Source organism: Maritimibacter sp. UBA3975 (genome assembly GCF_002384975.1).
Taxonomy (GTDB): Bacteria; Pseudomonadota; Alphaproteobacteria; order Rhodobacterales; family Rhodobacteraceae; genus Maritimibacter.
In genome coordinates, this window is sequence record NZ_DGCP01000001.1 from 1 (window position 1) to 57,671 (window position 57,671).

48 protein-coding genes and 1 tRNA gene (1 of these 49 running past the window's edge) are annotated in these 57,671 nt (G+C 65.1%); 35 read left to right on the forward strand and 14 right to left on the reverse strand.

The window, feature by feature from the left end:
* From B2585_RS00005 to B2585_RS00060, 12 genes are all read left to right on the forward strand, one after another.
* Positions 1-5,690: Ig-like domain-containing protein (locus tag B2585_RS00005; RefSeq protein WP_292018941.1), on the forward strand; the 5,690-nt coding region annotated here is incomplete at its 5' end.
* 839 nt (positions 5,691-6,529) lie between these two features.
* On the forward strand, positions 6,530-7,621 hold the full coding sequence (locus B2585_RS00010; protein WP_292018942.1) for a BMP family ABC transporter substrate-binding protein: 1,092 nt from the start codon (positions 6,530-6,532) through the stop codon (positions 7,619-7,621).
* A 1-nt stretch (position 7,622) separates the two neighbouring features.
* Entirely contained in the window at positions 7,623-9,116 is a 1,494-nt protein-coding gene (locus B2585_RS00015) for an ABC transporter ATP-binding protein (protein ID WP_292018943.1), read from the forward strand.
* Positions 9,103-10,221 (forward strand): ABC transporter permease, encoded by a 1,119-nt coding sequence (locus tag B2585_RS00020; RefSeq protein WP_292018945.1) that lies wholly within the window; start codon positions 9,103-9,105, stop codon positions 10,219-10,221. Before B2585_RS00015 ends, B2585_RS00020 begins: the two co-directional genes overlap by 14 nt.
* A complete protein-coding gene (locus B2585_RS00025; protein WP_292018946.1) occupies positions 10,221-11,108 on the forward strand; it encodes an ABC transporter permease in 888 nt (295 codons plus the stop codon). The genes B2585_RS00020 and B2585_RS00025 overlap by 1 nt, the downstream gene beginning before the upstream one ends.
* Positions 11,109-11,144: 36 nt before the next feature.
* Positions 11,145-12,134 carry an isopenicillin N synthase family dioxygenase gene (locus B2585_RS00030; protein ID WP_292018947.1) on the forward strand — a complete coding sequence of 330 codons (990 nt, stop codon included), beginning with the start codon at positions 11,145-11,147 and terminating at the stop codon, positions 12,132-12,134.
* Positions 12,135-12,141: 7 nt separating this feature from the next.
* Positions 12,142-12,531 carry a VOC family protein gene (locus B2585_RS00035; protein ID WP_292018948.1) on the forward strand — a complete coding sequence of 130 codons (390 nt, stop codon included), beginning with the start codon at positions 12,142-12,144 and terminating at the stop codon, positions 12,529-12,531.
* 63 nt (positions 12,532-12,594) lie between these two features.
* Positions 12,595-13,317 carry a cysteine hydrolase family protein gene (locus tag B2585_RS00040; RefSeq protein WP_292018949.1) on the forward strand — a complete coding sequence of 241 codons (723 nt, stop codon included), beginning with the start codon at positions 12,595-12,597 and terminating at the stop codon, positions 13,315-13,317.
* Positions 13,318-13,672: 355 nt separating this feature from the next.
* Positions 13,673-14,698 carry an alpha/beta hydrolase gene (locus B2585_RS00045; protein WP_292018951.1) on the forward strand — a complete coding sequence of 342 codons (1,026 nt, stop codon included), beginning with the start codon at positions 13,673-13,675 and terminating at the stop codon, positions 14,696-14,698.
* Between the two features lie 87 nt (positions 14,699-14,785).
* On the forward strand, positions 14,786-16,714 hold the full coding sequence (locus tag B2585_RS00050) for an alpha/beta hydrolase (RefSeq protein WP_292018952.1): 1,929 nt from the start codon (positions 14,786-14,788) through the stop codon (positions 16,712-16,714).
* Positions 16,715-17,104: 390 nt separating this feature from the next.
* The gene (locus B2585_RS00055) at positions 17,105-17,776 is read left to right on the forward strand and encodes a hypothetical protein (RefSeq protein WP_292018953.1); all 672 of its coding nucleotides are present in this window, start codon (positions 17,105-17,107) and stop codon (positions 17,774-17,776) included.
* 57 nt (positions 17,777-17,833) lie between these two features.
* Positions 17,834-17,910, forward strand: a tRNA-Arg gene (locus B2585_RS00060).
* Positions 17,911-18,267: 357 nt separating this feature from the next.
* Here B2585_RS00060 and B2585_RS00065 read toward each other — a convergent pair.
* Positions 18,268-19,446 (reverse strand): cation:proton antiporter, encoded by a 1,179-nt coding sequence (locus B2585_RS00065; RefSeq protein WP_292018954.1) that lies wholly within the window; start codon positions 19,444-19,446, stop codon positions 18,268-18,270.
* Between the two features lie 10 nt (positions 19,447-19,456).
* Positions 19,457-20,629 carry a cytochrome c3 family protein gene (locus tag B2585_RS00070; RefSeq protein WP_292018955.1) on the reverse strand — a complete coding sequence of 391 codons (1,173 nt, stop codon included), beginning with the start codon at positions 20,627-20,629 and terminating at the stop codon, positions 19,457-19,459.
* 180 nt (positions 20,630-20,809) lie between these two features.
* Here B2585_RS00070 and B2585_RS00075 point away from each other — a divergent pair, with 180 nt between their 5' ends.
* Genes B2585_RS00075 through B2585_RS00115 form a run of 9 tightly spaced genes read left to right on the forward strand, consistent with a single transcriptional unit; the run spans position 20,810 to position 27,694 of the window.
* On the forward strand, positions 20,810-22,090 hold the full coding sequence (locus tag B2585_RS00075) for a Na(+)-translocating NADH-quinone reductase subunit A (RefSeq protein ID WP_292018956.1): 1,281 nt from the start codon (positions 20,810-20,812) through the stop codon (positions 22,088-22,090).
* On the forward strand, positions 22,087-22,869 hold the full coding sequence (locus B2585_RS00080; protein WP_292018957.1) for an RnfABCDGE type electron transport complex subunit D: 783 nt from the start codon (positions 22,087-22,089) through the stop codon (positions 22,867-22,869). Before B2585_RS00075 ends, B2585_RS00080 begins: the two co-directional genes overlap by 4 nt.
* Positions 22,856-23,650, forward strand: a complete 795-nt coding sequence (locus B2585_RS00085) for an FMN-binding protein (RefSeq protein ID WP_292018958.1) — start codon at positions 22,856-22,858, stop codon at positions 23,648-23,650. The genes B2585_RS00080 and B2585_RS00085 overlap by 14 nt, the downstream gene beginning before the upstream one ends.
* Positions 23,651-23,652: 2 nt before the next feature.
* Complete coding sequence (locus tag B2585_RS00090; RefSeq protein ID WP_292018959.1) at positions 23,653-24,318, forward strand: NADH:ubiquinone reductase (Na(+)-transporting) subunit D; 666 nt, start codon at positions 23,653-23,655, stop codon at positions 24,316-24,318.
* A complete protein-coding gene (nqrE, locus tag B2585_RS00095; RefSeq protein WP_292018960.1) occupies positions 24,315-24,929 on the forward strand; it encodes an NADH:ubiquinone reductase (Na(+)-transporting) subunit E in 615 nt (204 codons plus the stop codon). Before B2585_RS00090 ends, nqrE begins: the two co-directional genes overlap by 4 nt.
* Complete coding sequence (gene nqrF, locus B2585_RS00100; protein WP_292018961.1) at positions 24,926-26,149, forward strand: NADH:ubiquinone reductase (Na(+)-transporting) subunit F; 1,224 nt, start codon at positions 24,926-24,928, stop codon at positions 26,147-26,149. Before nqrE ends, nqrF begins: the two co-directional genes overlap by 4 nt.
* A gap of 3 nt (positions 26,150-26,152) precedes the next feature.
* Entirely contained in the window at positions 26,153-27,112 is a 960-nt protein-coding gene (locus tag B2585_RS00105; protein ID WP_292018962.1) for an FAD:protein FMN transferase, read from the forward strand.
* Between the two features lie 13 nt (positions 27,113-27,125).
* Positions 27,126-27,305 (forward strand): hypothetical protein, encoded by a 180-nt coding sequence (locus B2585_RS00110; RefSeq protein ID WP_292018963.1) that lies wholly within the window; start codon positions 27,126-27,128, stop codon positions 27,303-27,305.
* On the forward strand, positions 27,302-27,694 hold the full coding sequence (locus B2585_RS00115) for a CBS domain-containing protein (protein WP_292018964.1): 393 nt from the start codon (positions 27,302-27,304) through the stop codon (positions 27,692-27,694). Before B2585_RS00110 ends, B2585_RS00115 begins: the two co-directional genes overlap by 4 nt.
* Positions 27,695-27,826: 132 nt before the next feature.
* On the opposite strand, the gene B2585_RS00120 is transcribed toward B2585_RS00115, so the two are convergent.
* Positions 27,827-28,975, reverse strand: coding sequence for a CaiB/BaiF CoA transferase family protein (locus tag B2585_RS00120; protein ID WP_292018965.1), 1,149 nt, complete (start codon positions 28,973-28,975; stop codon positions 27,827-27,829).
* A gap of 107 nt (positions 28,976-29,082) precedes the next feature.
* A complete protein-coding gene (locus B2585_RS00125) occupies positions 29,083-29,565 on the reverse strand; it encodes a MarR family winged helix-turn-helix transcriptional regulator (RefSeq protein ID WP_292018966.1) in 483 nt (160 codons plus the stop codon).
* A gap of 152 nt (positions 29,566-29,717) precedes the next feature.
* Here B2585_RS00125 and B2585_RS00130 point away from each other — a divergent pair, with 152 nt between their 5' ends.
* Genes B2585_RS00130 through B2585_RS00165 form a run of 8 tightly spaced genes read left to right on the forward strand, consistent with a single transcriptional unit; the run spans position 29,718 to position 38,158 of the window.
* Positions 29,718-30,770, forward strand: a complete 1,053-nt coding sequence (locus B2585_RS00130) for a 2-hydroxyacyl-CoA dehydratase family protein (protein ID WP_292018967.1) — start codon at positions 29,718-29,720, stop codon at positions 30,768-30,770.
* Complete coding sequence (locus B2585_RS00135; RefSeq protein ID WP_292018968.1) at positions 30,767-32,014, forward strand: 2-hydroxyacyl-CoA dehydratase family protein; 1,248 nt, start codon at positions 30,767-30,769, stop codon at positions 32,012-32,014. Before B2585_RS00130 ends, B2585_RS00135 begins: the two co-directional genes overlap by 4 nt.
* Positions 32,014-33,129 (forward strand): CaiB/BaiF CoA transferase family protein, encoded by a 1,116-nt coding sequence (locus B2585_RS00140; RefSeq protein ID WP_292018969.1) that lies wholly within the window; start codon positions 32,014-32,016, stop codon positions 33,127-33,129. Before B2585_RS00135 ends, B2585_RS00140 begins: the two co-directional genes overlap by 1 nt.
* Complete coding sequence (locus B2585_RS00145) at positions 33,126-34,112, forward strand: CoA transferase (RefSeq protein ID WP_292018970.1); 987 nt, start codon at positions 33,126-33,128, stop codon at positions 34,110-34,112. Before B2585_RS00140 ends, B2585_RS00145 begins: the two co-directional genes overlap by 4 nt.
* Complete coding sequence (locus tag B2585_RS00150) at positions 34,109-35,302, forward strand: CaiB/BaiF CoA transferase family protein (RefSeq protein ID WP_292018971.1); 1,194 nt, start codon at positions 34,109-34,111, stop codon at positions 35,300-35,302. Before B2585_RS00145 ends, B2585_RS00150 begins: the two co-directional genes overlap by 4 nt.
* A 25-nt stretch (positions 35,303-35,327) precedes the next feature.
* Complete coding sequence (locus B2585_RS00155; protein WP_292018972.1) at positions 35,328-36,323, forward strand: TRAP transporter substrate-binding protein; 996 nt, start codon at positions 35,328-35,330, stop codon at positions 36,321-36,323.
* Positions 36,324-36,377: 54 nt separating this feature from the next.
* Positions 36,378-36,866, forward strand: a complete 489-nt coding sequence (locus tag B2585_RS00160) for a TRAP transporter small permease (protein ID WP_292018973.1) — start codon at positions 36,378-36,380, stop codon at positions 36,864-36,866.
* On the forward strand, positions 36,863-38,158 hold the full coding sequence (locus B2585_RS00165; RefSeq protein WP_292018974.1) for a TRAP transporter large permease: 1,296 nt from the start codon (positions 36,863-36,865) through the stop codon (positions 38,156-38,158). Before B2585_RS00160 ends, B2585_RS00165 begins: the two co-directional genes overlap by 4 nt.
* 9 nt (positions 38,159-38,167) lie before the next feature.
* Here B2585_RS00165 and B2585_RS00170 read toward each other — a convergent pair whose 3' ends face one another.
* The 5 genes from B2585_RS00170 to B2585_RS00190 all read right to left on the reverse strand — a co-directional run bounded on the left by B2585_RS00170 (position 38,168) and on the right by B2585_RS00190 (position 46,509).
* A complete protein-coding gene (locus B2585_RS00170; protein ID WP_292018975.1) occupies positions 38,168-39,049 on the reverse strand; it encodes a transglutaminase family protein in 882 nt (293 codons plus the stop codon).
* Between the two features lie 3 nt (positions 39,050-39,052).
* Entirely contained in the window at positions 39,053-41,467 is a 2,415-nt protein-coding gene (locus tag B2585_RS00175; RefSeq protein WP_292018976.1) for a circularly permuted type 2 ATP-grasp protein, read from the reverse strand.
* Between the two features lie 26 nt (positions 41,468-41,493).
* Positions 41,494-44,850: a DUF2126 domain-containing protein gene (locus B2585_RS00180; protein ID WP_292018977.1), complete on the reverse strand. Its 3,357-nt coding sequence runs from the start codon at positions 44,848-44,850 to the stop codon at positions 41,494-41,496.
* A gap of 218 nt (positions 44,851-45,068) precedes the next feature.
* Positions 45,069-45,812 carry a glutamine amidotransferase gene (locus tag B2585_RS00185; protein ID WP_292018978.1) on the reverse strand — a complete coding sequence of 248 codons (744 nt, stop codon included), beginning with the start codon at positions 45,810-45,812 and terminating at the stop codon, positions 45,069-45,071.
* Positions 45,813-45,939: 127 nt separating this feature from the next.
* Positions 45,940-46,509 carry a YcbK family protein gene (locus tag B2585_RS00190; RefSeq protein ID WP_292018979.1) on the reverse strand — a complete coding sequence of 190 codons (570 nt, stop codon included), beginning with the start codon at positions 46,507-46,509 and terminating at the stop codon, positions 45,940-45,942.
* 319 nt (positions 46,510-46,828) lie between these two features.
* Here B2585_RS00190 and B2585_RS00195 point away from each other — a divergent pair, with 319 nt between their 5' ends.
* The 3 genes from B2585_RS00195 (at position 46,829) to B2585_RS00205 (ending at position 50,061) form a co-directional block, all read left to right on the forward strand.
* Complete coding sequence (locus B2585_RS00195) at positions 46,829-48,445, forward strand: L,D-transpeptidase family protein (RefSeq protein ID WP_292018980.1); 1,617 nt, start codon at positions 46,829-46,831, stop codon at positions 48,443-48,445.
* A 122-nt stretch (positions 48,446-48,567) separates the two neighbouring features.
* On the forward strand, positions 48,568-48,843 hold the full coding sequence (locus B2585_RS00200) for an acyl carrier protein (protein ID WP_292018981.1): 276 nt from the start codon (positions 48,568-48,570) through the stop codon (positions 48,841-48,843).
* Positions 48,844-48,852: 9 nt separating this feature from the next.
* Positions 48,853-50,061, forward strand: a complete 1,209-nt coding sequence (locus B2585_RS00205; protein WP_292018982.1) for a beta-ketoacyl-[acyl-carrier-protein] synthase family protein — start codon at positions 48,853-48,855, stop codon at positions 50,059-50,061.
* A gap of 60 nt (positions 50,062-50,121) precedes the next feature.
* On the opposite strand, the gene B2585_RS00210 is transcribed toward B2585_RS00205, so the two are convergent.
* A complete protein-coding gene (locus tag B2585_RS00210; RefSeq protein WP_292018983.1) occupies positions 50,122-50,820 on the reverse strand; it encodes an invasion associated locus B family protein in 699 nt (232 codons plus the stop codon).
* Positions 50,821-51,349: 529 nt separating this feature from the next.
* On the opposite strand from B2585_RS00210, the gene B2585_RS00215 reads away from it, so the two are divergent.
* A complete protein-coding gene (locus B2585_RS00215) occupies positions 51,350-52,906 on the forward strand; it encodes a helicase HerA-like domain-containing protein (RefSeq protein ID WP_414674022.1) in 1,557 nt (518 codons plus the stop codon).
* Positions 52,907-52,928: 22 nt separating this feature from the next.
* Here B2585_RS00215 and B2585_RS00220 read toward each other — a convergent pair whose 3' ends face one another.
* From B2585_RS00220 to B2585_RS00230, 3 genes are all read right to left on the reverse strand, one after another.
* Complete coding sequence (locus B2585_RS00220) at positions 52,929-53,561, reverse strand: M23 family metallopeptidase (RefSeq protein WP_292018984.1); 633 nt, start codon at positions 53,559-53,561, stop codon at positions 52,929-52,931.
* A gap of 63 nt (positions 53,562-53,624) precedes the next feature.
* Positions 53,625-54,395 (reverse strand): hypothetical protein, encoded by a 771-nt coding sequence (locus tag B2585_RS00225; RefSeq protein ID WP_292018985.1) that lies wholly within the window; start codon positions 54,393-54,395, stop codon positions 53,625-53,627.
* A 72-nt stretch (positions 54,396-54,467) separates the two neighbouring features.
* A complete protein-coding gene (locus B2585_RS00230; protein WP_292018986.1) occupies positions 54,468-55,787 on the reverse strand; it encodes an HlyC/CorC family transporter in 1,320 nt (439 codons plus the stop codon).
* An 80-nt stretch (positions 55,788-55,867) separates the two neighbouring features.
* Between B2585_RS00230 and B2585_RS00235 the strand changes: the two genes are divergently transcribed.
* Positions 55,868-56,683, forward strand: a complete 816-nt coding sequence (locus B2585_RS00235) for a metallophosphoesterase family protein (RefSeq protein ID WP_292018987.1) — start codon at positions 55,868-55,870, stop codon at positions 56,681-56,683.
* Between the two features lie 106 nt (positions 56,684-56,789).
* Positions 56,790-57,557 (forward strand): SDR family NAD(P)-dependent oxidoreductase, encoded by a 768-nt coding sequence (locus B2585_RS00240; RefSeq protein WP_292018988.1) that lies wholly within the window; start codon positions 56,790-56,792, stop codon positions 57,555-57,557.
* A gap of 49 nt (positions 57,558-57,606) precedes the next feature.
* Here the strand turns inward: B2585_RS00240 and B2585_RS00245 are convergent, their stop codons facing one another.
* Positions 57,607-57,671 carry the 3' end of a retropepsin-like aspartic protease family protein gene (locus B2585_RS00245; RefSeq protein ID WP_292018989.1) on the reverse strand. Its footprint extends 514 nt past the window's final position, so only the last 65 of its 579 coding nucleotides appear in the window; its start codon lies beyond the right edge, outside the window; its stop codon occupies positions 57,607-57,609.

Here is a 57,671-nt window from a genome sequence, read left to right on the forward strand (position 1 = left end):
CCAAGGGTGCTGACGGCAGACACCTGTCGCTCGACACGACGGGAACGACTGGCACGGTGGTTCTGAACGGGGGCGGCATATTCTATACGCCCGACGCGGCGGCGAACGCCCTGGCCTTGGGTGAGAGCCTTGTTGATACGTTCAGCTATGCCATCACGGACGGCAACGGGGGGCAGGACACAGCGACCGTGTCAATCACCGTGACCGGTGCGAACGACGCGCCCGACGCGCAGGACGATGCGTTCACCGGTGGCCAGGCAGGCCTTGGTGGAAACGTCTTGGCCGACAACGGGTCAGGCGCCGATAGCGACCCGGACACTTCGGATACGCTTGAGGTGGTCGCCGTCAACGGGCTTGCATCGCAGGTCGGGCAGGAGCTGATCATCCTGTCCGGGCAAACCGTGCGGCTTGAGGCTGACGGGACCTTCGTTCTGAACGGCAACGGGCAATTCGACGGCCTCGGCGCGGGCGAGAGCTTTGCCGGCACGATCCTGACCTACACGATTTCCGACGGAAATGGCGGGACCGACAGCGGGTCGATCTCGGTCGAGGTGTTCGGCGAGAACGATGCGCCCAATGCGGTGGACGATGCCTATACAACGGCGGAATCCGAGGGGTTCGTGGCGGATGTATTCCGGCCGGGCGATCCCGATGCGGACAGCGACCCGGACGGCGACGCTTTCAACGTCGTCGCCCTGAACGGTGCGACGGGCACGACACAGGTTCTGGCGTCTGGCGCAGTCATCACGCTCGTCTCGGCCGCGACCGGGCAGATCAGCTATGATCCCAACGGGGCCTTTGAGGGGTTGCTGGACGGCGAAACGATCGAAGACAGCTTTACCTACACAATTGCTGATGGTGCCGGGGCGACAGATACGGCGACTGTGACGGTCGAGGTGGTGGGCGAGAACGACGCGCCGGTCGCAGCGGACGATTCCAACGCTGGCGATCCGGTCATCGAAGCAGGAGTCACAGAGCCCGGTGACGACATCGCCACCGGCAATGTCCTGACCAATGACAGCGATGTGGACGCGACCGGCCCGCTGGTCGTGACCTTCGCGGATTCAGGCACGGGGGCGCCAGGGTCGGCCATGCCCGTCTCGTCGGGGGCGACGCAGGTGATCCTCGGCAGCTATGGCGCGCTCCTGATGGATGCGGACGGAACGTGGACCTACGACCTCGACGATCTGGACCCTGATACGGACGCGCTGGACGCGGGCGAGGTGGGCGTCGAGACGTTCACCTACACCGTGTCCGATGGCCTGGGCGGCACCGATACCGCCGTCCTGACCATCGACATTCAGGGCAGCAGTGACGATACGGCGCCCAATGCCGTCGATGATGCGATCTCGGTAAATGAAGACGCAAGCGTAAGCTTCGACCCGCGCGGTAACGATTCAGACGATCAAGGCGATCCCATTTCGTTGGTCAGCGTTGGCGCGGCGAGCAACGGCAGTGTCGTGATCGACGACAAGGGCACTGCGACCACGGCGGATGACGAGATCGTCTATACGCCGGATGCGGACTACGCTGGGACTGACAGCTTCACTTACACGATTTCTGACGGGCAGTTTACGTCCACGGCCACGGTCTCGGTCGATGTGGAAGCGGTCGCAGATACGCCAACCGTCAGTATTGGCCTGCCGCCCGTCCTAAACGACCTGACCCCGAGCGCATGGCCAGGCTTCGGGGACAAGACAGCTGACATCGGGCTCTTGGGTTTCCAGTCTGGTGCGGACGTGACCGCACTGAAGGACGGTGGCTTCATGCTGACATGGACCACGACGCCGACGATTTCGAATTCGACCCCGGTCTACCTCTACACGCAGGAATACAGCGCCGACGGTGTCGCCGTGACGCCCTTTACGCTCATACCACCCCAATTCGCGTACCCGTCCTATGGCCCGCTACAAGTGGGCCACGACACCGTCCAGCTTTCGAATGGGACGAAGGTGTTTGGCTGGGCGGAGTCCTCGAGCGCCTCGACCGACGGCATCCATGTCCGCATGGAGACCTCTGGCGGCGGGGTTTCGACCCAGACGCTCTACACCTCGGGTTCCCTGCCTGCCTCGGGCGTCGAGATCGCCGAGTTGGACGACGGCGGTTTCGTCGTCACCTTCGTGGCTCCGCTGGCGCCGTCGGGCTGGGCGCTCTATGCCCAACGCTTCGACGAGGCCGGGGTGGCGCAAAACGGGCTGACCGCGATCTACACGACAGCCAGTATTATCACTCCGCAGGATGTCGACGCTGTAGAGGGCGGTTATGTCGTTTCTTTCAACACGCCGGGCACCAGCGGCTACGCGACCTACGCCATTGTGAGGGAAAGTAACCTCGTCACGGACACGACGGTCGGCTTTGCAACCGCACAGGGCGGCAGCCTAACCACCGCGCGAGGGAACGACGTAGCGGGACTTGAAGACGGTACTTTCGTCTTGACGTGGGAGGCGGTCGGCAGCGGTGGCGATCTCGACATTCTCGCGGCTCGTTTCGACACGTCCGGCACCCAGGTTGGCGCGACACAGGTGGTCAATTCCGTAACGGCAGGCCAGCAGTATTCGCCGACGGTAATCGGTCTCGACGATGGTGGGTTCATGGTGAGTTGGACATCCCTCGTCGCCGGGTCTTCCGCCAGCAACGGCATCTATGGTCAGCGCTTCGATGCGACTGGCGCCAAGGTCGGCCCGCAAGTGCGCATCGACAACATCGCAAATGGAAATGAGTTCGCTTTCCTCGGCGATGGAATGGCGCAGCTTGCAGATGGGTCCCTTATCACCACATGGGGCGCGAATTTCGGAAGCGCGACGGACGTCCAGTACACCAGGACCGAGCTTTTGCGGCCGGTGAATGGCTACGAGGATACGCCACTGGCAATAGACGTCACGGCGGCGCTTTCCGATCTCGACGGGTCGGAAACGCTCACGCTGACCCTCGACGGTTTCCCGGCGGGGGCCACGTTCAACAAAGGGTCCGCCGGGCCCGGCGGTACATGGCTGATCGGAAATGCCGAAGACGAGGATCTATCCACCCTCGCCATGACGCCGCCCGCCGATTGGAACGGCACCTTCACCCTGAACGCCACCGCCACGTCGCAAGAAGCGACCAACGGCGATACGGCGTCCGCCTCGGCGTCCGAGACTTACAGGATCGGCGCGGTGAATGACGCGCCGGAGCCAGGGGTCACCAGCGCCACGACGACCGAGGATACGCCGGTGACGCTGGACGTCCTGAGTGCGGCAAGCGACGTGGACGGAGATCCCGTCGCCCTGGACGGCTTCACGCAGGGCGCGAATGGCACTGTCGATCTGGACGACCAGGGCGATGCGGATCCGTCGAATGATCGGATCGTTTATACCCCGGATTCAGATTTCTTCGGCTCGGACAGCTTCACCTACACAATTACCGATGGTGAGGGCGGGGCCGTCACACAGACTGTCGATGTGAACGTGGAGCCGGTCAATGACCTGCCCACGGCAAACGACATTTCCGGCAGCATAACCGAGGGGTCGCAGGTCAGCTCAGGGTCGGCCCAGCCGCTGATTTCCGGGCCGGTGACGACGGATCTGACGAGCTACTTCCTGCTTGAAGATGGCGGGCTCTTCATCGGCGGGGCGCGTACGCCCGGCACGACGGGAACGGCGACCGAGATTCACCAGACCTACGGCACATTCCAGGACGGCTACATCGTCCTGATGGACTCGGGTGTCGACACCGGCGGTCAGAGCCAGTTCACGGCGCAGGCCTTTGCGCTCGTGGGCGGGGTGATGACGGCGGTCGATGCAACGCACTGGAGCGCAAGCGGCTATTCAGGGACCGTGGATACCAGCGGCTCGGTGTTCACCGGCACCGGGGCGGATTCGAACTTCGACCTGAGGTTCGAAATCCTCGACCTGCCCGCGACGAACGACCGGAGCGTCAGTTACCAGCTCGATGCGCGCCGCCTCGACCTCGGCTCGGACGCGCCTGACAGCCTCATAACCCGTGCGGTGATCGAAGGGGAGCGGGTCACAACAGTGCCACCGGCTCCGATCACGCTGATCGCGAACGCGTCGGATGTGGAAGATGTGCCAGGCGACCTGACATTCACGGTGGACGACATCACAACGCAAGGGAGCGTCGTCAACAACGGGGACGGCACGTTCGACTACAGCCCGCTGGCTGCGTTCAACCATTTGGGCGATGGTGAGACGGCGCTTGATACCTTCAACTATACCGTCACGGATGCCGACGGCGGAATGGCGAGCGCGACGCCGACGATCCAGATCACCGGGCGCGACCCGGCCTTCTCCGATCCATTCTTCGAACCGGCAGAGGCCCCGATCCTGGTGGACGACCTGTTCAGCCTGACGAACACGGCCGGTCCAGAATCCTTCGACGTCTTGGCGAATGACAGTGACGCGAACAACGACCCGCTCACCATCGTCGGCGTGACCCAACCCAGCGCGGGGAGCGTGTCGATCTCGGGCAATCAGCTCTTGTTCACTCCCGGCGCGCCCTTTGAGGGGCTGGACCTCGGCCAGACCGCGCAGGTGAGCGTCGATTACTCGGTGACGGACGGCCTGTTTACCGAAACGGCGACCGCCACGTTCGATGTCACCGGCGATGTCGCGTTCGACCCCGGAACTCAGACCGCGACCGATACGGGCACCGGCCTCGTGGGTCAGGCGCTGACGTTACAGGTTACCGGGCCGGAAAGGACGAACGACGGCAGCGCGGATGCGACCGTAGACGTATCCATCGGTGACCCTGTCGATGGGTTGATCGACGTGATCTTCGTGATCGATCGGTCGGGTTCCACGGAATTCACCGGATCTTCCCTTATCGCCGGCGTGGGGGATCAGAACGGAGACCTTGTGGCAGACACCGTCCTCGACGCCGAAATCCTTGCCGTCAGCAACCTTGTCGATGCGATCGTGGCGGAGGGATTTTCCAATGGCACTGTCACGCTCACGCTGCTGCCATTCAGCAGTAGCCCGTCCACAGCACTCACGGTCACATTGGACGCGAGTGACGACCCGAGCGGTGGGCCGAGCGATGCCGAGGTCTTCAAGCAGTCGCTTTCGATGCTCAATGGGAACGGCGGCACGAATTACATTCCGGCGCTGGAAGAGGCCGGCGCGACATTCGACCAGCTCGAAGTGGACAACGGGGCGGTGTCTTCGTCGAAATACCTATATTTCGTCACCGACGGCGACCCTGCGGACAGGCTTTCGGATACCGAGCCAGATCCGTTCGCGCCGATCCGGGCAGTGACGGACCAGTTGACCGCAGACGGAGTCACGATGGCAGCGGTGGGGATCAACGCGAACCCCAATGCGCTGCGGCAGGATGCGCTCGACGCCGTCGACAACACTGGCGGCGGGGTATTCACCACGAATTTCGTTGATCTCGATGCCGCACTTCTCGCAGGGGCGCAGCCAGACGCTGCCCTGATCGGCGCGGACGTGTTCGTGTTCAACTCGGCCGGATCGCAAGTCGGCGCGCAATCCTTCACGGACGTGAGCTTCAGTACCTCGCCCTTCGGTCGTACACTTGATCTGCCAGGTTTGAGTGGGCTCGACTCCATCTATGGCGACATGAACGAACTGCTCGTGCAGGCGCATTTCGATACGGACGAGGATAACGTCTCAGATCTGACGCTCGAAACGTCTCTGGAAATCGCGGGTGCGCTTCCTGATGCGGTCCTGCTTTGACTTCAGGAGCCAGCCACAAGAGCCTTGGCGGCGAGTGCCGGCGAGACTGACCGTCGGCGGTTTGCCATAGGAACTTGGCTTTGGGCGGGGCAGGGCCTTCGCCAGCGTTCGACCATGCCCAATCCAACTCCATTCCGATTCTTCATGAAATCATCGGTTGGCGGTGCTTCTGAACCTTCGGATCCCGCTCTCCTAATGGAGTGTCGAAGACCTGCTCGAGGAAGGCCGCCCTGCAAGCCTAATAAGGGCAATGCGCAAAGTGGGCGGGCCACAGTCGATCATGACCGTCAAGTTGCGGAATTGGCAATGTTCCGATTCCGGCGCTCTGACCGAATGGCGCGGTCTGTGCGCGCAATAAAGGGCCCCGATACTGCCCTGGATGACACTGGTTGCCCTTAATCTGCCAGCGCTAGGAAACCCCTTTGAAAATTCGGGTCACGTTCTGGGCCACCACCGAGAACACGGTCCTACGTTCAATGCATGGTTCCGTCTCGCTCGGTTTCCGGGCGGATCAGATGCTCGCAAATCGACGCGGAGGACGGCAGTACAGTCGCGGTTTTGGGTGCGGGAATGTGCTGTAACGATCAAACGTCCACGATGAACATTCGTCCAGAAACTGCTGCGACTGACGCAGACTGAAAGCCAGAAACGCCGGAAATTTGACCATCTGAAAAAAAATGGCTTTTCCGTCGTTCATTCCCAGCCCTGTCTTTGACGAAAGTCCGGGGCCGGAGTGACCCTTTGGAACATGGGTGGGACTGGTCTTCGATGCGCCTCGAAAGCTCGTCGTGGTGTGTCGTCGGGATCGCCGCCCAAGAGGAAGTCAAAGGGACTCTGTCATGAACTCACTCAGCCAATTTCTCAGCGGCGCCGTCTTCTCGGCAGTTGCTGTGTCCACGCTCGCGCAGCCTGCGGTTGCCGAGTTCGCCGCCGTGGGCGATCCGAAACCAGCCGTGATCCTTTACGGACCAACCAATGACGGCGGCTGGTCGCAATCGATCGACGAGGCGCGCGTCAAGCTCGAGGGCGGCCTGGGTCTGCGCATCCCGCAAGCCGCCGAAATCCCCGAAAGCGCGACCGCGATCCGGCCTGCGGCCGAGCTCTTCATCGACCGCGGCGCCAACATCGTGATCGGATCGGCATTCGGGTATTCAGACACGTTCAAGGAACTCGCGGAAGAGTATCCGGACGTGATCTTCATCAATCCCGCCGGCATCACCAACAGCGACAACCTGAAATCCGTCTACGGGCGTACCTATGAAAGCCAGTACCTGTGCGGCATGGTCGCCGGCGGTCTCGCGGAAAACGGCAAGCTTGGCTTCGTCGCCGCCAACCCGTTCCCGCTCGTGAACTGGACGATCAACGCCTATCTAATGGGCGCCCGCGCCGTGAATCCGGACGCGGAATTGACCGTCGTGTTCACCGGCACCTGGGGTGATCCGGTCAAGGAACGCGCCGCGACCGAGGCGCTTCTTGAACAGGGCGTTGAAGTGGTCGGCCAACATGTCGACACCGCCACGCCGCAGATCGTCGCCGCCGAAGCAGGCATCTACGGCACCGGCCACCACCGCGATCTCAGCGAGTTTTCCGAAGCGACGCAGTGTTCGTCGGTCTGGACGTGGGAGAAATTCCTGGAGCCCGAAATCACCAAGGCCTCCGCGGGCGAATGGGAACCGGCCCCCTACGGCGCGTTTCTCGGCATCGCTGAGGGCGGCACCGATGTCTCGGTCACCGGCGACGCCGTGAGCGAGGACCTGAAAGCCGAGGTCATGGAAGCGCGCGACGCGATCATGTCGGGCGAGCTCCAGATTTTCGCAGGCCCGCTCAGCGACCGCTCCGGCGAGATGCGCGTCCCGGACGGCGAGGTCCTGTCGGACGCCGATCTCTGGGCGATGGACTGGTTCGTGCAGGGCGTAACCGGGGGCGAATAGCTTGTCGGAAGCACTTGCGCTCAACGCGGTAACGAAACGCTTCGGGGGCTTCGCAGCCCTCGAAGACGTCGATTTCCGGATACGCCGTGGCGAAGTCCACGCGCTCCTCGGTGAGAACGGGGCCGGGAAATCGACGCTGATGAATGTCGCCTGCGGTCTCTATGCCCCGGACGAGGGCACGCTTGCCTTCGATGGCGCACCGGTGGCCCTCTCGGGCACCCGCGAGGCGGTCGACCGTGGCGTCGGCATGGTGCACCAGCATTTCAAACTGGTCCCCGCCTTTTCCGTGCTCGACAACATCAAGCTGTTCAATCCGGGCCGCCCCACGGCCGAGATCGCCGAACAGGCCCGCACCTTCGCGACACGGATGGGGTTCGAACTGGACCTGAACGCGCGCGCAGGGGCCTTGCCGGTGGCCGAACAGCAGCGGCTCGAAATTCTCAAGGTGCTCGTCGCGGGCGCCAAGATCGTCATTCTGGATGAGCCCACCGCCGTCCTCGCCCCGCAGGAAGGGCTCGCGTTGATGGAGTTGATCCGCAGCCTCGCCGACGACGGGGCGGCCGTGGTCCTCGTTACCCACAAGCTGCACGAGGCTCTCAACCACTCCGACCGGATCACCGTGTTGCGGCAGGGGCGCGTCATTGCCGAAACCACGCCAGAGCGGATGGACCCTGCGCGCCTCACGACCCTCATCGTCGGGGAACAGATCGTGGAACAGCCTCAGCCGTCCGAAACCATCGGCGAGCGGTTGTTATGGATGAACAACGTCGAACTGCCCGGCACGGCAGGGCGCAAGGGTCTGACCGGTCTGGATTTCGAGGTCCGGGCGGGCGAGATCTACGGCTTCGCCGGAGTCGCCGGGAACGGGCAGTCCGAACTGGCCGATGTCCTCTCGGGTCTCGCCGCTCCAACGGGCGGGACGGTCTGGTACGACGGCCACAACATCACGCGCAACGACGCGCGGCAGCGGCGGCGCGACGGTTTCGCCGTGATCCCGGTGGATCGCTACCGCTACGGGCTGGCCAGCCGGATCGGCGTTGCCGACAACTTCGCGGTCAGCGGAGTACTCGCCGGGCGCTACGGCTCCTGGTTGCGCGTGGACCGGGCGCGGGCGCGGGCCGACGCGAAAACCGCGATCGGTGACTTCGACGTGCAGGGCGTGCGCAGCATGGGTCAACGCGCGGGGCTCTTGTCCGGCGGTAATGCCCAGAAACTGGTCATCGCGCGCGAGTTTCAGGGCGAGACCCGCGTCGTTCTCGCCCATTCGCCGTCGCGCGGGCTCGATGTGCGCGCGGGGGCCGCCGTTCACGACCGGCTGCGCGAGGCACGCGACGCGGGCGCGGCGGTCATCCTCATCTCTGAGGACCTCGATGAAATCCTGCTCCTCTCCGACCGGATCGGCGTGCTCAGCGACGGGCGGCTGGCGGGAGAGTTCACCGCGCCGGTCACCCGCGCGGAAATCGGCGAAGCGATGGTGTCACATGGCGATCACTGAAGGCATGAGCGAGGATGCGACCGCAAAGTCCAAGCGCCGGTCCCTGAGGCTGGTTCCCATCCTAGAGCCGCGCCGGGACGTGAGCGACGGATTCAGGATCGGGGTCTATGCCGTCAGCCTGCTGCTTGCCGCGCTTCTGTCCGTGGCGTTGCTCGCGCTGTCGGGCGTCCCGCCCTCTGACCTGTTTCGCGAAATCGCGACGACCGTCTTTTCCTCGCCCCGCGCGCTCGGCTCGGTGCTGGCCCAGATGGCCCCGCTCGTCGTGGCAGGTCTTGCCACCGCCATCGCCTTCAGGGCGAACTTCTGGAACATCGGGCTTGAGGGTCAGATGATCCTCGGCGCGATCTTCGCCACCGCCGTCGCGATCTTCGACATCGGGCCCGAGGCCCTACGCCTGCCGCTCATGGCGATGGCGGCTGCCCTCGGTGGCATGGCCTGGATCGCCGGTCCCGCGATGCTCAAGAGCCGCCTCGGGGTGAACGAGGTAATCACAACGCTGCTCTTGAACTACGTGGCCTTCAACCTGCTCCTGCATCTGCTCTACGGCGGATGGAAGGATCCGGTCAGTTCATTCCCGCATTCCGAGCAATACCAGGACTTCGAACGCCTGCCTCCGCTGGGCTGGCAGAACCTGACCTGGGCGCTGCCCATCGTGGGCTTTCTGTCGCTCGTCCTGTGGTGGGTCTATTCGGCCAGCCGGTTCGGCTACTTCCTCGATTTCCTGTCTAACAACCGCGACATGGCGCGCGCGATGGGGCTGCCGGTCGTGGGCCTGTCCCTCGCCGCGATCCTTGGATCGGGCGCCATCGGCGGGCTGACCGGCTTCGTCATCTCGGCGGGGATCGAGGGGCGCATGACGCAGGATTTTCACGTCGGCTACCTTTTCAACGGTGTGCTCATCGCCTTCATCGGGCGCAACCATCCGGTGGGGGTGGTCATCACCGCCTTCTTCATGGCCGTGCTCGTACAACTCGGTCAGAGCCTTCAGGTCTTCTTCGGCACACCGTTCTCGGTCGTCCGGCTCACGCAGGCGCTGTTCATCATCTGCGTCGCAGGGTCCGAGTTTTTCCTCACCTACAAAATGCACTGGAGGAGCGCGGCCTGATGGAGTTCCTTGCCAACTGGATCATCAACATTCCGGGTTTCGCCGTGCCCTTTGCGCTGGCGGCCTTGGGCCTGATCTTTTCCGAACGCGCCGGGGTGCTCAACCTCGGGGCGGAAGGGTTCATGCTCGCCGGGGCGCTGGCCGGTGCTGGCCTCAGCCTGACCGGGGCGGAGCCGCTGGTCGCCCTCGCAGGCGCCACGGTATCGGGGGCGGCGATGGGACTCCTGTTCGCAGCTCTCGCCGTCAGCCTGCGGGTGAACCATGTGATCTCGGGCCTCGCGATCGTGTTCTTCGCGCAGGCCCTCACCAGCTATATCGCGACGCAACAGGGTTGGACAAACCGCAGCTTCGCGGGCCTCGGTCCCATCGCGCTCCGGCAGGACCTCCTCGTTTTCGTGACGCCGGTCCTGTGCCTCGGCACGGTCTGGGTGCTTGGCGCGACCCGCTTCGGCCTGTCGCTTCGGTCGGTGGGTGAAAACCCCGGGGCTGCCGATGCCGCCGGGATCGACGTGACCGCGACGCGTCTGGCCGCCGTTGTGATCGGCGCAGCCCTGATGGGGCTCGCTGGCGGGTATCTGACCGTCGCGGTGTCAAAGGTCTGGGTCGACGGTGTGGTCGGCGGCCGGGGCTGGATCGCCATTGCGCTCGTCATCTTTGCCCGTTGGCACCCGTGGCGCGCACTGGCAGGGGCCGTCCTCTTCGGCTGCATCGAGGCGCTCATCCCCCGCGTCAACGCCGCCGGTTTCGCCGTGCCGCAATACTTTCTCCAGATGTCTCCTTACCTCGCGACCCTCGCCGTCATGGCTTGGTCGGCGAAACGCGGCTCCGACATCTGGTCTCAACCGGCGGCCCTCGGCCGTCATCACATACGAGAAGAGCGCGACTAAGCGCCCAAGCCAAACCAACCTGAAAGGGACCTCGATATGATCCTGTACGAACCACCCAAAGCCGCGACGGAAGTTCCCGTCATTGATCTGACCGACAGCTTTTCGGACGACCTCGACAAGCGCAAGAAAGTGGCCTGGGAAATCCAGAAGGCCTGCATCGACCCCGGCTTCTTCTACATCAAGAACCACGGGATCGCACAGGAGGTGATGGACGCCCAGCTCGACCTCGCCGCGCAGTTCTTCGACCTGCCGCTTGAAGAGAAGATGAAGCTCGACTCCGTTCACGAGGCCAGCACCCGTGGGTACGAGCCAATGGCGGCCCAGACCCTCGACGAAGGGTCGCCGCCCGACCTGAAAGAGGGGTTCATGTCCTCGGTCAATGCGGATGAAAACCACCGCTACACCAAGCTGAACGTGCCCGGCACCGGTCTGAACCAGTGGCCGACCGAGGTGTTTCCGGAATTCGAAGTGAAATACGAGGCCTACGCGCAACGCGTGATCGAACTGGGTCGCCATCTTGCGGGGATCGTCGCGTTGTCGCTCGAGCTGCCGGAAGATTACTTCGCCGCCGGTCTCGAAGAGCCGCTGCATTATTGCCGTATCCTCAAGTACCCGCCGATGCCGAAAGACGCGGCTGAGAACCAGCTGGGCGCCGGCGCGCATTCGGACTGGGGCCTGCTCACGCTCTTGCTTCAGGATAACATCGGTGGACTGGAGGTGCGCAATGCCAATGGAGACTGGATCGCCGCACCGCCGATTCCGGGCACCTATGTCGTGAACCTTGGTGAGATGTTCCCCGTCATCACAAACGATCGTTACAAAGCGACGATGCACCGCGTGCTGAACAACCACTCGGACAAGACGCGCTATTCCTGCCCGACTTTCGTGGACCCGGAATACTTCTACAAGGTCGAGATCGCGCCAACGATCCTTGAGCATGACGGCGAGGCGAAATACCCGCCCATGACGGCCGGTGAGCATCTGCGCGCGCAGTTCGAAAAGTCCTTCGGCGTGGCAGCGGCGTGAGGGTGGCATGAACCTATTGATGCAGGTCAGCCTGTTCTCGGAAGAGTTCATCGCGCTGTCCGAGTTCTATCGCGACGTCTTCGAACTGCCGGAGGTCGTAGACCTCCGCTCCGACGTGTTCCGAGGCTACATGGCGGGTGAGGTGATGGTCGGTTTCTCGGCCATCGCCGCCTATGAGATGCTAGGGCTCGACCAGCGGATGCCGGGCGAACACGACCAGACGGCCTTCACATTCAAATGCGAAACGAAGGATGCGCTGGACAGCTGTCTGGAAAAGGCTCTCGCACGCGGCGGGACCATCGTGCAGGAGCAGTTCATGACCTACTACAACTGGTACATGGCCGTCCTGCGCGACCCGGACGGCAACGCGATCCGGCTTGCCTGCACCACGCCGTAAATCCCACTTGAAAACCGGTTCCGCGCGGTGACGCGCCGCGCGGAACCTCAGCGAGGGAACGCCATGAAAGCATATGTGAACGGGGCCGAAACGGACCTCCCGGACGACGTCTTCTGCGAATGGGTCGACCGCCCAGATACCGCGGTGATTTCCATCGACATGCACGAGGGACACTTGTCCGAAGATCCGATGTGCCCATGCCCCGCACCCCGCGGTCGCGCCATCATCGAGCCCGTCAATGTCTTCCACCGTGCGGCACGCGCGATGGGAGTCCCGATCATTCACGTCCGCTCGACCCTGAGGCCGACGGGCGAGGACGATCTCAAGGGAAAGCATCCCGCAGCCTGGCGCACCCTGGTCCAGTACTACGCCGACCCGCTTCCGGGCATTTCAGAGCACGCGATTGAAGGGTCCCGGTGGACGGAATTCTGTACCGAAGTCTTGAACGACGATCTGAAAGTGCTCACCAAACGTCGCCTTTCGCCTTTCTTTGCAACGGACCTCGACTTCCTTTTACGGTCCATGGGGATCAAGCGAGTGGTCTTGAACGGAGGTATGACGGATTGTTGCGTCCTGAACGCAGCGTTCGACGCCTCCAACCTGGGCTACCGGGTTTGTGTCGCAAAAGACCTTGTCGCGGGCTCCAATTCAGAGATGGAAGATGCAGCTCTAAAGATGGTTTCGCTCCATCTCGGTGTCGTCTTGGACAGCGCAGAAGTCTTGTCGACTTGGAAGGATGACCATATGGAAAGCGCTGCCCCAACACCCGAAATGCCGGTTGCCTGAATTTTTCAGAAGCTCGGCTTTGGGTGGATTGATCTCCACGAGCGGCGGGATTCATGGCTCCAGAACCCAGCGGTGACGTGAGTTACCTTGTTCGACTGACCAACGAACAGGCGGGCAGGTTTTCCCGAGAAGGGTCAAGAATTCGGAAAGAGGATAGCGCCAACTCCCCGTTACAATGTATGCTTTTCTAATCGTGTCTGACGGGCTGTCAGGATTTTGGTCTCATCTCCGATCCGGAGGTCCCATCATGTCTTATTCTCCCCTTTCAGCAATCGTCTGCATTGTCGGTTTCGCGTTGTTTTCCGCCTCGGCTTCAGCTCAGGGCGTGGGATCTGTCGAACCGGCTCCCTGTCCCGTGGCGCTCACCTACGAGGGCGAGGCCGAAGGAGAGACCTATGGTTGCGGCGTCATCCTGGTTCCGCTCAATCACGCCGATCCGGCCAGGCGTGTGATCGAACTGGTCTATCTCGGGCTGCGGTCGACGCCTTTGTCTCCAGCGCCGGACCCGATGGTCTACCTGTCAGGCGGGCCGGGCGGCTCGGCTCTGCACAAAATTTCCAGAAATGCGATCGTCAGCTTGAACATGACCGCAACCCGGAAGCGTCGTGACGTGATCTTCTACGATCAGCGCGGCACCGGGTATTCCACGTTACTGGCCTGCGGGCCTTTCAACGCGGCCGTCGGCGTTGTTGGGGAACTCTATTATGACCGGACAAGCGTCGGCATAGAGCAGCTCGAAGACATCGCCGAGGGCGCGCGCGCAGACGTTCTGACTCTCTTGACTTGCGCCGCCAGTTATCAGGGTGCGGGATTCGACCTGTCTCAGGTGCGCGAAACGATGTGGGCGATCCATGACTTGGCCAGGTCGATGTCGGGTGGCTCCGAACGGACTACCGTTTCACTCGCCGTTCTCTACAACATCAACTGCGCCGAGGACATTGGCTTCACGCCCGTCGACGAGGCGCAGGCCTATTTCGACGCTTCGCCCTATCCCGGTCCTCTGACATTCGGGATTCAGGACTACGAGAACATAACTCTCTTCTGCCGGTTCTTTCCCGCGCCGTTCACCAAAGACGAGATGATGAGCCCGGTGGACAGCGACACGCCGGCGCTTCTCTTCCTGGAAGGGCTCGACACGCACACAGCCTATCCCTTCGGCCTTGTCGCGGCACGAACTCTGCCGAACAGTCATAACGTGACATGGCCGAGCGAAGGGCACGTCATGGCGGCGCGTAGTGTCAACGGCTGCGACGGAGCAATCGCGGCAACATTTCTGGACGACCCTTCGCGCGAGCCGGATATCGGCTGTTCGCAGGCGGATTACGACACGCTGCCGTTTCAGTCAGCGATCGAGTCGTGGAGTGGCTATGTCGCGCAGTAAGAAGCACTTGGACATCTGTCTCTGCCGAGACCGCGACAACAGTAGACCGCGTCCCCCCATATCAACCGATCCGACGAGGAGGCCTCAATGACGCCCGACCAGATCATCGCTACCGTTATCTCCTTGCTGTCGGCAGAGCCGAACCCCGAATTCGACACATTGCGGGAGGGTGGGCACGACAACCGGTATCCGGTCTCCATCGAGAACTGCACGCGTCCGCTGGGCCCGCTGGAAGTCGAGGGACACACGGTGATCTGCGGTCGTATCGATGTACCGGAGGATCATGATGTCGAGGACGGCAACACGGTTCCGATCGCCTTTGCGGTGCTCAAGGCGCGATCCAAAGCGCCGGCGGAGGATCCGGTCGTCTACCTGCATGGGGGCCCGGGCGGCAATGCCGTTCAGGACATCCAGTTCAACGCGGGGATTTTCGATTTCCTGCGCGACCGGCGTGACCTTGTGTTCTTCGACCAGCGCGCCTCGGGTCTCTCGGACCGAACGGTCGCCTGCTACAACGAGTTCGCGGACGACTTCATGGACTTCGCGCGGCCGAACCCCGCCGAGATGTTTTCGCCCGGGGGGCCTCTCGCGACATGCATGGCAGAAACCATGGAGTCCGGTGTCGACGTCAGCCTGTACAACACGACCCAGAGCGCCAAGGACGTGCGCGCCATCATGCAGACGCTGGGCTACCCGATCTACAACGCCTTTGGCGTGTCCTACGGCACCAAGCTGGCGCAGGAATTGATGCGCACGGCGCCGGAAGGTCTTCGCAGCGTGGTGATCGACAGCATAAGCCGGGTGGACAATCCCGCTTACGACACCAACGGAGTGCCGATCGACCAGGCCCTGGGGTGGATTGTCGACCTCTGCGCCGAGGACGCGGGCTGCGCGGCGGCCTATCCCGACCTGGAGGCGACAGTGAACGATGCGGGCGACCGGCTGGCCGAAACACCGGTCTCTCTCGGCGGAGGCAAGATCGGCCCGAGGCTCATCTCGCAGCTGCTGGAGCAGAGCAACCACACCAATGCGGCTTATACCGCTTACATGCCTCAGATACTGACGGAGCTGAGTCGAGGGGAGACTGCGACGCTGGAGCGCCTGACCTCGGGTGGCTTCATGAGCGCCTCCTCGCCCGCCGCGATCGTGGCGCAATATGGCGACGGTCTCGACCGGATTGACGCGACGCTGGCTGCTGCCATCCTGCAGCAAGCCGAACAGCTGCGCGGTCTCGAGACCACGACCGGTAATCTGTTGTCGGCGCTCGCCGAAGATCTTTCTCCCGCCGGCGCGGCGGGGACCGAGCAGATGCTTGACGGTGCGCTCACCGAAGTTTCCCGGACAATGGAGGCCGACGACTTGATGGCGATGATGCGCGACTACGTCGGCTTCATCGCCCGTGACCCGTCCCGCACCGACATCGAGACCTTCGTGCGGACCCATGTGCCTGACGTAGCGCGCGCCCGACTGCTGGGCCTTGTCGCGGCGATGGACGACGACGATGTCACGGCCTTCTTCCAGAGGGCGCGACACGATTCCGCGCGGCTGACCTCGGGCGCGCGGATGATGCTGACGCTGGGCTTCATCGCCTGCCAGGAAGACTTTCCGTTCAACTCGCGGGAAGGCTACGACGCGGTCGCAGCAGACTACCGGTTTCCGTTGGTCGACGCCTACGAACGCGAGGATGTCGGGCCGCTCTACGGCTTTTGCGACCTGTTCGAACATCACCCGCGCGAGGGATACCACGAACCAGTGGAGAGCGACCTGCCGGTTCTGGCGATGTCAGGGATGAAGGACACCGCGACCAACCCGGACGCTGCCAAGATGGTGTCCCGTACCTTGCCCAACGCTCAAGCGCTTCTGTTTCCGGAGGCAGGCCACACGGTGATTCAGTTTTCCCAATGCGCCCGGGATATTGCGGCGGGATTCCTGGAGAGCCCCGGCGAGCCCGTGAACGACGCCTGTATCCAAGGGTTGCGGCCCACCTTCTATGTCCCAATGGCTTCGGGGAGGTAGTAGAGGTTTTTCAAATGGCGATTGTAGATTTTACAAACCCACGATCCGAGCGAATGACGCAGTCTCTGCGCAGAGAAAAGGACAGCGAATCTACCGTTCCTGGGCCCGGTCCCAATGAGACACCATGATGCGACTTGAGCCTCCGCAGAGTGGCGATTAGCGTTCGGAAATGCGCAAGCCCAAAACCATACCGTGAGGTGATGAGGTCCCCGGAGCCAATCCAATTCGCAGAGCTATCATGAGTGCCAGCGGTGCCGCCGTTGTGATAGCGCGGCGCGGTCTGCGCACGGGAAAACGCGTGGCATTGCCATTTCACCTGCCAGTGACGCCAGAATGCTCAACAATCAGCGTGCTGGGCCCGCGAACCGCGGTCACAGGCGGGGTGCGCACATGATAATCTGCCATGCACGCGAACTGATCTTTCTGAAGGGGCGCAAGGTCGGGGGCACGTCTTTCGAGATTGCCCTGTCGCTGTCATGCGGGCCGGGGGACGTCATCACGCCCCTGACGGAGGCAGATGAAGCTCTGCGGGTGCGTCTCGGCGGGCGAGGGGCCCAGAACTACGCTCGGGTGCGATGGCCGGGGCAGTGGCGCGCCCGATCGGTGGCGTTCCGCAACCACAGCCCGGCCGCCCGGGTTCGTGCCCAGGTGCCGGACTGGCTCTGGTCGCGTTACCGCAAGATCGCGATCTCGCGCGACCCGTTCGAGGTCGCGGTTTCGCGCTACTTCTGGCGCCGCGCCCGGGGCGCAGAGACCGAGGATTTCGGCGAATTCGTCGACAGTCACCGAAACCGCCTTGCCGCAAATGCCCGCATCGCGCCCTTTGAGGGACCCGACAGCGTCGATCACTTTCTGCGCTATGACCGCCTTGCCTTTGACGCGGCCGCCGTCGGCCTTTCAGATGTATACGACGCGATGCAATCTATTGCGGCCAAAGCAGGAGTGCGCCCGCCCGAAGCGACCGCCGCGGCGCTCTATTCCCGCCACCCACATGCCGCCGCCATTATCTCCGAGACCTGCGCGACCGAGATCGCACATTTCGGCTACCGCCAACCTGTCTGACATCCCGCAAATCCTTGTTGCGAGGCCCGCCACCTTGCCCTATACCGCGCGGGCAACGCACCCGTAGCTCAGCTGGATAGAGCGCTGCCCTCCGAAGGCAGAGGCCATAGGTTCGAATCCTATCGGGTGCGCCAGCTTCCACAGGTAAGCCACTGTTATCCTTCAGTTTCAACACTGGAGCGCAGGAGGCTTAGACCATGCCGGGGCCAAATCGGCAGCCTTCACACCGCGGAGCGAAGCTCCAGGTTCAGGTTCAGATTTGAACCCCGGAGCCAGTTGGTCAGGGTCAGTCGCGCCATTTTCTCTTGGTGGGTCAGATGTTTAGAGGGCCAGCCGTCTCACAGGAATTGCGACTGAATATCCCAAGTCACCCATCGTATCGCTCGCCGCGGTCTTGGTGGATCATGTTCCAATCATTCAAGACCCCAATGTATTTGGGGCTTGTGCCCACCGCGGGTGGCGGAGCCGTAGTCTGCGGCTGGTCCAACAGTTCAATCGGGGGGCCGGATTTGCTGCGCGCTCCGTTCGGTTCGCCGGACTGCAAAGGCGGTAACCGCTGGCCCGAAGACGTCGAAAATGACGCTGGAGGCGATGATGATGGGGACGATCAGAGCCTCGCTCTCGGGCATGACTTCGGCCGCGACGAGCGCCATTCCGACCGCCACCCCGGCCTGGGGCAGGAGTGCGGGCCCGTAGAGCGGGCGTTCCTTTGCCGGCACGCCGCCGAAATACGCACCAAGCCAACCGCTGACGATACGAGCGAGGATTCTCAGGGTGACATATGCCGCTGCCCATCCGGCGACCGAAACGAGTTCGCGCAGGTCGAGGGTGGCGCCCGCGAGCAGGAAGAACAGGAGAAGGAACGGCAATTCGACCCGCTCCGTCTCATTGAAGGCATAGTCATGGTGACGCGCGAAGTTTGCGATCACCGCGCCCGCCGTCATGCCGGCGATCAGGAACGAGACTTCAAGCCAAAGGGCGAGGCCAGCCGTCAGAAAGACGACGCCAAGGGCTTCGATCATCTGCGGCTCTCCGGGCTTCAGCCGCCCGGTGAGATAGGCGGATGGCGCCCCGATGAGGAGCCCCAGGAGAACCGCACCACCAATATCATGGAAGACGGTCGTCGCCGGGCCCGCCCAATCCCCTGATGGCGCGACGAGCGCAAGACAGAGGCTGAAGACCATCACCCCCCAGACATCGTCGATCGCAACGATACCGGTGAGGGTCTCGGTGAAGCCGTTCTGGATCTTTAACTGACGGATCACGTCCGCGACGGCCGGCGGGGCGGTCGCGGTCGCGATGGCGCCGAGCAGCAGCGCCGCGCCGGGGTCCAGTCCCAACGCGAGAAGCCCACCCCAGACGATCAGCGTGGTGCCGAGGACGATCGCGAGTGAGATGGCGAGGATCGCACGCCCATGCTGCGCGAGTTTCTTCCGCGTGAGGTCGGCGCCGAGAAGGAACGCCACCATGGACAGTGACACGACGGTCATCGGCTCGAACCAAGCGCGGGCTTCGGGCGGCACGAGGTCGAGGCCGGACCGGCCCACCAGAATCCCGAACAGGAGCAGAATGGTGACACGCGGCAAACGGGTCAGGCGACCGATGTGTTCGGCCGCCAGCCCGCCCATGAACAATGCACCGAACGTGATGAAGAGGATCGCCTGATCCAATGCCCTGTCCCTAGCGCAACAGGTTCAGCTCATCCATGTCGATGCCAAGAGGCTCTCCCAGGTCCTCGATGGAATCGTAGAGCAGTTCGAGCGAGTAGGCCGGGTTGTGGGCGAAGTTGCCCGGATCGGCTGTCACCAATTTCCAGTTGAACGCCGTGCGCAGGCTGCGCGGGGTCCAGGAATCGTAGGGTATCGGCCGGCCTTCGGCGTTCATATCGATCTCGCCGTCACCGTTGGCATCGGCGAAGAAATACGGATACCGGTTGCCATCGTAGATCACCGGCGCTCCGACAACCTCGTCGGTGTAGTCCCGCAGCAACTCCAACAGCAACTGGGCGTTGGCGGTGATGTCCGAGACGATCCCCACGCCGGTATTTCCGCTGCCATCATAGCTTTGGCGCGCGATCCGGATGTCCTCTGGCGCGTTGGCCTCGTGGCAGGTCAGGCAGGGTTCGAACTCGACCTCGAGCGTGTGCGGTTCATGGCAGGAATTACAGCTGGCGACCGGGCGCGCGTGGAAGAAACGCCCCGAGTACTCCTTGCCGTCGTAGTGGTAGCCCGCGGCGCCATAGCCTCCGAGCCAAGTCGCGGCCGCGGTGGCGTAATGCGGGTTGATGAACTTGAGCTCGCCATTCGGCTCGTCGTCGGCCATCCCGGTGGTTGCGCCCGCGACCGTGGCGCCCGCGGCGCGGCCCTGGTGACAGGTCAGGCACGAAGCCTCGACCCCTGTGACCGGATGCACAACACCGCTCGGGAGCGTAACGTCCTCGATCTGGGCAAGGCCGGCATTGTGACAGGTGCCGCAATCGACCACGCCACCGGTGTTAATCGGGCCATCCACCACGCCCGCCGGGGTGCCGTCGAGCCCGTGGAAATCCCGGAATCCCTCGCCGGAGTGGCAGGTTGCGCAGGCGGGCTGGACTTCGCCTTCGTCGTCCCAATGGCGGAACGCCTCTGCCGCGGCATTGGCATGGGCCGAGCGGAACCAGTTCGTGATCGCCTCATTGTTCTCGATGTCGATGTCCGCGGGCTTGAACGGTCCGGCCTGGGGCAGGGCGAAGGGCACCACCTCCTCGGTATCGGACTCGGCGTTCTGGGCGAAGGCCGCGAGACCAACGGTCATCAGGGCGAGGAACACTCCGGCAAACAGGGGGCGGGCAACAGGACGAAGAAGAATTGGCACGATCGGTCTCCTCTCGAGAACGGGTCGATGAAGCAAGGTCAATGCGCCGAGTATGACGGCGCTACGGCTGCCATACTTTGATCTGGCTCATATTAGGCATTGGATCCCCTTGCTACGCTTCAGCCTCGAGGCCTCGTCGCGTGAAAGCGCATTCAGCTGGCCAAGAGGGTCGATAACGGCATGAACACTTTGCGACTGCGCGCGGGTCTGAACCCGGGGTTCGCCTCGCCGCCACTGGCGCCGGGCCTGGGCGAGGTCGTGACCGAGGAGGCGGTGGTCCTGCCGCCGCCCGGAGCGAAGCTTCACATCACGCCACTGGTTCAGGAGGGCGAACGCGTTCGCGCGGGCGCACCGGTCGCCTGCCTTCGTCATGCCCCCGCTGTTTGCCTCGTCGCACCCATGCAGGGGCAGGTTGCGCGGATCGACCTGATGCCCGGTCGAATCCTGAACGAAATCGTCCTCTTTCGCGACAGTGAGACAGAGGGTGGAACGGAGGTCGAGCAGCATGACGTGTCTGCTGCCGGGTCTCTGCCCGCGTTGCGCCGACTCCTTCAGGGTGCGGGGGTCTGGCCGTGGATCGGGCGTCGTCCCTTCGGCGGTATGCCCGGCGTGGACGAGGTGCCGGCCTCAATCCTTGTCATGGGTAGCGACACGCGCCCTTTCGCGCCTGACCCGCAGCTGGTGCTCGAAGGGCGGCACGAGGCCTTTGCCCGCGGGCTCGATGCGCTGACGCGGCTGACCGACGGGACCGTCTTCGTAACATGGCCCCACGGCTTGCCCACGCCCCGGATCGCCCGGGGTGGCGACCGAATCTCGTGGCTTCTGACCGGCCCGCGCCATCCGCAAGCCAGCCCGGGAATTTGCCTTCACCGGGCAGCGCCAGCGGCCCTCGACGCGCCGGTCTGGGATCTGCACGCGGAAGATGTGGCCCACATCGGGGACTTCATGAAGACCGGCCGGCTTTCGATGACACGACATGTCCATATCGCCGGAAGCGCCCTTGCTGAAGCGCGAATGGTGCGCACGACCACGGGGGCCGATCTGCGCCAACTGGTACAAGGTCTCGTCACCCCGGGACCGCACAAGACGATGGCCGGCGGCCCGCTCGACGGCAGGTCCGCGCGCTGGCTCGGTCCACGCGACCGGCAAGTCACCGTGACCCCACGCACCGACCCGCGCCCGGAACCGCATTGGCTGATCAGGGCCCTCACCTCGAGCGCCTTTCCCCGGCCCGTCATCCCGACCGCGGCCCTCACTCAGGCGTTCGCGTCCGCGCTGCCGGCGGTGCCGTTTCTGCGTGCACTCGGGGCAGGGGACGAAGAGGCCGCGATGCGCCTCGGCCTGTTGTCCCTGCTCGAAGAAGACATCGCGCTCGCCGACTATGTGCTGGGCACGGGCGGCGACCTGCAACGGCAGCTGCGCGCCCTGCTGGACCGGATCGAGACGGAGAACGCCCCGTGACCCGTGGGCTTTGGACTCGCGAGACGGTCGCGGCCCTGATGCTGGCTGCCCTGATGCCGCTGGCGCTCTTCTGGCTCTGGACAAGCGGGCTTGCTGGGGCGATGGGCCTGACCTTCGCCATTGTCATCATCGGCGTCTGGCATCTTGTGTTCATGCTGGTCCGGGCGCAACCGCCCTCACTCTCGGCCCTGATCACCGCGCTCGCCATCGCCATGCTTGCCCCCGAAGAACTGGGTGTCTTTCGTCTGGCCCTTGGCGTCAGTTTCGGCGTGGTCATGGGCGAGCTGGTCTTTGGCGGCTGGGGCCGGAATGTGGTGAACCCCGCGACCGTGGCTCTGGCGTTCCTCGGGTTCGGTTTTCCGTCTGCGCCCTGGCCAGCCTTTGATGCACCCATCGCCTGGGCGGCGATCCCGGCGGCGGTGCTCGGCGCGGCGCTGGGGATCATGCCCTTCGCCCTGATCGTCGCTGCGGCGTCGGTGGCGGCGGCAGCGCTGATGCTGGGACTTCTGACGGAGCCGGTGCTCTTTGCCGCCGGAATCGGGCTCGTCCTCCTGGTCGCCGACCCGGTGACCAGCGCGGCCACGGGCCTGGGCCGCGTCCTCAACGGCGCGCTTTACACGCTGTTCGTCGTTTTCTTCGCCGCTGGCTGGAGCGGCGCGGCCCCCGTCCAGATCACAGTCGCGAGCGCGCTCCTCGCCTCGCTCGCGGCCCCGCTTCTCGACGATATCGCGATCCAAGTCTGGGTGTCCCGCAGAAGGAGACGTCATGGCCGAGCCTGATACGACAATCTGGCGCCGCCTTCTGGCATTGCCGAACGAAAGCCGCGCCAAGACGATCCTCGTCGCCTTCCTCGTTTCGGCCGCCTGCGCGGCTCTGGTGAGCGGCGCGACCGTGGTGTTGCGACCGATCCAGACTGCAAATCGTGCAGCCGAAGAACAGGCCCGGATCGAAGCGCTGGTGCGCGGCATCCCTGGCATGGCCGATCTGCTCACACGTTCGGGCGGCCAGCTTTCGACGGTCGTCATCGACCTCGAAACCGGCCGGGCGGCCGAGAACGTCACCCCAGCAACGCTGGAAACCGCGCTTTCCGACCCGGACAACTGGACCGGCCTCGATCCCGCCGCCGACCTCGCAGGACTCGGGCAACGTCCGGATTTCGCGCAGGTTTTCCTGCTGCGCGAGGGGGACGACGTCTCGCTCATCCTGTTGCCGCTCTCGGGGCAGGGCTACGGCGGACGGATCGACGCGATCATGGCGTTGCGCGGCGATACGAACACCATCGCGGGCCTTGCCGTGACCCGACATGCCGAGACACCGGGCCTTGGTGGCCGGATCGATGAGGGAGCCTGGCAAGCCAGTTTTCCCGGCACGCTTCTGCGCGATGAAGCCGGAGAGATGCGGTTTCGCGTCGCCCGCGGACCAGCTTCGGGCGTGCACGAGGTCGATGGAATCACCGGGGCGACGCGCACCGGGCGCGGTGTCACCAACATGGTGCGATTCTGGCTCGGGCCTGACGGGTATGGGCCGTTCCTCGACGCCATCCGGCGCGGAGGGTTCTGATCGTGGCGCGGCGACCCGACGTCTGGCGCGTGCTGACCGAGCCGCTGATCCGGCAGAATCCGGTCACCCTTCAGATCCTCGGCATCTGCTCGGCCCTCGCCGTCACTACGACGATGGCGACGGCGCTGACCATGGCGGTGTCGCTCACGGTCGTCCTCACGCTTGCCGCCGGAATCATCAGTTCGATCCGGCGCCACATCCCGGACAGTATCCGTCTGATCGTCCAGATCGTGATCGTGGCCTCGCTCGTAATCGTCATCGACCAGGTGCTCCAGGCCTACTTGGCCGAGATCAGCCGGGCGCTTTCGGTCTACGTCGGGCTGATCACCACGAACTGCCTCGTTCTTGGCCGGACCGAAGCCTATGCGCGCCACCACCCGCCGCTTCCTGCGATGGTCGATGCTTTCGGCAACGGACTTGGCTATTCGCTGGTGCTCCTGATCGTCGGGGGGCTGCGGGAGCTGTTCGGGAAAGGAGAGCTCTTCGGGGTCGTTGTTCTGCCGCTCGCGGATGCCGGCGGCTGGTTCACACCGCTGAGCCTGATGCTGCTGGCACCGTCCGCCTTCTTCATTCTCGGGCTGCTCGTCTGGGCGATCCGCAGTTGGTGGCCCGAGCAGGCGGAAGCGCCGGAACATGTGCCCCCAGGCCGGGCGGAGGCGGCGGAATGACCGAGCTCTGGACGCTTTTCCTGACCGCGGCCTTCGTCGACAACATGCCGCTGATCCTGTTCCTTGGGCTGTGCACGTTCCTCGCCCTGTCCAAACGGCCCGACGCGGCGCTTGGCCTTGGCGTGGCGATGACGGCGGTGCTGGGAGTAACGGTGCCGCTCAATCAGTTGATCTACTCCCACGTCCTGGCACCCGGTGCCTGGGGCTGGGCGGGGATGCCGGAACTCGACCTGTCCTATCTCGCCCTCATCGCCTTCATCGGCGTGATCGCCGCAGCCGTTCAGGTGCTTGAAATGGTGCTCGACCGGTTTTTCCCGGCGATCCATGCGGCCTTCGGGGTGTTCCTGCCCCTCCTGACCGTGCAATGCGCCATCCTCGCAGGCAGCCTGTTCATGGTCGAGCGCAGCTATTCGCTCGTTGAATCGACCGTCTTCGGACTTGGGAGCGGGGTGGGCTTTGCCGTGGCCGTCGTGATGCTGGGCGCGATCCGGTCGCGGCTGGCTTACGCCAATCTGCCCTCAGGGATGCGCGGCCTCGGCATCGGTTTCGTCCTTGCAGGTCTCATGTCGCTCGGCTTCGCGGCGTTTTCGCAGATGGCGGCCGCGTCATGACCGAGGTGCTTATGGGGAGCCTGACCATCGTGGTGCTCGTTGTGGGCCTCGCGTTCGGTCTGGTGGCGCTCAGGCGGATGCTGGTGCCGAGCGTTGCCCTGGACGTGGCCGTCAACGGCTCGATGCATCTGGAGGCGCAGCGCGGCGACGCCCTTCTGGGCGTGCTGCACAAGGGCGGCGTGATGATCCCGGCAGCCTGTGGCGGGTCAGGCACCTGCGGGCTCTGCCGGGTGACCGTCACCGGTGAGGGCGCGGGAGAGCCGCAGGCGACCGAACGCGGCGTCCTGTCGCCGGGAGAGCGCCGCGCTCACATGCGGCTTGCCTGCCAGACCCGGCTGCGCGGCGACTGCGACGTGGGCGTGCCCGACGATATTCTGACGGCCGGGGGCGGGTTCACCTGCACCGTGGCGTCGGTCCGTATGCTCGCTCCGTTGATCCGCGAAATCGTCGTCGATCTTCCAGAGGGCGCGATGACCGAGTTTCGCGCGGGGGATTTCATGCAGATCACGGCGCCGCCCTATGCCCTCGACTTCACCACGGTGGACGTGACTGAGACTTTCGCCGAGGCGTGGCGGACTTCGGGCTGGCGCGGCCTGACCGCGCGCTCCGACACCGAGGTCACCCGCGCCTATTCCCTTGCCAACCGACCCGAGGATGCCGGTCGCGCCGTCTTCAACATCCGTCTGGCCGTGCCGCCTGCGGGAGAGGAAGAAACGATCCCGACGGGTGTCGTCTCCTCGTGGCTCTTCAGCGTCGCCCCGGGCGATCCGATCACGCTGTCGGGCCCCTTCGGCGAGTTCCATGTCCAGGATACCGGGCGCGAGATGGTGTTCGTGGGCGGCGGGGTCGGCATGGCGCCCCTGCGGGCCATGATCCACCAACAACTGGGGCGCGGCACGACCCGCAGACTCCGCTATTTCTATGGGTCGCGAAGCCGAGCCGACCTCTTCTATGCCGACGCGTTCGAAGCGCTCGCCGCGGCGCACGAGAATTTCAGCTGGACCCCCGCGTTGTCGGACCCCGCGCCGGGAGACCGCTGGACCGGCGCAACCGGGTTCATCCATGAGACGCTGCAGGCGACGCTCTCTCGGCACGACGCCCCCGAAGAATGCGAATACTATCTTTGCGGCCCGCCGGTGATGATCTCGGCAGTGCTCGCCACGCTGGAGCGCCTGGGCGTGGAGCCCGCCTCAATCTTCTACGACGATTTCGGAGCCTGATCGATGCAGACGACCCCACACCTCTCCCGTCGCGGCGCGCTCGGCCTTCTCGCCGGGGCGGCCCTGTTCCCACGGTCAGTCCTGGCAGGCGGGATGGCGAGCCTGTCCGGCCACGCTTTCGGGACCAGTTGGCGACTGCTGGCGGACACGGGACAGCCTCTCGAACGCCTCGGCCGCGAAATCGAGCGCGTCTTCGCAGAGGTCGACACGGTTTTTTCTCCCTGGCGCCCTGACAGTGTCATTTCCCGTTTCAACGCAGAGAAGGCCGGGTCCGTGCAGCACGCCGCTCTGTCCGAGGTCAGTTCCAGAGCGTTGAACCTCGCGCGCAAGAGCGAGGGCGCCTTCGACCCCACGGTCGGACCACTCGTGGCCCGCTGGGGGTTCGGCCCGATCACGGGGGGCGGTCAGCCCGATTGGCATGGGCTCTCCACCGGGGCCGGGGCGATCGCCAAGGCGCGCGACGACGTGACCCTCGATCTCTGTGGCATCGCCAAGGGCTGGGCGCTGGATCGCGCCGGTGCATTGGCCACGGCCTTCGGGCTGTCCGATTTTCTCTTTGAGCTCGGGGGGGAGTTGATAGCGCAAGGACAGCATCCCACCGGTCGCGACTGGCGCTTGAGTGTGGAAGCACCTGCGCCCGCCCCGGCGCTGCGCCTCCCCGGAGGGGCGGCGGTAGCGACCTCCGGCGTCTGGCGGCAAAGCTATCATCTGAATGGTCGCCTCTACAGCCATATCATCGACACGCGAACCGACGAACCGTTGTCCGGGGCTCTCAGATCCGTGACTGTTGTGGCGGCGGAGGCGACAATCGCTGACGGCTGGGCGACCGCGCTTTGTGCGGCCGGGGCAGAGGCCGGGCCGGACCTTGCCGCGACAGAGGACCTGGCGGCCCTGTTCCTGGTCGAGTCGCCGTCGGGTCTGCGCCAGATCGAAACCGGCCCGATCCGGGATTTCTTGCTGTGAGGGAAACGCCGCGATGACGGAAGTACTGTTCTCGATCGGGATCATCGGGCTGGCCGCCGCAGGGCTCGGCGCCGGCCTGCTCATGGGGCGCGCACCGGCAAAGACGAGCTGCGGCGCGGCCGACGGAATCGCGAAAACGCGCTGCGCGGATTGTCCGTTGAGACGGAAACGGACCGCCGAGGAGACGCCATGACGGCATACGGCATCCGCGAGATCATTCGCATCGACGCGCCCGTCCTGTTCCCCGACATGCCCATCCGGCGGGCGGCGGCCTTTCTCGTCAATTCCCGCGCCGCGGCAGCGCCCGTGATCGATGACGACGGACACCTCGGCGGGCTGTTGTCGCAGAAGGATTGCTTTCCCGCCGTCCTTCAGGCCAGCTATCACCGCGAATGGTCAGGAACTGTCGCCGATCACATGACGGACGATGTGCGCACGATCATGATTGACGCTGAGGTGATCGCTGCCGCGCAGATGTTCCTCGCCCACACCCACCGCGTGTTTCCTGTCCTCGATGGCCTGACGGTGGCCGGGATGCTCCATCGCTCGGACGTGCTCGCATTCCTGGTCCATCACGGCTAGCTGCCTCGCACGTCCTTCCGCCAACGGCGCGTAGCATCGTCCATGATATCAAGGCCGGTCGAGACGGCGAAAAGTGGGCTGATCATTTCACAGCGCGTGCGCCACTCGGGCGCTGTGGTCGCAAACGGCGCGTCAGTCTTCGGCCTTCAACTGCGCAAGCACCGCTTCGGTGTCTGCACCGAGGCCGGGCGCTGGCGAGGCTACACCCGGACCGTCTCGTCCGAATTTGAAACCGGCATTCAGGATTTGCGACCCGTCGCCAAGGTCGAGGAAAAGGTCACGCCCCTGCAACTGTTCCAGAGTCATCGTTTCGTCCAAGGGCCTGACCTTGCCCGCCGGGACGCCAGCGGCGGCCAGATCGGCCTCCCAATCCAGCGCCGTCCGGGTGGCAAAGCGATCTTTCAGTACGGCCTGAAGCGCCGCATCGTTTGCCATCCGTGCATCCGGCGTCGAGAAACGCGCGTCGTCGAGCAAGTCTTCGCATCCGAGCGTGCGGAAGAGCCGTTCGACCTGTATCTGCTGAACGGCACCGATGGTGATCTCCCCGTCCGCCGTCGCAAACGTGTCGGCGGTCGGTGCGCCTGAGAAACCCCGGTTTCCCGCGCGCCGCGGTGACTCGCCTGCCAGCATCATCGGCACCACCACCGAACTCATCATCACCATTGTCGCGTCCAACATCGACACATCGACCACCTGGCCGCGCCGTTGCGGGTCGCGCTCACGTTGAACAACAGCCGACAGGATCGCAAAAGCGGAGAGCAAAGCCGAATAGGTGTCGACAATGGGAAAGCCGATCCGCTCAGCCGGCTCACCCTCGTGCCCTGACAGGAGCATCAAACCGGAAACGCTCTGGATCACTTGATCAATGGCCGGAAAATCTCGCATCGGCCCGTCCTGGCCGAAGCCGGAGACCGAGCAATAGATCAGTTCGGGGTGCGCGGTGGTCAGGGCCTGCGGTCCCAATCCAAGGCGCTCTGCAACGCCGGGCCGGAAATTCTCGACAACAACGTCCGCCGTAGCGACCAGCTTCCGGGCCGCAGCGCGACCTTCGTCGGTCTTCAGGTCGAGCACGACGGACTTTTTCCCGGCATTCGCCCCGACAAACGGTTCCGCCATCCCGCGTCGTTCCGGGTTGCGGGTGTAGTTGCGCATCGGGTCGCCTGCCGGGGGTTCGACCTTGATGACCTCAGCCCCGAGCAAATTGAGGAATTGCGTCGCGAGCGGACCCGCAATCACATGACTGAAATCCGCGACCCGTATGCCTTCGAGCGGCTTCGCCATTTCGTTCTCCCCCTCAACATGGCGACGATATGTCTTCACGCACGCGCTTTGACCTTCGCCAAACTAGTTTCAAATGGAAACCTAATGGTGCGATCGTGTCAAGCGTTTCACTCAGGCTCCGCCACACTGCCGACCGACGGGTCGTCGATCAGTTTCCAGAGCAATTCGAACAGGATCGCACGCTCGGCCGGGGTCAGAGGGGCCAGAAGTTCGTCCTGCAAGGCCGTCATGTCTTGTTGCATCCGTGCGAGGCGCGTTGTGCCTTCCGGCGTCAGGTAGAGCGCGTTCAGCCTTTTGTCAGAGCCTTCCTTGCGGCGTTCGATCCAGCCCGATCGCTCAATTTCATTGATCAGCTTGGTCAAAGCGGATTTCCGCAGGACAACCATGCGGGACAGGTCCCTTTGCGTGAGGCCCGGGTTCGAGTGGATAAGGTTCAGCACCGCGACCTCGCCCCCTGCGACATCGTGCGCAGAGAAGAAACCCCGGTTTCGCTCCTGTATCCTGGTGCGCAGGATGCGGGTCAGAAAGGCGATGTCTTCGGACAGGCGCCCGAACGAGAAGCCGGCTGGAGTTTCGCGCGTTGTGTTCATCCTGACCGCCTTTCCTCAGACCTGATCTTCGCTAGGCGCTCCGCTACCAGTTGTCAAACTCCACAGTTGACAGAATCGGAAAAAGGTTTCCAACTGGAACCAAATCAGAGGCAACCAACGCAGGGGAGGGCGAGGTGCCGGTCCAATCTGACATGCAGCTGGCTTTTGACCGCCGCGCGGATGGCATCGACGCGGGCTTCGGGGTGCCCGTTGGTGTCTTCGGCGAAGGCGTGCCGGGTCCGTTGGTCACGGCGCTCGGCGGAGTAAGCGTCGACGTCAAAGCGCCTCCGCTGTCCGATGCGCTGGACGGGCCGGACATGCCGAGCGTCGCATCGGTCGCGGAACCATTTCTGGATTCTTTCACGGCGCGCTTTCTGCATCGTTTTGCAGCGGGGTCTTTCGACACGTTCGCCACGATCGTGTTCGCGCGCGACGATGTGGCGGGGCTGGCTGCATATCAATACGCGACCGAATTGCGCCGGCAGGGCATCCTGCCTGCGGCCGGGCCGCGTCTGTATCTGTGGAATCTCCTGCACACCGACAGCGCCCCGGCAGAACGGTTCAATCGCCGGGAACTCGAGCGTCTGACCGCACATCTGGAAGACACGCTCGGTGCAACTCTCGACCCGGACCGCCTGGCAGATGCTGTCGCGGCAGAAGCGCGGTGCGCGCAAGCCCTTCACGCTTTGCCTCCGGGCGGGCCCGACGCGTTCGTCGCGCGCAATGCGGGCCGCTGGCTGCCACCTGATGTCCACGCGGACTTGTTGGGCGCACATGCACCGGATGCAGGCGCAACGGGTCCGAGCATCGTCCTCGTCGGAAGCGCCTGCGACATTCCGGTGCTCCACAGCCTTTGCGCAGGCCTCGGGCAGATCACGGCGGATCTTCAGGATTACGGTCGCATCGCTCCGACGGCGCGAAACTCCGCCGATCTGTTGCGCCACATCGCGCACGATCCCCTCGCCACGCGCGCGTCACCTCCGGTTCGCTACACCCGTGCGCTTCAGGAGGGCACCGAGGGTGCTGACCTCGTGATTGCCAGCGTGGATGCCAACGACGACTCGTTCGGCTGGGAACTGCCCGTCCTGCGGCGCACGGTCGAATCGCGCGGGGCGCGTTTCCTGAACCTCGGCTTCCGCCCGTTCCGGCCGGATGCGGCCTGGCAGGACATGGCCCGAACGAAAATCGAGGAGGCGCTGACATGACCTGTGCCGCGACCGCCGCCGGATACCAGCGCGACTGGCTCAAGGGCCTGCGTGGTCAGATCACCGACGGGGCCGACTATGCCTTTGTCAACGCGGACACGCCGCATGAGCTGTTTCACTTCATGGACGTGCCGATGGTGACGAACCAGTGGTGGTCCGCGGTGATCGCGGCCAAGCAACTCGCGCCGCGCTATTTCGACCGGATGGAGGAGATGGGCTTTCACGCGCATCTGCCGCGCTACTCGAGCCTGCCGCTGATCGCACAGATGGAGGGCGACTTCGACCTCCAGCCCTGGGGCGGGCTTCCGTCGCCCGCGCTTTTGTGCGCGCGAGCCAGTTCCGACGAGCATCCGCGCCTTTTTCAGCGTTGGGCGGAGCTGACGGGGGCGGAGCTGCATATCCTTTCGGCACCTGCCACCCCCGATCCGGCCCCGGACTGGTGGGTGCAGGCCCGCTCGGACTGGGAGGATTTGTATGGCACCGCGCGGCTCGACCTCATGGTCGACGAGATGGAGGGGCTGATCGAGGCGCTCGAGCGGATGACCGGGCGCGCCTTCGACCGCGACGGTTTCGCCGACTACATGGCGCGCATCGACGCGCAGGAGCGGGTGGTGGACGAGGTCGCGGACATGCTGGCGGCGGCCGACAAGTCCCCCATGAGCATTTCCGAGCAGATGCCGAATGTCATGATCCCGCAATGGCACCGCGGTTCGGACTGGGCGCTGTCCCACGTCCGCGCCTTCCGCGCCGAGGTGGGCGACCGCATCGCTCAGGGCGCGGCGGTCTGCGAGAACGAGCGTATCCGCATGATGTGGATCGGGGCCGGGCTCTGGTTCGACACGTCCTTCTACAGCGCGTTCGAAGAGTCACATGGCGCCGTGTTCGCTTGGTCGATGTATGTGCCTTTCGCCGCGGACGGCTACATCCGCACGGATCACGGGGACCCGCTGCGGGCCCTTGCCGCGCGGGTTTCGGCGATGAACGAACAGCTTCACCAACCTCCGTGGGTCAACGAATGGCTGGTGAAGGAGGCAAAGCGCTGGCGCATCGACGTGGCGGTCATGCTGGTGCCCGAACACGACCGCTTTTCGGGCTACGGATCCTATTTCGCGCGCAACGCGCTGCGCGAGGCCGGCGTGACGGTGATCGAGATTCACTCGGACATGGTCGATCCGCGCGAGTGGGACCGCGAAAAGATGGAGGCGCGGGTCCGCGCCGCCCTCGACGAACTGGAGGCTGCGTGATGGGCGCGCTCGACGGATTGAAAGTGGCGGATTTCTCATGGGTCGGCGCCGGGCCGCGCGCCACCAAGGACCTCGCCGACAACGGGGCCACGGTCGTCAAGGTGGAATCCTCCCGCCGCCTCGACCTCGGTCGCCGGTCACCGCCTTTCGCGGGCGGTGACCGGCGCAACCACGATGCTTCGGTGTTTTTCGCGCAGACGAACACCTCGAAGAAAAGCGTGACGATCAACCTGTCCGACCCGCGCGGGCAGGAGGTCGCGCGCAAGCTCGTCGCATGGGCCGATGTGGTGGTCGAAAACTTCGGCCCCGGATACATGGACCGGATCGGGCTGGGCTGGGACGACCTGCAAAGGGTCCGGCCGGGCGTCATCCTCGCCAGCGTATCCGTGGCCGGACGCACCGGGCCGATGGCGGGCTTTCGCGGCTACGGCAATTCCGCGGCCGCGTGGTCGGGCCATTGCGACATGACCGGCTGGCCCGACAGCGATCCGCACATGCCGCCCTTGGCCTATGGCGATGTCGTCGCGCCGATGATGCTGACCGTGGCGATCCTGTCAGCGCTCGAACATCGCGACCGGACAGGGCAGGGCGTGCATGTCGACGTGAGCCAGATCGAAGCGATGGTGCAGGTGGCAGGCGACCTGTTCGCCGAAATGCCCGACGAAAAGCCCGCCAACAGCGACCCCGAAATGGACCCGCACGGCGTGTTTTCCTGCAAAGACGACCGCTGGATCGCCATCGCCTGTGAAACCGATGCGAACCGCGCAGCCTTGGACGCGGTTCTGGACGGCTCTCCCGAGGAGCGCACCCCTGCCTGGGAGGCAGATGAGCTTGAAGCGGCCCTCGTGGCCAAGGGTATTCCAGCAGCACTCGTGCTCGACGGCAAGGGGTTGTCCGAACATCCGGCGCTCAACGCTGCCGGTCATTTCGTGCCGGTGGACCATCCCGTGATCGGTGTCGCCAAGATGCCCGCGCCGCCCTATGCCTTTGCCGATACGCCGTCCCACGTCGGGCCGTCGCCCTGTCTGGGGGCGGATAATGACGCGGTGTTCGCCGAGATCGGCCTGTCCGAGGACGAGATCGCGGACCTCATCGCAGAGGGGGCGCTGGCATGACCCTGCTCGATGGTATCCGTGTTGTGGTGCTTGCCGATCATCTGGCCGATTTCGGGGGCAGCATGTTGGCCCGGCTCGGGGCCGAGGTTGTGCTGGCCGACGCGGCCCCGCTGACCGCGCCGCGCGCGAAGGCGTGGCACAAGAGCATGACTCGCTCCGACGCGCCGCTTGAGACGTTGCTCGAAGGTGCCGACATCCTGATCGACGACCGGCGCACGGACCCGCGTGAGGGTGTCGATGACCTCGCCGCCCGGCACGAGGCTCTGATCCATGTCGTCGTCACGGGCTTTCCGAACGACATGCGTCCGGTCACCGACCTGACCCTCATGGCGCAATCCGGGCTGATGCATGTGACCGGCCAGCCCGACCGCCCGCCGCTCCGTCTGCCCGGCGAACAGGGCTACGCTCTGACCGGCATCCAGACAGCGACCGCAGCGCTCATGGGCCTGCGCGCGCGACGGCTGACCGGCAAGGGGCAGCGCATCACGCTCTCCGCGGTGCAGTCCGCAGCACTGGCGAATTACCGCGAGGCGGTAATGTACGACCAGACCGGGCGAATTGGAACGCGGCGCGGCAACATGCTCGTGCGCGGCAAGTCCGGCGTGCGCCAGATCTGGCCCTGTGCCGACGGCTATGTGACGTGGTCGATGATCGACAACCCCGGCATGATGCGCGCGATCGTGCGGGTAATGGAGGAGGAGGGCGTCGCTGGCGAGCTCGCCAATATCGACTGGGACGACATACTCGTGGCCGACACGGATCAGGAGGTGATCGACCGCTGGCAGGGGATCGTCGAGACGTTCTTCGCCCGCCACGACCGCAAGACGCTGGCCGACTGGTCGCTGGAGCACGGCTGGGGCCTGTCTCCGATCATCCGCCTGTCGGAAGTGCCCGAGACACCGCAGATGAAAGCGCGGGGCGTGTTCGATGCGGATGGCGTGCCCGGACCGCTCTTTGCCGTGCACCCGGGGGGCGCTACATGAGTGCTCTCGCCGGCCTTCGCGTTCTGGACTTCTCCCGTCTGCTGCCGGGACCCTACGCCACCTGGCTTCTCGCAGATCAGGGGGCCGAGGTGATCCGGGTCGAGCATCCGCGCGAACTCGCCAAGCAGGCCAAGGTGTTCGGGTGGGACAAGCTGGATGACACAGGCCGCGCCCGGCAGCGCGCGCGCGACATGCTGGCACGCGGCAAGAAGTCGATCTGTCTCGATTTGGGCGACCCCGAGGCGCAGGCCACGTTGCGCAAACTCGCCGCCACGGTGGATGTGGTGGTCGAGGACTACCGACCGGGCGTTCTGGGCAGTCTCGGGCTGGGCTATGCGGCCTTGTCCGAGATCAACCCAAAGCTCGTCTACACCTCCCTCACACTCTGCGGCCAGACCGGCCCCCTGCGCGACAAGCCGGGGCACGATCCCGTGGCTCTGGCGCTGGCGGGCGTCCTGAGCCGCACGGGCGAGGACCCGGATGCACCGGGTTTGCCGGGATTTGCGGCGGCGGACGTCGTCACCGGGGCACATGCCGGGTTCGCCACGCTCGCGGCTGTCATGGAGGCACGCGCGACGGGCGCAGGGCGTCATGTCGACGTGGCGATGTCGGACTGTTCGCTGGTCCTGCTCGCCAACCTGATCGCAAGGCACGAAGACCCCGCCGACATACCGTCGCGCGGAACCCGGCGCGCCGACATGGGGCTGTGGCGCTGTGCGGATGGCGAATGGCTGGTCACCACCGACATGGAGCCGCGCTACTGGGTGGCCTTCTGCGAGGCGATGGGAAAACCGGACTACGCCGGCTGGCAACTGGACGCAGAGCGTCGCGCCGAGATCCGTGAGGGGCTTCAGGCCGTCTTTGCGACACGTCCGCGCGACCACTGGCTTGCCCATCTCGAAGCGGCGGGGACGCAATTCGCGCCGGTCAACAGTCTGGCCGAGGCGCTGGCCGAACCGCATTTCCGCGCACGCGGCATGGTGATCGCCCTCGACGCGCCCGGTGGCGCGCTCACGCAGGCCGGGCCGCCGGTGCGTCTGGGTGCCTTCACCGCGCCTGCGCCGGCCGTTCTGCCCGGAACCCACACCGCCGAGGTCCTGCGCGGCCTCGACCTGACCGAGACACAGATAAACGCGCTGGCCCGAACGCCCGCGCAACAGACCGGGCACACAACCCCGGCACCGCACTGACGCAACTCATTGGGAGGAAACAACAATGCTCAGAACAACCGCAATCGTTTCGCTTTGCCTGACGGCGCTGCCCGCATGGGCCGCTGACTTCGACCTGACCTACGCCTCGCCCTATACCGAGGAACATCCCTACGGCGCCGCCGATGCCGAGTGGATCGCGCGCATCGAAGAACAATCCGGCGGTCGTGTCGAGATAACGCCTTATTGGGGCCGGTCCCTCATCACCTCGCGCGAAGGGGTCGATGAATTGTCCGCCGGGGTCGCCGACATGGGCTATATCGCACCCATCTATGCCCGGTCGGGCTATGACATGAACCGGCTCGTGCCGGGCATGTTCTATGGCTTCACCGACCCGGAAAAGGTGCTCGACGTCTACATGGACCTGGTCGAGGAATATCCGGTTTTCGACGAGGAACTGAACGGCGTGCATGTCGTGGGCTACAACGTGGGCACGCCGATGCACCTGCTGTTGCGCGACGGGCCCGTCGAGACGCTGGACGATCTGGGCGGGCTTCGCATCCGCTCGGCCGTGGACTTCATCGGCCCGCTTGCCGCCTACGGTGCCGAAGGCGTGACCATGCCGATGACCGAGACCTATCCTTCGCTCGAAAAGGGCGTGCTGGACGGCGTCATTGCCCCGTATGAAGCCCTCAAATCGCTGAGTTTCGCCGAGGTCGTGAGCTACTACTCCGAACTGCCCCATTCACGCGGCGCCTATCCGTCGCGCGCGGTCAACGGCAGCGTCTGGGCGGATCTGCCTGAGGACATCCAGCAGATCTTCGACGAAAACACCGAGTGGCTGAGCCTGCGGACGCTCGAACTCGCGCAGGAAGCCGAAGCCGAGGGGCGCGCCTATGGCGAAGAGCAGGGTGTGACGTTCAACACGGTCTCGCCCGAGGTCGTGGCGGAGTATTCCAAGGAATTCGCGCCCGCCATCGCCGAGGTCGCCGAGGAGCTCGACGCGATGGGCAAACCGGGGACGGAAGTGCTCGACCGGATCCGCGCCGCGCACGAAGAGTAGGACCCGTCCGGGGGCGCCCGCGCGGCGCCCCCGCATGTCACGAAAGGGAAACCGATGAGGCAGGTCGAGAAGGTTCTTGGCTGGGCGATCCGCGCGACCGCAGCGCTGGGTGTCGTGGCGCTCCTCGCGCTGACAACCCTGACCGTCGTGACGGTCGTGTTCCGGGGCATCGGCATCGCGTTCCCCGGGACCTACGTCCTGGCCGAGTTGTTGCTGATCCCTGCCGTCTCCTGCGCGCTGGCCTTTGCCGCGTGGGAGGGGACGCATACGAAAGTCGATCTTCTCATCCAGAACTTCAGCGCCCGTGGCGCGGGCTGGTCGCAAGGGCTGATGCTTCTCGCCGGCACCGGGTTCTGGATCTTCGTCGCCTACGCCGGCATCGAAGAGGCGCTCAGGCGCGGCAAGCAGGGCGAGGTCACGCCCATACTCGATATCTCCGTCGCGCCGTTCCGCTGGCTCATGGTGGCCGCGATCTGCCTGACCATCGCGGTCTGCCTGTTGCGCGGCCTTCAAAGCATTCTTCAACAGGAGCCGCGCAAATGACGCCCGTCATGGCAGGACTCGTCGGCATCGTCTCGATGTTCGCCTTCATCGCCTTCGGCATGCCCATCGGGTTCGCGATGGGCCTCGTCGGTGCCGTGGGCTTCGGCCTGCTCATCACCTTCCACGCGGCAGTCATCAAGGTCGGCGTCATCGCGTTCGATCTCGCGACCAACTACGCGATCGGGACCGTGCCGTTGTTCCTGTTCATGGCCCATGTGCTGTTCGCCAGCGGGATCGGCAAGGACCTTTACGAATTCGCGGCCCGCATGTTGGGCCATCGCCGTGGCGGGTTGGCCATGGCCACCATCGGGGCGTCGGCAGGGTTCGCGTCGGTGAATGCCTCCTCGCTGGCCACGACCGCGACAATGGGCCTCGTCGCCCTGCCGGAAATGCGCCGACACGGGTATTCCCTGTCGCTCGCTTCCGGCTCGGTCGCCGCCGGCGGCACCATCGGCAGCCTCATTCCGCCCTCGGGTATGTTCATCATTTATGGCATCCTGACCGAGACCTCGATCGGCGACATGTTCGCCGCTGGTATTATCCCCGGCATCCTGCTGGCTGTGTTCTACATGGCCGTCATTGGCATCCGCTGCCGTGTGAACCCCAAGGCCGGACCGGCCGGCCCGCGCTATAGCTGGCGTGAGCGGTGGGAGGGGTTCCGGCGCACCGGCGACGTCATCGCGCTTTTCACCTTTGTCATGGGCGGCATCATCTGGGGGTGGTTCACGCCGACCGAGGCCGGCGCGATGGGCGCGTTCGGCGCTCTGGTTATCGCAGGTGCGCGGGGCAAGCTCACCCTTCCGGGCCTCAGAACCGCCGTTTACGACACGCTGCGCACCACCGGCATGATCTTCGGCATCCTCTTCGGCGCGCTGGTGTTCAACGCCTTCATCACCGTCACGACAATTCCCCTGAATCTCGTCAACTGGGTCAGCGCCGTCGATCTGCCGCCCTTGGCCGTGCTGCTCATCATCCTCGCGCTCTACCTGTTTCTTGGCATGATCCTTGACGCATCGGCGATGATGACCCTGACCGTGCCGCTATTCTTCCCACTGGTGACCGGGCTGGGGTTCGACGCCGTGCTGTTCGGCGTGCTCGTCGTGCGCATGACCGAGATCGCGCTGATTACGCCGCCAGTGGGAATGAACGTCTATGTCCTGAGCGGTGTGGCCCGTGACATACCGCTGATGACGATGTTCCGGGGCACGACCCCCTTCGTCATCGCCGACCTGTTCCACGTCGCGCTGCTCCTGGCGGTCCCGGCGCTGGTCCTGTGGCTTCCGTCGCTCTAGCGGGCGGGATCACGCCCCGATTGGAATGACGTCCACGGCCTGCGTGCTCGTCTGACCTCCGGCCGCCCGCACCGCCCCGCGAACGGGGGAAACATCGTCGTAGTCGCGGCCCCAGGCCACAGTGACGTAATCTCCGCCTGCAAATTGCGCGTTCGTGGGGTCGTACTCGATCCAGCCCAGCTCATTCCCCGCCCAGGCCCGAACCCAGGCGTGCATCGCGTCGGCCCCTTCGAGCCGGGGCTGGCCCGGTGGCGGCAACGTGCGCAGAAAGCCCGAGACATAGCCTGCCGGAATGCCCACGCCGCGCAGGCATGAGATCATGACGTGGCTGAAGTCCTGGCACACGCCGTGACGGTTTGCGAAAGCCTCCTGCGCGGGCGTGCCGACGTCGGTGGCCGACGCATCGAACCGCATTTCTGTGTAAAGCGCCCGCCCGATGGCCTCGATGGCCTGAAAGGTCGTCATCTCAGGGCCGATATGGTCGCGCGCGAAGGCGGTCATCGACGGATCGGGCCCGGCCCGGCGCGAAGCGGCGGTGAAATGCTGCGGTGCGTAGGAGGCGAGGCTGCGGCGACTGGCGATCTCGGCCCCGATGGCCCCGACAGGGGGCGAGAAATCCAGCAGTTTCGGCTGCGGCTTGCGGTCGAACCGGGCGGCGAGGTCAATCGTGAGCGCCTGCATCGGATGATGCCACACCGCCGTCGTCATCGTGTTTCCAAAGAAATCCACGCGCTCACGTCTCTCAGCGGGAACCGGGTCGAAGGTCAGGAGCCGCGACAGCACATCCTGCGTACCGGGTATGGTGTTGGGCAGCAGGCGCACCACCAGCCGCGTCTTGTCCGACGGGCTCGTATAGGCGTAGGCGATGCGGAGCTTGACGTCGTAGAGCATGGGTCAGCGCAGGTAAGTCAGGGCGATCTGGCCCGAGATCGCGGCGAACTCGGCCCGCAGGCCGGCAAAGACCTCGGGCGTGATATCGGCGGGGTCGGCCACTTCCAGCCGCGCCTTCAGCGGCAGGATCTGGCGCAAAAGCGGGCCGGGACGGCCCACCTCGGTCGCCTTGGGCAATCCGGCCGCCAGCCGCTCCAACTCGGCGATCTGGAACAGGACCGCGCGCGGGTTGTCGGCGTCGAGCGCCAGAAGATCGACCACGGTTTCGCGGTTCGTGTTGACCCGGTAACGGCGCTGATGGGTCATGACGCTGTCGGCCACCTCGACGGCCACGTCGAGAGCCCCGGCAGGCGCGGCCTCGTCGGTGAAGGTGGCGAGCATGGCCACCAGCCCGTCCGCCCGTTCGATGGCCCGACCCAGCGACAGGAACCGCCATCCGGCGAAGCGATACATGTTTTCATGCACGAGCCCGTTGAATCCGGTGATCTTGCGCAAGAGTACACTCATCGCGCGGGCGGCGTCGTCGCCGGGCCGGGTCGTGCCCTGCATTTCGCGCATGGTCTGCGACAAATCCCGGAGCGCGTGCCAGCCGTCCATCGAGAACCTGTCGCGGATCTTGGAGGCGCAATCCTGCGCTGCCGACAGTCGCGCGAGCAGTGCATCGGGCATCGCCTGTGTTGCATCCGCACCGAAGGGGGCCGTGTAATTCAGGATCAGCTTCAAGCGCGGATCGTCCGGTCCTTCCATCGTGGCGAGGCGCAGGTGATAGGCGCGCACGAGGCGGATGAGGTCTTCGCACCGTTCCATGTAACGGCCGAGCCAGAACAGGTTGTCGGCCGCGCGTGAGGGCAGGGTGCCCGAGCGTTGGCGCCGGAACGTGGCAGGGGCCGCGTCGAGCGTCGGTTGCGGCACCGGCGCATCGGCGGCAATCCAGACATCTGCGACCGTGCCGCCGCGTTGCATGGCCAGTGCGGCCGCATCGCCCTCTGGCCCGATCCGGGCATAGCCGCCCTTCATGAAGCGCCAGCCCTCAGGTGTGCGCGTGGCGAAGACCCGGACCGTCATGGGGCTGGGCCGAAGCGCGCCCGTGTCGCCGTCGCCAACCCAGGCCGGCGTAGTCGACAGATTCACCGCCTCCTGCCCCACGAGCGTCGCGCCTTCCGTCGCCAGCAGTTCGTCGAGCGACCCGCGCGCCGTGTCGCGCAGCGTGCCCGCCACGACCGAGGCCGAGGACCAGTCGAACGGCAGGTCGACCGCGCCGGCGGGGCCGATCACCATCCGTCCTGCATTGGCGCGCACATAATCGCGTTCCTTCGCAGCCCCGCACCACCACGTTGCGATATTGGGAATGGAGAGCGGCTTGCCCGTCAGCACGCGGGAGATGCGCGGCAGGAACGCCATCATGGCGCGCGCCTCAAGCACGCCGGAGCCCAACGCATTGGCGAGCGCGAGGTTGCCGGTTGCGACCGATTCCATAAGACCCGGCGTGCCGATGCGGCTATCGGGGTCAAACTCCAGCGGGTCCGCGAACTGACCGTCGATCCGCCGCCACAACGCGCCCACAGGCTCTGGCCCCTCGATGGTGCGCACCATCGCCTGACCGTTCTGCACCGTCAGGTCCTCGCCCTCCAGCAGCATGAGGCCCAGATACCGCGCGATGTAGGTGTGCTCGAAATAAGCGTCATTCGCCGGTCCCGGCGTCAGGATACCCGTGCGACGGGGCTGGCCGTCCGGCCCGGTTGCGAGCCGGTCCAGCGCACCGCGAAAGTCGTTGAAAAACCCCGCGAGCCGGTGGATCCGGTCATTCGAGAAGCTCTCGGGAAACATCCGGCTCGTCGCCATCCGGTTTTCCAGCGCAAATCCCGCGCCCGACGGTGCCTGCGTGCGGTCGCCCAGCACGAACCACGACCCGTCCGGCGAGCGCCCGATTTCGAAGGCGAGGACATGGAGGTAATGCCCGCCCGCGGGTGGCACGCCAACCATCGGCAGAAGCCAATGGTCGCTTTCAGCCACGAGGTCGACGGGCAGGTGCCCCTCCGCCACCAGTCGTCCGGGGCCGTAAAGGTCGGCCATGACCGCTTCCAGCAGGTCCGCCCGTTGGGCGAGGCCCGCGCAGATCGTCTCCCACTCGGTCTCATGCAGCACGACCGGGACATGGCTCAACGGCCATTCCCGCTCCTGCAACGGCTCGTTGGAATACTGCCGGAAGTAGACGCCTGCATCGCGCAGATACTGATTGCCGCGCTCGAACCGGCCCGCGATCTCGGCCCGCGAGAGCCCGGTGAAGGCATCGACGAAGGGCTGCCACACGGGACGCATCCGGCCTGTCGCGTCGAACAGTTCGTCCGACACGCCCGACTGAGGCGCGTAGCCGTCAAGATACGGGAGACCCTCACGGGTCTCGGCCTTGTGCTCCATCTTCCGTCCCGCGTTACCTTGGGTGCCTACACGAGCCCCACGGGGCGGCGCAGGTCAAGCGTATTCGGAAACTCCGGGTGGGGGCTCTCCGGTTCCGGGCGATAGGCCGATGGGGTGTGACCATGCGGCTCGAACCGCGCGAGCCTGCGCGCCTCCGCCTCGTTGCCGTTCACAGGGAACGTATCGTAATTGCGCCCGCCCGGATGTGCGACGTGATACCTGCATCCGGCGAGCGCGTGGCCGGTCCAGTCGTCGTAGATGTCGAACACCAGCGGCGCGTTGACGGGCAGGGTCGGGTGCAGCGCCTCGGCCGGTTGCCAGGCCTTGTAGCGCACCGCGCCGACAGATGCGCCCGACGTGCCCGAACGGGTGAGCGGCACGGGGCGACGATTACACATCACGCGGTACCGGTCCTGATGCAGCGAGGTCAGCTTGACCTGTAGCCGCTCGACCGAGCTGTCGGTGTAGCGCACGGTGCCCCCGATCGCGCCGGTCTCGCCAAGAACGTGCCAGGGCTCGAGCGCCTGGCGGATCTCCAGCTTCACGCCCTCGGCCTCGACCTCGCCGCAGAACGGGAACCGGAACTCCGCCTGTGCCTCGAACCACACGGGGTCCAGGTCGAAGCCGTGGCGCGACAGGTCGGCCAGCAGGTCGAGGAAATCTTCCCACAGGAAATGCGGCATCATGAACCGGTCGTGGAGCACCGTGCCCCAGCGCACCGGCTTGCCCTCCACCGGCGCATCCCAGCAGCGCGCGATGATGGCGCGCAGGAGGAGTTGTTGCGCCAGCGACATGCGCGGGTGCGGCGGCATCTCGAATCCCCGGAATTCCACGAGGCCCAGCCGCCCGGTGGGGCCATCCGGCGAGAACAGCTTGTCGATACAGATTTCCGCCCGGTGCGTATTGCCCGTCACATCCGTCATCATGTTGCGCAGGAGCCGGTCCACAAGCCACGGCGGCGGCATCGCGCCCTTGCCCGGCGCGGGGATCTGGCTCAGCGCGATCTCCAGCTCATAAAGCGTGTCGTGTCGCGCCTCGTCGATCCGTGGGGCCTGCGACGTCGGGCCGATGAACAGGCCCGAGAACAGGTAGCTCAGGCTCGGATGGCGCTGCCAGATCAGGATCAGGGACTTGAGCAGGTCGGGGCGGCGCAGGAACGGGCTGTTGTTGAGCGACTCGCCCCCAACGACGACGTGATTGCCCCCGCCGGTGCCGGTGTGTCGCCCGTCGATCATGAACTTGTCCGCGCCGAGCCGGCACTGGCGCGCCTCTTCATAGATCGCTTCGGTCGTGGCCACGCAATCGTCCCAGCTGTGGGCCGGGTGGATGTTCACCTCGATCACGCCCGGGTCCGGGGCGACGCGGATGACATTCAGGCGCGGATCATGCGGCGGCTGGTAGCCCTCGATATGGATCGGAAGGCCCAGCTCACGCGCGGATTCCTCCGCCGCCGCCACGAGTTCGAGGTAGTCGTCGACTCCCTCGGTCGGCGGCATGAAGACACACAGGCGCCCGTCACGCGGCTCGACCGAGATGGCGGTGCGCACCACGCCGTCCACGGAATTGAGGTCCTGCTCCACGATCGCCTGTCCCGGCTCGGAGCTCTGCGCCTCAGATACAGGCTGCGTGTGCTCCGCGCTCGTCTCCGGCACGCGCCGCGACACCACATCGTGAAAATCCGGAAGGTCTTCGCGGTCCACCGACGTATCCGTCACATAGTGATAAGGATACTGAGACGGCGGCACATGGGGCAGGGCGCCCAGTGGCAGACGGAAGCCCGCCGGACTGTCGCCGGGCACGAGGTAGAGCTTGCCGCGCCGTGTCTTCCAAACCTCGGACAGCCACTTCGACCCGGTCGCTTTCGACTGCCAGCGCTGGATCGGCATGACGTAGCCCACTGCCGTCTCGAGCCCCCGGTCGAAGACCCGCACGAAGCGGTTGCGCGCCTCGGGGTCCTTGAGCTTGTTGTCTTCCGGCGTGACGTTGGGGGGCAGACTGCCCTCTTTCAGCATCCATTCCGCCGGGTCTTCATACACCGGGTGGGTGAACTCTTCGCCCAGACCCAGCCGCTGCGCGATCCCGGTCAAAAGCCTGCCCGCCTCGTCCGGGCCTGCGCCGGTATCGTCGCCCTCGGCAGCGATCAGGCTCTCGTCGCGCCAGATCGGTTTCTCATCGCGTCGCCAATAGAGCGAGAAGGTCCAGCGCGGCAGGCTTTCGCCCGGATACCACTTGCCTTGTCCATAGTGGAGGAATCCCCCGGGCGCGAAACGGCCGCGCAGGCGGCGGATCAACTGGTCGGCCAGTTCCCGCTTCTGTGGCCCCACGGCTGCCGTGTTCCATTCCTCGCTTTCGAAATCGTCGATCGAGACGAAGGTTGGCTCACCCCCCATCGTGAGCCGCACGTCATTCGCCTCCAGGCTCGCGTCGACTTTGCGTCCGAGGGTGTTCAGCCGATCCCAGGCCTCGTCCGAGAAGGGCTTGGTGATACGCGGATGCTCCGACACGCGCTTGATCTGCATGTCGAAATCGAAGGTCACCTCCGGCGCGCCCGCCGACGAGTAGCCGCCCGAGATCGGCGCCGCGTTACGGTAATGCGGCGTGGCCGCCAGCGGTATGTGGCTCTCGCCCGTCAGCAAACCGGACGTCGGGTCCAGTCCAACCCAGCCCGCGCCGGGCAGGAAGACCTCGCACCAGGCGTGCAGGTCGGTGAAGTCATGATCGGTCCCCGACGGCCCATCCAGCGACTTCAGGTCCGGCTCCAGCTGAATCAGGTAGCCCGAGACGAACCGCGCCGCGAAGCCGAGATGGCGAAGCACCTGCACCAGAAGCCAGCTTGAATCGCGGCAGGACCCGTAGCCTTTCTCCAATGTCTCGTCCGGGGTCTGCACGCCCGGCTCCATTCGGATCGTGTACTCGACATGGTTCGCAATCGTCGCGTTCAACCCGACTAGGAAATCGACCGTGCGTTTCTCGTCAAGGTTCAGCCCGCCGATGAACTTGGCCAGCCGCGGCCCCTCCGGCTCCGGCGTGCGGTAGATCACGAGGTCTTCGGTCAGGTCCGCCGGATAATCGAACGGCCACTGGGTCGCGTCCTCCTCGACGAAGAAGTCGAACGGGTTGTAGACCGACATGTCGGCCACAAGGTCGACCTCGATCTTGAATTCGCGCACCGGTTCCGGAAAGACGAACCGCGCCAGCCAGTTGCCGTACGGGTCTTGCTGGTGGTTCACGAAATGCCCGCCGGGCGACACCTTCAGCGAATGCGAAATGACCCGGGTGCGCGAATGCGGCGCCGGTCGCAGGCGGATGATCTGCGGGCCCAGTGTGACCGGGCGGTCATAAGTGTAATGCGTCAGGTGATAGATGCTTGCGTGGATCGCCATGCGGGGGCCTGCTCCTTTGTCCTGCGAGGATCAGGATAGGCGATGAGGCGGGCGACGAAACCCCGATACGGCGCGGGGGTGGAGATTCTTGTCAAATGCGCGCCGTATGCTCAATAATCAGGCAATTCCGGGTGAGGCGACGTGAGGGCTACGGAAGTCCCGGGCCTGATGTATTGCCTGAAGGTAATCTGGCAACCCATTGCAGGGCATGAGGAAGTTCACTCAGACCGAAACCGGTCCACGAAATTCTCCAGAACCTTCGCCGGCGCGGTAACGCTTTCGGCATGGCCCGCCGCGATCAGGTCGTCGGCTTCCTCCGGTGCGAAATAGCCCCGGTGACGGTAGATGCCGATCCGTGTTTCAAGGCCGTCGGCGTCCAGCTCCGGGTGGAACTGTGTCGCGTAGACATTCGCGCCATAGCGCACCATCTGGAACGGGCACGGGTCGGACGCGGCGAGGTGGATCACCCCGTCGGGCAGGTGTTGCAGCGCCTCCTTATGTCCGACGAAGGCGCGGAAGCTGTCAGGCACGCCGTCGAGCAGCGGGTCCGCGCGTCCGGCCTCCGTAAGAGTGCAGGTCGTCGCGCCCACCGGCTCACCGAAGCGCGCCTTGGACACCGATCCGGGGGCGAGGTGATGGCCCAAAACACCAATACCATAGCAGCACCCGAGGTAGGGAATGTCGCGCGTCGTGATCTCTGGCATGAGGGACATCACCGCGTCCTCAATCCGCTTTTCCACCGGGTCCTTTGTCTCGGGCGTGTCCGAGACGCAGCCCGGCCCCCCGCCGACGATCACGCCGGAATAGTCGTCAAGGTCCAGATCGGCGGGAAGGGACTCGCAATCGAGCCGTACGCGGTGGGTGGCCTCGGCCGGAAGCCTGCCCTTGGCGCAAATCGCGGCGAATTCGTCGTCCGCCGCCGGTGCTTCGGGCCGGAGTTGCAGGATGAGGAACGGTTTCATGGGGCGCCGATTAGCCCGCGCCGCGCCTCGCGTCCATCGTGCAATGCGTCGCGCCCCCGGCTTCCGGCCCAAAAAGAAGCCCCGGCGCATGGGCCGGGGCGTTTCCTTGTTCGCGTTTCGGGGTCGCTCAGCTGCCCCAGGAGCGGACCTGACCGCAATCCATATGCACGAAGTTCGACCCGGAATATTTGCCGACGCCACCCGCCTTGCAGGCCGAGGCCGCCTTGTAGATCTGGTGAACCGAACGCGAGTTCAGCCGCAGGTCAGCAGCCTGACCCTTGAGGTGGAGCGAGTTCTTGGCGACCCCGCGTGAGCGTGAGCGCAACATCGCGTTGGTCTGCGGCGAGCGGTAGCCCGACAGCATCATGTAAGGTTCCTGCGCATCCAGAAGCGAATGCGAGGCGGCCATGATGTCCAGCGTGCGGGTGTCGATCGCCTTTTGCTGATCGACGCGCGCGTCACGCATGAAGTAGTTTATCTCGGCCAGCGCTTCCTTGATGTACTCGCCTTCGATCCAGTAGATCGTGTTGATGCTTTCGCCGGTGCGGCCCGCATACATCGCAAGTCGCCGGACGTCGCCGGACCCGCGAAGAAAGCCTGCAGCCTTGGAGAAAGTCGGTGCCGCGGTCACTGCGGTCGCCGCGAAAATACCCAGCAGAGCACGGCGGCTCATGCCATTGGAGCTCGACATAGTCATTGTCCCAAACGTCCCAGTTTCTTGCCAACCCGCTTCGTTCAGCGGGAAATTCGCCATTCGTCCCCAGGCGATGAGGGGAATATGACACAACTCGATTCGTGGGCCAAGCCCGGTTTGTTGCCACCGGGAACGAATCAAGGGGTTTGGGCAGATTTTTGCTGAAAACCCCAAACAGGCCGTTAAAGCGTGCCCAAGATGTCGCACCCCCCAAGGAAGATGGCGACCAGGACATCACCTGTCGGCTTTGTGATTTCCCTGTAATGGACCCTGTGGCAAAGTCCTGAGTTAGGGAAGTAACGCTTTGACTTCGGGGACCTTGATGACACGCATGCTGCCACGGCTATTCCGCCCACTCCTTCTGTCCGTCGCGCTGGCCGCGCCCGCGACACTGACGACCGTCGCGCCGGTTCAGGCGCAAATCCAGATTTCGACCTTCGCGCAGGCGATCGCCGAGGCGGCCTCCAACGACGAGGACATTGCGGCGTTCTATCGCGACAATGACTACGAACCGATCTGGACCTCCGGCTCGGACGAACATCAGGCGCGGATCACCGCGCTGTTCCAGGCGATCCAGCACGCCGACGACCACGGCCTCCCGGCCGAAGCCTATGACACCGCCGCGCTCGAGCGTCAGATGCGGGGCATCGACAGCCCGCGCGACCTGGGCCGCGTCGAAGTGGAGCTGTCGCGCCTGTTCCTCACCTACGCCCGCCAGATCCAGACCGGCATCCTCACGCCGGCCAATGTCGACGACGGGATCAAGCGCGAGGTGCCGCTGCGCGACCGCACGGAACTCCTCAAGTCTTTCTCCGAAGCCGAGCCCGCGCCCTTCCTGCGCACGCTGCCGCCGAAATCGGCCGAATACGCCCGTCTGATGCGTGAGAAACTCCGGCTGGAGCGTGTGCGCGCCGAAGGCGGCTGGGGCACGACGGTTCAGGCCGGCTCGCTCAAGCCCGGTGATCAGGGGCAGGCGGTCATCGACCTGCGCAACCGGCTTGTCGCCATGGGTTACATGGATCGCTCCGCGACCCAGGCCTACGACGAGAACATTCAGCGCGCGGTCCAGAACTTCCAGACCAACCACGGGCTGACGGCCGACGGCGTGGCCGGTGGCGACACCATTTCGGCGATCAACGCACCTGTCGAAGACCGTCTTCAATCCATCATCGTCGCGATGGAGCGCGAGCGCTGGATGAACATCGACCGGGGTGACCGCTACATCTGGGTGAACCTGACGACCTACACGGCTCGCGTCGTGGACGGCGGCAAGGTGACCTTCGAAACCCGCTCCGTGGTGGGGCAGGACCTCTCCACCCACCGCACGCCCGAGTTCTCGGACGTGATGGAGCACATGGTCATCAACCCGTCATGGTATATCCCGCGGTCGATCATCGTGAGCGAATACCTCCCGGCGTTGCAGCGCAATTCGGGCGCGGCCGGGCACCTTCTCATCACCGATGCGCGGGGGCGGACCGTCAGCCGGGCCACCGACTTCTCGCAGTACTCGGCGCGCAACTTCCCGTTCAACATGCGCCAGCCGCCGGGGCGGGGCAATGCGCTCGGGCTCGTGAAGTTCATGTTCCCGAACCGCTACAACATCTACCTGCATGACACACCGTCCAAGAGCCTGTTTAACCGCGAGACGCGGATGTTCAGCCATGGCTGCATCCGGCTCCAACAGCCGTTCGAGTTCGCCTACACGATGCTCGCGCCGCAGTCGGACGACCCCAAGGAGCTCTTCCATTCGGTGCTCAACACCGGGCAGGAAACAGAAGTGAAGCTTGAAGAACCGGTGCCGGTGCACCTCGTCTACCGCACGGCCTTCACCGACACGCGGGGCGAGATGAACTTCCGCCGCGACATGTATGGTCGGGACGCCCGCATCTGGGCGGCGCTGCAATCGACGGGTGTGAACCTGCGGATGCTCGACAGCTGATCCTGTCCTGACGACAGCTCGAACCGGCGTGGATACCTCCGCGCCGGTTTTTTCTTGCGCGGACGTGCAAGCGTTTCATTTCGGTGGCACGGTCGTGGGAATTGAGACAGGATGGGGCGACCATGACCGACCGCACAGACGATATCGAGCGCACCGTGATCGCGATCCTCGCGCGTCAGGCTGTGCGCGACGCTGCCGACCTTGTGCCAGAGGACCAGCTCGAGGCGCTGGGGATCGACAGCATGGGACTCGTCGAGACGATCTTCGCGGTCGAGGAGACGTTCGACGTCTCCGTGCCATTCAACGCGAACGCGCCCGAGGCGGGCGGGATGGATCTCACCACCGTCGGCTCCGTCGTCGAGGCGGTGCGGGGGCTGGTGTCCAGCAAAGCCGCCTGACGCCGCACCATGCGCCGGGTCGTCATCACGGGCGCGGGGACGATCAACCCGCTGGGCGCGACCGTCGCCGGAACGTGGGACGCTATGCGCGCCGGGCGCGTGGCCATCGGACCGCTCGACATTCCCGACGTCCACAGGCTCGCCCATCCAATCGGGGCCGCCGTGGCGGGCTTCGACCCGTCGGCGCATTTCGATCCGCAGCGGTTGGGCCTGCTCGACCGGTTCAGCCAGTTCGCGCTCGTCGCCGGGCGTGAGGCGACGGGGCAGGCGGGTCTTGGGCGTGACCCGGCCTTGTCCCCCCGCGCCGGTGTGATCCTGGGCAATTCCGGCGGCGGCATGACCACGCAGGACGACGGTTTCCGCGCGGTGTATGAGGGCGGGCGCAACCGCGTCCACCCCTTCACCGTTCCCCGCCTCATGGGCAACGCCCCGAGCGCGCATCTCACGATGGAATTCGGCTTTACCGGCCCGTCCTTCACCGTCTCCTCCGCCTGCGCATCGTCGAACCACGCTATCGGACAGGCGGCTGCGATGATCCGGGCCGGGCAGGCGGATGTCATGCTCACCGGCGGGACGGAAGCGATGCTGACCTTTGGCGGCCTGAAGGCGTGGGAGGGGCTTCGCGTCATGTCTCCCACAGGCTGCCGCCCGTTCTGCGCCACCCGCGACGGCATGGTGCAGGGCGAGGGCGCGGCGGTCTTCGTGCTCGAGGCCGAGGAGCACGCGCGGGCGCGCGGCGCGCAGGTCCTCGCCAACTTGGCGGGAAGCGCGATGACCTCGGACGCGCGGGACATCGTCATGCCGGACCGCGATGGGGCGGCGGCGGCCATGACCGGCGCGCTGCGTGATGCAGGGCTCGCGCCCGGCGACATCGGCTATATCAACGCACACGGGACCGGGACGGCGGCGAACGACCGGACGGAATGTGCCGCGATCCGTCAGGCGTTCGGCGCTGCGGCGGATGGCGTTGCTGTGTCATCGACCAAGTCGCTGCATGGTCACCTGATCGGGGGGGCTGGCGCCGTGGAACTGCTTGCCTGCCTGCTCGCGCTGCGCGAAGGCGTCATCGCGCCCACGGCCGGACTGCGCGAAGCCGATCCCGCCTGCGACCTCGACATCGTCTCGGGCGCTGCCCGTCCAGCGCGGGTCGCCGCCGCCCTCTCCAACGCTTTCGCGTTCGGGGGCATGAACGCGGTCCTCGCACTCACGACCCCCTGACAAAGAAAAAACCGCCGCGCCTGGTGGGGCGCGGCGGTCCAAATGTCTCTGCCGTGTCGCTTACTGCGCGGCGTCGGCAGCCGGCGAGGTGTTCTGCGGTGCGACCGGGCGTTCCAGCGAGTCCCAGGCTGCGGTGAAGCCCGCGAGCGAAACGGGAAGCTCGACCTTCTGGTCCGGCGCAGCCACCGGTACGACGGTCAGTGTCGCTTCGACACCGGCCTTGAACGCGGCGATCTCATCGGCGGTATAGCCGATCTGGGCCACGCAACCGTTCGGGTCGCAGAAGCGGAACGGATACCGCTTGGGCGCAGCGCTGTCGACGCCGACGGTCATCTGCTGCGTCAGCAGAACGCCCAGCGGCACGATGATCATGGAGCCTGCGTTCGCCTCGCTGCCCTCGGGCAGTTTTCCGATCGACACCTTGCCGACCGGGGCGCCCTCAGGCTCTTCACGCAGGAACTGGGTGATCTGGCACGGGGCCGGGCCCTCGTTGCCGGGAATGCGCAGGCATTCGCGTTGCCAATCGTCGAACACGCCATCCACATAGGTCTCGACCTGCGGCGCGGCGTCTTCGCCCACCGTTTCGCCCATGTCGAGATCGGGGGAGGCTGCGGGAGCGTCCCCGGTCGCCGGGGCCTCCTCAGCCGCCGGGGCCTCTTCGGCCGGCGCTTCGGTGGTCGTGTCGCTGTCCTGCGCAAAGGCCGCGCCGCCGAAGGCGATCAGCGCTGCGAGGCCAAGGGGTTTCAGGATCTCTGCCATGTTGGTTTCCCTGTCTTTCCGTGCGGAGTTTTCGAAGGACCCACTAACATGAGCCGCAGGCAAGGTCAGCCCCATTTTCTCAAGGCGCGGGTTTCCGCCCATCCGCGGGAGCGGGCGCGACAGGGTCAAACCCAATAGAAAAAGGGCCCGCGTGAGCGAACCCCTTTCCGTTTTGTTTATTCTCCCTGTCGGACTGGCCGACTTATGGAGGGGACGCTACGTCGAAAAGTGAGACCCGTCAACAGGCCAATCGTGATTGGTGATCGGTGACAAAACAAGACGTGATGCATCGCGCCCGAAGCTCAACGAATGCTGATGAATCACGCTGCGAGCGCGCGATATCTGCGGGCGCCGGGCGGCTCCGGGTCGCCAGAAAAAAACCGCGCTCCGAAGAGCGCGGCAGTCTGACAGGGAGGAAGTCATCCGGGAGACGTTTGGACATGCCCCCGGATGCCATTCACTCTGGCAGGAAACGGTTAAGAATGTATTGTCGGCGCGGACGTTGCATGGATGAGGACGGGATGCGGGCATGGTAGGTGGTCTGGACGGCGCGGTGTTTCTCGGTGGCGGGGGTGAGGATTACGCCGTCAAGCAGGGGTTGCTCCTGAAATATGCGAACCGCCACGGTCTCGTCGCGGGCGCGACCGGGACCGGGAAGACGGTGACGCTGCAAATCCTTTCGGAGGGCTTTTCCAAGGCGGGCGTGCCGGTCTTCGTCTCGGACGTGAAGGGTGACCTGTCGGGCCTTGCCGCGACCATGACCGAGGGCCACAAGCTCCATGAGGCATTCCAGAAACGCGCGGGGCTGATCGGCTTCGACGATTACACTTACGAGGCGTTTCCGGTCACGTTCTGGGATCTTTATGGCGAACAGGGGCATCCGATCCGCACGACGGTGAGCGAGATGGGTCCGCTCCTGCTCTCGCGCCTACTCGACCTGACGGATGTGCAGGAGGGTGTGCTCAACATCGCCTTCCGTGTGGCAGATGAACAGGGGATGCCGCTCCTCGATCTCGAGGACCTTCAAGCGCTCCTCGTCTGGGTCGGCCAGAACTCCGAGGACCTGAGCCTGCGCTATGGTAACGTGGCTACGTCCTCGGTCGGCGCTATCCAGCGCGCGCTGCTCGTGCTCGAAAACCAGGGCGGTGAGCGTCTTTTCGGGGAACCGGCGCTGGAGCTTGCCGACATCATGCGCACGGACCCGAACGGGCAGGGGCGCATCTCGATCCTCGCGGCCGACAAGCTCATGGCCTCGCCCAAGCTCTACGCCACCTTCCTGCTGTGGCTCCTGTCGGAATTGTTCGAAGAATTGCCCGAGGTGGGCGACCCGGACAAACCGCGGCTCGTCTTCTTCTTCGACGAAGCGCACCTTCTGTTCGACGACGCGCCCAAGGCGCTGATTGACAAGGTGGAGCAGGTGGCGCGGCTCATCCGCTCCAAGGGCGTTGGCGTCTACTTCGTCACCCAGAACCCGGCAGACGTGCCCGAGGACGTGCTGGGCCAATTGGGCAACCGCGTTCAGCACGCCCTGCGCGCCTTTACCGCGCGCGACCGAAAGAACCTGCGCCACGCGGCCGAAACCTACCGCGAAAACCCGCGCTTCTCGACCGAGGACGCGATCCGCGACGTGGGTGTCGGCGAGGCGGTGACCTCGACCCTGGAATCAAAGGGCGCGCCGGGCGTGGTGGAACGCACGCTCATCCGCCCGCCGTCCTCGTTCCTCGGGGCCATCGACCCTGCCACGCGCAAGGCGGTCATCGACGCCTCCCCGGTCGCGGGCAAGTACGAGACCGAGATTGATCGGGAGTCGGCGGCGGAAATGCTTGCTGCGCGGGCCGAAGCGGCGGCGAAAGAAGCTGAGGCCGCCGAAGCACGCGAAACGCAAGCCCCGGAGCCGGAGCGCGAGTTCGCCAATGCCCGCCGCTACGACGGGGGCCGGTCCTCTGGCGGATCAAGCCCGGCAAGCAAGTCGCGCGGCGGGACATTTGGAGAAGAGGTGGCGAAGGTCGTCATCAAGGAGCTCAAGGGCACCACGGGCCGACGTATCGTGCGCGGTATCTTCGGGACCGTGTTCAAGGGGCGCTGAACGCGTTCTGCGCGAGGCGCGGCTAGCGCCGGGCGCAGGCGACGGGATAGGTGATCTTGTCCCGCGCGGCCCGCTGCCCGGTGTAGCAGGCGACCCGGCCCGGTCCGCCCACCCAATTCCGGTTGGGGTCCTCTTGAACCATTCCCTGCCACCAATTGTCGCCAGCCTGCACCCGCGCTCCGGGGGACTCTTCGCGGTGGTATTCGAAGTGAAGATGCGGAAAGGACGACAGAAGGCCGGTCTCGCCCAGTGTGCCGATCTGTTGGCCACGCGCCACCCTTGCCCCGACCGCAACGGCACGGCTGTCGAGGTGGAAATACAGCGTCTGAACCTTCCGCCCGGTGGCGTCGAGACCATGCTCAACGACGATCCGATTGCCATAAACCGGCTCGAACCGGCTGCTCGACACGCGCCCCGGCGCGGCGGCGAGCACGGGCGTGCCGGTCGCGGCAGCAACGTCGAGGCCCATGTGGCCGGGCCCGCCGTTCCGCGTAAGCGGCATGAATTGTTGCGAGATCGGCGGGGCGTTCGAAGGCATCGTGACCGATATCTTCGGCGTGACATGGGGCAAGTAGGCCACAGCGGTGCCATAGCCGCCGCCCATACAGCCCGATAGCGTTACGGCGATTCCGAAAGCGGAGCACAGGCGCCGCATACCATCCCCAAGTGAATGAACCACATGGTTAACATAGCATGAACGGCACTCCACGCATAGGGCTCAGCCGTGTTTGCGCGCGTGCCGGTCGAGCTTCTTCTCGGCCCCTGCCAGCGCCGAGACCAGTGCACCGCGCATGGAATCCGCCCCCAGTCGCTCGGGCGACAGCACACCAGAATGCGCCGCGCACAGCCGTTCGGCATCCTCCCAGCGCGCGACGAGCCCGGCACCCCAGTCTCGAAAGGCCTGAGCCGCGCCTGCACGTTTCTCCAGAGCCATCGAGAGCGTCGGATGCACCCCGAGCTTGCCCGATTTGCCCTCAGATTTCGGCGGGCGGTAGTTGAACGTGTCGTCCACATGGATCGTCCGGCTGGGCCGGTGATAGGCGAGGATCGAGCCGCAGTGGATGCGCTCATTATCGGGGATCAGCTCGACCCCCTCAGGCGTGCTGAACTCGAGGTCGGGCGCGAACCGCTCCCACAGGATCGGGTCGTCGGTCGTGAGCGCGCCCCATGTCAGCTTTGGAAACAGCCGCAGATGGCGCGGCGTGCCAAAATGCGCCGCGTCGGGAAAGTCGCGATGCATCGCCTCGCTGTGAAGCGTGTGGAACGGATGGAGGTTCAGGACCGCCGTGATCTTCTCCCGCCCGCCAGTGATCGCGTCGACCTCCGCCAGAAGGTCGGGCGAGAGGGTGTAGCTGTCGAGCATGACGAAACGCCCGTCGCCCAGCCGCACCAGCGAGGCCTGCGTGCCGATCTGTATCAGCCCGCCGATCTTGAACGACCCCCGGATGTTCCAGAAGCCATTTCCACAGTCGATGATCCGTTCGCGCATGTCGTCCTCCGTTTGCACAGAGTTAGGGGCGACACGCGCACATGAAAGGGCCGACCCTGCGTAAACCGGTCGCTACAGCCTCCGGATTTTCAGCCGTGCGATCCGGTTGTCGATCCGTTTCGTCACCTCGAAGCGGAAGCCGTGAAAGGAAAACACCTGCCCCTCGGCGGGGATCGTCTGTGCTTCATGGATGACGAGACCCGCGACCGTATTGGCCTCATCATCCGGCAACTGCCAGTCATTCGCACGGTTGAGGTCACGGATGGTCATGCCGCCATCGACCGAATAGGCCCCGTCGGACAGAAGCCGCAGGTCGCCGGGATCGGACGTGTCGAATTCGTCCGTGATCTCGCCCACGATCTCTTCGAGGATGTCCTCGAGCGTGATGAGACCCTGCAAAGCGCCATACTCGTCCACCACCAGCGCAAAGTGCGTCTGGCGTTTCAGGAACTCGCGCATCTGGTCGTCGAGCGTCGTAGTCTCGGGGATGAAGTAGGGCTTCATCGCCACGCTCAGGATGTCGAAGGTCTCGAACGCTTCGGTGCGCCCGGTCTCACCCGCCGCCTGACCGGCGGCATACATGGCGCGGCTCAGGTCCTTGGCGTGGATGACACCCACGATGTTTTCCTGCTCGTCGCGAAAGATCGGGAGCCGCGTGTGGGGTGAGGACAGCGCTTGTTCGAGGATTTCGGTCGCGGGCCGGGCCGCGTCGATCATCTCGATCTGGCTGCGGTGAAGCATGATCTCTTCCACCGTCCGGTCGCCCAGGTCGAGCGCGCCCAACAGCCGGTCGCGGTCCTCCTTCTCCACGGCCCCCTCATGGTGGCCCAGCGAAATGGCGCCCGCGATCTCTTCGCGCACGGCGAGGATCTGACCGTCCGGATCTGTCTGCACCCCGAAGGCGCGCAGGATCAGCCGCACGAGACCCCGCACAAGACTCACGATGGGCGCGAGGACGAGGATGACGAGCCGGATCGGCGCCGAGACGAAGCTCGCCGCCTCTTCGGGCCGGGTGATGGCATAGGTCTTGGGCAGCACCTCGGCGAAGATCAGGACGAGGAGCGTCATCACGATGGTGGCATAGGCCACGCCACTGTCGCCCAGAAGCCGGGTGAACAGGGCCGTCGCCAGCGCCGAGGCGAGGATGTTGACGAAGTTGTTGCCGAGCAGGACCGACCCGATCAGTCGCTCGTTATCCTCGGTGATGTTGAGCGCACGTTCGGCTGACTTGTCGCCCTTGTCGGCCTTGGCGCGCAGCTTCCCCCGGGAGGCGGCGGTGAGCGCCGTCTCGGAACCGGAGAAAAAGCCGGAGAGAACGAGGAGGAGCAGGATCGCGCCGGCACTCGTCCAGAAAGCGGTGTCGAGCATGGTGCCCGTGTCGGCAGGGGTCATTGTGTTTGCATCTCTTTGGAATGAACGTGTTATGATCACGCCAAGCGCCTGTTTCAAGTGGGCGTGTCAGGGAGGACTGCATGAATATCGCCGATCTGGGCCGTCTCGACGGCCCCGTGGTCCTGTGGGGCGGCGCGTTGGGGAACCTTTCGGCCCTGCGCGCGCTGCGCGACGCGGTCGATGCGGCGGGCATTTCTGCGGGCAACGTGATCGCCACGGGTGACCTCGCCGGGTATTGTGCCGAAGGCGAAGCCTGCGCGGATGCCGTGCGGCGTCTGGGCTGGTCCGTGGTGGCGGGCAACGTCGAGCGCCAGCTCGCGGCCGAAGCCGACGCGTGCGGCTGCGGCTTCGCGACGGGTTCGGCCTGCGACCGGATGGCCAGACCCTGGTGGGATCACGCACGCGCCACCCTGTCGCCGGGCACCCGAAACTGGATGGACGCGCTGCCGGACTTGGCTGTCTTCATCCACGGCGCGCGGCGCTACGCGGTGATCCACGGCGGCGCGACCGACATCGCGCGCTTTCTCTGGCCCGTGTCGCGCCAGCCCGAATTTGCCGAGGAGGTCGCCGCGATCGAGGGCCATGTCGGCCCCGTCGATGGCATCATCGCCGGTCACTGCGGTTTGGCCTTTCAGCGTGTGGTGGCCGGGCGTCACTGGGTTAATGCGGGCGCCATCGGGATGCCGCCCAACAACGGCGTGCCGGGCGGGCAATATGTGCGCCTCGACGCGACCGGCGCCCATATCCTGCGCCTGTCCTACGACCCCACTTCCACGGTGGCGGCCATGCGCCGGGCCGGGCTCACGCAAGGCTATGACCGCGCGCTCGAAACCGGTCTCTGGCCGTCCGAGGAAATCCTGCCCTTCGAGATGCGCCGGGGCCTGACCGTCGCCTGAGCCGACGTTGCGTAACTTTGGTGTGATGGTGATACCGCATACCCTTTCCGTTGCGCCCCCCGGACCGCGCTGATACCCAATCGACAAATTCCAACGGGAGGATCACATGCAGATTTCCAAGGACACACCTGTCGTCATCACCGGCGGTGCCTCGGGCCTCGGGGCCGCTGTCGCACGCGCCATGGCCGAAGCCGGTGCGCCGGTCGGGCTTTTCGACCTGAACGAAGAGGCCGGCACCAAGCTCGCCGAAGAGCTCGGCGGTGCCTTCGCCAGGGTCGACGTGTCCGACCCCGACAGCGTCACCGCCGGTTTCGAAACGGTGCGCGCCAAGAACGGTCAAGAGCGAATGATGGTGAACTGCGCGGGCATCGGCACCATCGGCAAGGCCGTGTCGCGCGGCGTCGTTCACGACCCCAATGCTTTCGCCAAGACGCTGATGGTCAACACCGCCGGCACCTTCTACTGCGCGTCGCAATCCGCGCTCGGCATGATGGCCGCCGACCCGCTGACCGATGACGGCGAGCGCGGGGTCATCATCAACACCGCCTCGGTCGCGGCGTTCGACGGGCAGATCGGGCAGGTGGCCTATTCCGCCTCGAAAGGTGCGGTGGTCGGCCTGACCCTGCCAATGGCGCGCGAACTCGCCAAGGACGGCATCCGCGTCTGCACCATCGCGCCTGGTCTCTTCATCACTCCGATGATGGAAGGGCTCCCGCAGGAAGCGCAGGACAGCCTCGGCCAGCAGGTCCCGTTCCCCTCGCGCCTCGGCCAGCCCGCCGAATACGCGGCACTCGCCAAGCATATTGCCGAGAACTCGATGCTGAACGGCGAAGTGATCCGGCTCGACGGCGCGATCCGCATGGCACCGAAATAAGCGCCGCGACACAACAGACCGAAAGGCCGCCTCTGGGCGGCCTTTTTCGTCAGCGGGTCAGGATCAGCATGTCGTCCGCGATCTCGATCCGCTCGAACCGGCTGAGATAGGTCA

Excerpts from the sequence above, each read along its gene's own strand:
- B2585_RS00145 (WP_292018970.1), top strand. The coding sequence starts at position 33,126 with ATGACCCTGCTCGATGGTATCCGTGTTGTGGTGCTTGCCGATCATCTG.
- B2585_RS00235 (WP_292018987.1), top strand. The coding sequence starts at position 55,868 with ATGAATATCGCCGATCTGGGCCGTCTCGACGGCCCCGTGGTCCTGTGG.
- B2585_RS00020 (WP_292018945.1), top strand. The coding sequence starts at position 9,103 with ATGGCGATCACTGAAGGCATGAGCGAGGATGCGACCGCAAAGTCCAAG.
- B2585_RS00185 (WP_292018978.1), bottom strand. The coding sequence starts at position 45,812 with ATGAAACCGTTCCTCATCCTGCAACTCCGGCCCGAAGCACCGGCGGCG.
- B2585_RS00120 (WP_292018965.1), bottom strand. The coding sequence starts at position 28,975 with ATGGCGAAGCCGCTCGAAGGCATACGGGTCGCGGATTTCAGTCATGTG.
- B2585_RS00175 (WP_292018976.1), bottom strand. The coding sequence starts at position 41,467 with ATGGAGCACAAGGCCGAGACCCGTGAGGGTCTCCCGTATCTTGACGGC.
- B2585_RS00130 (WP_292018967.1), top strand. The coding sequence starts at position 29,718 with ATGCAGCTGGCTTTTGACCGCCGCGCGGATGGCATCGACGCGGGCTTC.
- B2585_RS00055 (WP_292018953.1), top strand. The coding sequence starts at position 17,105 with ATGATAATCTGCCATGCACGCGAACTGATCTTTCTGAAGGGGCGCAAG.
- B2585_RS00240 (WP_292018988.1), top strand. The coding sequence starts at position 56,790 with ATGCAGATTTCCAAGGACACACCTGTCGTCATCACCGGCGGTGCCTCG.
- nqrF (WP_292018961.1), top strand. The coding sequence starts at position 24,926 with ATGACCGAGGTGCTTATGGGGAGCCTGACCATCGTGGTGCTCGTTGTG.
- B2585_RS00170 (WP_292018975.1), bottom strand. The coding sequence starts at position 39,049 with ATGCTCTACGACGTCAAGCTCCGCATCGCCTACGCCTATACGAGCCCG.
- B2585_RS00150 (WP_292018971.1), top strand. The coding sequence starts at position 34,109 with ATGAGTGCTCTCGCCGGCCTTCGCGTTCTGGACTTCTCCCGTCTGCTG.
- B2585_RS00050 (WP_292018952.1), top strand. The coding sequence starts at position 14,786 with ATGACGCCCGACCAGATCATCGCTACCGTTATCTCCTTGCTGTCGGCA.
- B2585_RS00075 (WP_292018956.1), top strand. The coding sequence starts at position 20,810 with ATGAACACTTTGCGACTGCGCGCGGGTCTGAACCCGGGGTTCGCCTCG.
- B2585_RS00035 (WP_292018948.1), top strand. The coding sequence starts at position 12,142 with ATGAACCTATTGATGCAGGTCAGCCTGTTCTCGGAAGAGTTCATCGCG.
- nqrE (WP_292018960.1), top strand. The coding sequence starts at position 24,315 with ATGACCGAGCTCTGGACGCTTTTCCTGACCGCGGCCTTCGTCGACAAC.
- B2585_RS00230 (WP_292018986.1), bottom strand. The coding sequence starts at position 55,787 with ATGACCCCTGCCGACACGGGCACCATGCTCGACACCGCTTTCTGGACG.
- B2585_RS00125 (WP_292018966.1), bottom strand. The coding sequence starts at position 29,565 with ATGAACACAACGCGCGAAACTCCAGCCGGCTTCTCGTTCGGGCGCCTG.
- B2585_RS00155 (WP_292018972.1), top strand. The coding sequence starts at position 35,328 with ATGCTCAGAACAACCGCAATCGTTTCGCTTTGCCTGACGGCGCTGCCC.
- B2585_RS00110 (WP_292018963.1), top strand. The coding sequence starts at position 27,126 with ATGACGGAAGTACTGTTCTCGATCGGGATCATCGGGCTGGCCGCCGCA.
- B2585_RS00025 (WP_292018946.1), top strand. The coding sequence starts at position 10,221 with ATGGAGTTCCTTGCCAACTGGATCATCAACATTCCGGGTTTCGCCGTG.
- B2585_RS00225 (WP_292018985.1), bottom strand. The coding sequence starts at position 54,395 with ATGCGCGAACGGATCATCGACTGTGGAAATGGCTTCTGGAACATCCGG.
- B2585_RS00165 (WP_292018974.1), top strand. The coding sequence starts at position 36,863 with ATGACGCCCGTCATGGCAGGACTCGTCGGCATCGTCTCGATGTTCGCC.
- B2585_RS00160 (WP_292018973.1), top strand. The coding sequence starts at position 36,378 with ATGAGGCAGGTCGAGAAGGTTCTTGGCTGGGCGATCCGCGCGACCGCA.
- B2585_RS00135 (WP_292018968.1), top strand. The coding sequence starts at position 30,767 with ATGACCTGTGCCGCGACCGCCGCCGGATACCAGCGCGACTGGCTCAAG.
- B2585_RS00140 (WP_292018969.1), top strand. The coding sequence starts at position 32,014 with ATGGGCGCGCTCGACGGATTGAAAGTGGCGGATTTCTCATGGGTCGGC.
- B2585_RS00210 (WP_292018983.1), bottom strand. The coding sequence starts at position 50,820 with ATGGCAGAGATCCTGAAACCCCTTGGCCTCGCAGCGCTGATCGCCTTC.
- B2585_RS00180 (WP_292018977.1), bottom strand. The coding sequence starts at position 44,850 with ATGGCGATCCACGCAAGCATCTATCACCTGACGCATTACACTTATGAC.
- B2585_RS00010 (WP_292018942.1), top strand. The coding sequence starts at position 6,530 with ATGAACTCACTCAGCCAATTTCTCAGCGGCGCCGTCTTCTCGGCAGTT.
- B2585_RS00040 (WP_292018949.1), top strand. The coding sequence starts at position 12,595 with ATGAAAGCATATGTGAACGGGGCCGAAACGGACCTCCCGGACGACGTC.
- B2585_RS00085 (WP_292018958.1), top strand. The coding sequence starts at position 22,856 with ATGGCCGAGCCTGATACGACAATCTGGCGCCGCCTTCTGGCATTGCCG.
- B2585_RS00220 (WP_292018984.1), bottom strand. The coding sequence starts at position 53,561 with ATGCGGCGCCTGTGCTCCGCTTTCGGAATCGCCGTAACGCTATCGGGC.
- B2585_RS00115 (WP_292018964.1), top strand. The coding sequence starts at position 27,302 with ATGACGGCATACGGCATCCGCGAGATCATTCGCATCGACGCGCCCGTC.
- B2585_RS00190 (WP_292018979.1), bottom strand. The coding sequence starts at position 46,509 with ATGACTATGTCGAGCTCCAATGGCATGAGCCGCCGTGCTCTGCTGGGT.
- B2585_RS00105 (WP_292018962.1), top strand. The coding sequence starts at position 26,153 with ATGCAGACGACCCCACACCTCTCCCGTCGCGGCGCGCTCGGCCTTCTC.
- B2585_RS00200 (WP_292018981.1), top strand. The coding sequence starts at position 48,568 with ATGACCGACCGCACAGACGATATCGAGCGCACCGTGATCGCGATCCTC.
- B2585_RS00195 (WP_292018980.1), top strand. The coding sequence starts at position 46,829 with ATGACACGCATGCTGCCACGGCTATTCCGCCCACTCCTTCTGTCCGTC.
- B2585_RS00215 (WP_414674022.1), top strand. The coding sequence starts at position 51,350 with ATGGTAGGTGGTCTGGACGGCGCGGTGTTTCTCGGTGGCGGGGGTGAG.
- B2585_RS00205 (WP_292018982.1), top strand. The coding sequence starts at position 48,853 with ATGCGCCGGGTCGTCATCACGGGCGCGGGGACGATCAACCCGCTGGGC.
- B2585_RS00030 (WP_292018947.1), top strand. The coding sequence starts at position 11,145 with ATGATCCTGTACGAACCACCCAAAGCCGCGACGGAAGTTCCCGTCATT.